Raw genomic sequence first — 55,755 nt, 5'->3', positions numbered from 1 at the left:
TGCTCCAGGTGCACACCCGGGGCAAGGGCGTTTGCGGGGTCTACACGCGCGAAGTGGCTGAATCGAAGGTGACGCAAGTCAACGACTTCTCCCGGGAACACCAGCACCCCCTGTTGTGCACCATGGAAAAGACCTAGGCTGGCCCCATAACGGAGCAAACGTTCCGGAGACGCCAAATGTTCAGCAAGGACCTCGAGTACACCATCGGCCAGTGCTACAAGCAGGCCCGCGAAGCCCGCCATGAATTCATGACGGTCGAGCACCTGCTGCTGGCCCTGCTCGACAACCCGTCGGCGGCCGGCGTGCTCAAGGCCTGCGGCGCCGACCAGCCCAAGCTGGCCACCGGGCTGCGGCAGATCATCGCCGACACCGTGCCGGTGCTGCCGGCCGACGACCCGCGCGACACCCAGCCCACGCTGGGCTTCCAGCGCGTGCTGCAGCGCGCCGTCTACCACGTGCAGTCCTCGGGCAAGAAGGAAGTCACCGGCGCCAACGTGCTGGTGGCCATCTTCGGCGAGAAAGATTCGCACGCCGTGTATTTCCTCAACCAGCAGGAAATCACCCGCCTCGACGTGGTCAATTACCTCTCGCACGGCATCGCCAAGATCGGCGACGGCCCCGAGGAAAAGCCGGCGCCGGAAGCCAAGCCCGAGGGCGAGGAGGGCGGCGAGGCCAAGGGCAATCCGCTGCAGGAATTCGCGGCCAACCTCAACGAGCTGGCGAAGGAAGGCAAGATCGACCCGCTGATCGGCCGCGAGGAAGAAGTCGAGCGCACCATCCAGGTGCTCTGCCGCCGCCGCAAGAACAACCCGCTCTACGTCGGCGAGGCCGGCGTGGGCAAGACCGCGCTGGCCGAGGGCCTGGCCTGGCGCATCGTCGAGGGCCGCGTGCCGGCCGTGCTCAAGGACGCCGTCATCTACTCGCTCGACCTGGGCGCGCTGGTGGCCGGCACCAAGTACCGCGGCGACTTCGAGAAGCGCCTCAAGGCCGTGATCCAGCAGATCAAGAAGGAGCCGGGTGCGATCCTGTTCGTGGACGAGATCCACACCATCATCGGCGCCGGCTCGGCCTCGGGCGGCACCATGGACGCGTCCAACCTGATCAAGCCGGTGCTGCAGAACGGCGAGCTGCGCTGCATCGGCTCGACCACGTTCCAGGAGTACCGCGGCGTGTTCGAGAAGGACCGCGCGCTGGCCCGCCGCTTCCAGAAGATCGACGTGGTCGAGCCGACCATCGCCGAAGCCGTGGCCATCCTCAACGGCCTCAAGACCCGCTTCGAGGCCCACCACGACGTCGAGTACGCCTCGGATGCCATCCAGGCCGCGGTCGACCTGTCGGTCAAGCACATCAACGACCGCCTGCTGCCGGACAAGGCGATCGACGTGATCGACGAGGCCGGCGCCCGCCAGCGCCTGCTCGACGCCGACAAGCGCAAGCAGGTGGTGGACGTCGAGGAAATCGAGCTGATCGTCTCGAAGATGGCGCGCATCCCGGCCAAGCAGGTCAGCGCCTCCGACAAGGACGTGCTGCAGAACCTCGAGCGCAACCTGAAGATGGTGATCTTCGGCCAGGACCCGTCGATCGAGACCCTGGTCTCGGCGATCAAGCTGGCGCGTTCGGGCCTGTCCAATCCCGACAAGCCGATCGGCAACTTCCTGTTCGCCGGCCCCACCGGCGTGGGCAAGACCGAGGTCACCAAGCAGCTGGCGATGCAGCTGGGCATCGAGCTGGTGCGCTTCGACATGTCCGAGTACATGGAATCGCATTCGGTGAGCCGCCTGATCGGCGCGCCCCCGGGCTACGTCGGCTTCGACCAGGGCGGCCTGCTGACCGAGAAGATCGTCAAGACCCCGCACTGCGTGCTGCTGCTCGACGAGATCGAGAAGGCGCATCCGGACGTGTTCAACATCCTGCTGCAGGTCATGGACCGCGGCGTGCTCACCGACACCAACGGGCGCGAGGCGAATTTCCGCAACGTGGTGCTGGTGATGACCACCAATGCCGGCGCCTCGCAGGCGGCGCGCCGCACCATGGGCTTCGTCGAGCAGAACCACACCAGCGACGCCATGGAAGTGATCCGCAAGGCCTTCACGCCGGAGTTCCGCAACCGCCTGGACGCCATCATCCAGTTCGGCGCGCTGGGCATGGACCACATCCTGCGCGTGGTGGACAAGTTCCTGATCGAGCTCGAGGCGCAGCTGCACGAGAAGCACGTCAGCCTGTCGGCCACGCCCGCGGCGCGGCAGTGGCTGGCCGAGCACGGCTTCGACCCGCAGATGGGCGCGCGCCCGATGGCCCGCCTGCTGCAGGACAAGATCAAGCGTCCGCTCGCCGACGAGCTGCTGTTCGGCCAGCTGGCCAACGGCGGCAAGGTCACCGTGGACGTCAAGGACGGCGACCTGGTGGTCATCACCCAGCCGGAGCCGGAAAAGCTGCTGCCCGCCACGGTCTGAGCGGCCGCTTCGTGCTTCGCTTCGATGCCCGCCCGTCCGGCGGGCATCGTCGTTTCAGGGGTTGGTCATCGGCGCGGTCGGGGCACTCCGCGGCGGGCGTAGGCCGGTAGCCAGCAGCAACGCAAGCATCAGGGCAAAGCCGCCGACGAAGGTCCAGCCCTGGCTGAGCGAGCCCAGGAAGCGGGTCAGCGGGTCCACGAGGTCGAAGCGGGCCAGCGCGCGGCCGAGCAGGTCGTTGAAGGGGAAGAACAGCGCCGCCAGCAGGTAGGGCCAGCCGTTGCGGTAGTCCCGCGCGAGGAAGGCCAGGCCGACGGCGAGGCAGATGCCCTGGCCTGTCATGCCGGCCAGCGCAAAACGGTGGAAGGTTTCCGGCCCCTCGATCCGGAAGCCCGGCACGAAGCCCAGCAGCGTGAAAAACAGCGCGATGCCCATGAACGAGATGGCCGTCGCCATCAGCAGTGCGCCGTGCAGCGGGCGCCGCTTCCTGAGCAGGAAGGCCAGGAACACCAGCAGGCCGAGCTCCACGGGCCCCATCATGTTTTGGACCACCAGCGGGTCGCCGCGCCCCGAGACGATGCCCTTGGTTGCCGAATGCACCGCCAGCATGGCCGTGCTTGCGACCAGCAGCGGAGCGACTACCAGCACGGCAGCGCCCAGTCGGCGGTGCCCGGCGAAGTCCTGTCGCGAAACCAGGCGCAACTGGACAAACAGCAGGGCCAGCCATGCGAACACCACGACCAGATGCATTTGCTGGTGTGCGTCGGGCTCGGCGCCTGGTCCAAGGAAAATGGGCCAGAACCCGGCGATCGCGAGCAGGAAAACGGCAGCCAGGAAAAGCTGCTCCGGGAGGTGGCGGCGGGTTGGCTTCATCGTTCCAGTCCTCGGCTGCGGCGCGGCGGGCCACTGCGAGGGGGAACGGGCCCGGGGCGCCATCACGGCCAGCGGCGGGCAAAAAAATACGGCGGCCGATGGCCGCCGTGGGGGTGTCGCGCCGACCGCTTACTTCATGCGGTAGGTGATGCGGCCCTTGGTCAGGTCGTAGGGAGTCATCTCGACCTTGACCTTGTCGCCGGTGAGGATGCGGATGTAGTTCTTGCGCATGCGGCCGGAGATGTGGGCGGTGATGACGTGGCCGTTCTCGAGCTTGACCCGGAACATGGTGTTCGGGAGGGTCTCGAGCACCGTGCCTTCGAATTCGATGGAATCGTCTTTGGACATTCTTGGTTTCGCTGGACGGGGAAGCCGGCCTTGGAAGCCGCGCATTCTGCCATGCCCTTGCCGGGCTTGCAAAAATTTGGTTAATCGCGGGCCGCGTCGGCCAGGGCCGAGGCCGGGAAAACCGCGTTCCCCGGGGCCCAGAGGCCCGCGGGGCGCGGTTCGGCCGCCAGCCGGGACACCTCGGCCAGGAAGGCAGGGCGGGGCAGGCGCCGCCCGCCCAGCGAGGCCAGGTGCGGGTTCTCCACCTGGGCATCGAGCAACGGGCAGCCGGCCCGTGCCAGGAGCCTGCAGAGCCCGGCCAGTGCGACCTTCGAGCCGCCCGATACGGCGCTGAACATGCTTTCCCCGAAGAACATCCGGCCGATGCCAACGCCATAGATGCCACCCACCAGCCGGCGCCCGTCGAAGACCTCGACCGAATGCGCGTGGCCCAGGCGGTGCAGTTCGCCGTAGGCGTCCATCATGTCCTGCGTGATCCAGGTGCCGTCCTGCCCGGGCCGCGGCGTCAGCGCGCAGGCCAGCACCACCCGGTCGAAGACGGTGTCTGCGCGGAGCTCCCAAGTGCTGCCGCGGAGCGTTCGCCGGAAGCGCGAGGCCAGCCGGAAGCTCCCGGTGTCGAACACCATCCGCGGGTCCGGGCACCACCACAGGATCGGTTCGCCCTCGGAGAACCACGGGAAAATGCCGTGCCTGTAGGCGTTGAGCAGCCGCGCCGGCGACAGGTCGCCGCCCATGGCCAGCAACCCGTTCGGCACCCGGTGCGCGCTGTCGGCGGGCGGGAACGGGGCGTCGGGATCAGCAGGCAGCAGCGGCAGGCGGATCGGCATCGCGATAGGGGCTGTGCGCCAGGACGGACTGCCGATAGCTTGCCGTGCCGGCGCGCTCCTGTGCGCACCATTCGCCGATCGCCCGCGAGAATTCCGGGTCGGCCAGCCAGTGGCGGCTGTGCGTCGCCACCGGCAGGAAGCCCCGCGCGACCTTGTGCTCGCCCTGGGCGCCCGGCTCGAACACCTGCAGACCCTCGCGCAGGCAGTAGTCGATGCCCTGGTAGTAGCAGGTCTCGAAATGCAGGCCCGGGGCCGGCACCGGCTCGCTGCTGCCCCAGTAGCGGCCGTACAGCGTGTCGCCGCCGCGCAGGCAGAGCGCACCGGCCACCGCCTCGCCCCCGCGCTCGGCCAGGAACAGCACCAGCTGGCGCGGCATGGCCTTGGCCAGGTGGCGGAAGAAGTCGAGCGTCAGTGCCGGGTGGTTGCCGTAGTCACCAAAGGTGCGGCAGTAGAAGAAGTGCATCGCCGCCAGGTCGTCGTCGCTGGCCTCGTCGCCGTGCACGGTGCGGAAGCCGTAGCCGGCGCGCCGCACCTTGTCGCGCTCCTGCCGCAGGTTCTTGCGCTTCTTGGGCTGCAGCGCGGCCAGGAAGGCCTCGAAATCCGGCCAGCCGCGGTTTTGCCAGTGGAACTGCACGTCCTCGCGCGCCAGCCAGTCGACGTCGAAGGCAGCGGCCTCGTCGGCGCGGTGGAAATTGACGTGGATCGACGACAGTCCGTCCCGCCGCGCACGCGCCGCCATCGCATCCAGGAGCGCGCGCCGGTCGGTATCGTCATGGGCCAGCAGGCGCGGGCCGGTGACGGGCGAGTAGGGCACGCCCACTAGCCACTTCGGGAAGTACTCGCGGCCGAAGCGGGCGTAAGCATTGGCCCAGGCGTGGTCGAACACGAACTCGCCGTGCGAGTTGGTCTTGAGGTAACCGGGCGCGGCCGCCGCCAGCTCGCCGTCGCGCCAGAGCGAGGCATGCCGCGGCGTCCAGCCCCAGCGCGGCCGCAGGCAGCCCTCGCGCTCCATCCCGGAGAGAAAAGCGTGCTCGACGAAGGGATTGCGGCGGTCGTGCAGGGCATCCCACGCGGCGGCGGGGATCTCGTCGAGCGTGGCGTGCAGTCGCAACTCAGGCATGCCGCCAGCTTACTCGACGCCCGTGATTTCAATGTGGGAGGGACTTCAGTCCCGATGCTTTTGGCCAAAAAAGCATCGGGACTGAAGTCCCTCCCACAGGAGTCCGCTGCGTGTTGGCTCAGCCTTCCTTGTCGAGGAACTTCTCGGCGTCGAGGGCGGCCATGCAGCCGAAGCCGGCCGAGGTGATGGCCTGGCGGTAGACCTGGTCGGCCACGTCGCCGGCGGCGAACACGCCGGGCACCGAGGTGGCGGTAGCGTTGCCCTCCAGGCCCGACTTGATGGTCAGGTAGCCGTTGCGCATCTCGAGTTGGCCCTCGAACAGCGAGGTGTTCGGCGTGTGGCCGATGGCCACGAAGAAGCCCTGCACCGCGATCTCGCGGGTGGATTCGTCCTTGGTGGAGCGGATGCGCATGCCGGTGACGCCGGAGTCGTCGCCCAGCACCTCGTCCACCGAGTGGTCCCAGATGATCTCGACCTTGCCGGCCTGGGCCTTGGCGAACAGCTTGTCCTGCAGGATCTTCTCCGAGCGCAGCTTGTCGCGGCGGTGCACCAGGTAGACCTTGCGGGCGATGTTGGACAGGTACAGCGCCTCTTCGACCGCGGTGTTGCCGCCGCCGATCACCGCCACGTCCTGGTCGCGGAAGAAGAAGCCGTCGCAGGTGGCGCAGGCCGACACGCCCTTGCCCATGAACTTCTGCTCGGACGGCAGGCCCAGGTACTTGGCGCTGGCGCCGGTGGCGATGATCAGGCCGTCGGCGGTGTACTCACCGCTGTCGCCGACCAGGCGGAAGGGCCGGCGGCCCAGCTCGACGGTGTGGATGTGGTCGAAGATGATCTCGGTCTCGAAGCGTTCGGCGTGCGCCTGCATGCGCGCCATCAGGTCCGGGCCCATCAGGCCGTGGGCATCGCCGGGCCAGTTGTCCACCTCGGTGGTGGTCATCAGCTGGCCGCCCTGCTGCAGGCCCGTGACCAGCACCGGCTTGAGGTTGGCGCGGGCGGCGTAGACCGCGGCGGAGTAGCCGGCGGGGCCGGAACCGAGGATGAGCAGGCGGCAGTGCTTGGGGGCGGTCATGTATGATTCTTCGTCCGTTGAAGGGGCTGCGCGGCGGCGGCGCGGATCGATGTCCGGGGCGTTTCGCGGAGTGGGTAAGCTTGGCGGCGGGGGCAGGGCAAATCAAGGCAAGGCCCCGGGCCTGTGCGTTGCGGCAGGGGGCCGTGAAGGCACGGGCCAGGTCGCGTGAATTACTGTATAAACAGCCGTCTATAAAGATTTCCTGAGGTCTTTTCTCTCAGTGGCGCGATCCCCAGACCGTAGCACCACCGCCGGCCTCGACCGTCGCCAGAAACTCTGGCGCGAACTCGCGCTGGTCGCCATTTCCCCGCTGCTGCTGTACCTGCTGGCCAGCCTGCTCAGCTACCACACCGACGATCCGGGCTGGTCGCGCACCGGCAGCGTCACCGGTCCGCTGCACAATTTCGGCGGCCTCGTCGGCGCTTACCTGGCCGACCTGGCCTTCTGGTTCTTCGGCTACGTGGCGTACACCATCCCGCTGGTGCTGGGCGGCATCGCCTGGATCGCGCTGTTCGGGCTCGATTCCGACGGCGATGGCCGCGTGGATTTCGGGCCGGCCCTGCGGCTGATCGGCATCGTGGGTTTCCTGGTCAGCGCCTGCGGCCTGGCCCACACGCTGGGCGGCTCGGCGCCGAGCCTGCCGGCGGAGTCGGGCGGCCTGCTGGGCCAGATCGTGGGCTCGTCCATGCGCGGCGTGTTCGGCGGCCTGGGCGGCAATCTGTTCCTGCTGGCGGTGGTGCTGATGTCGGTCACGCTGGCTACCGGCCTGAGCTGGTTCGCGCTGATGGACTGGATCGGCGGCAAGGTGCTGCAGCTGTTCGGGCGGTTGGGCGAGGGCACCCGCCAGGCGGCCGAATGGCAGCGCGCCCGGGCCATGCGCGAGGAGCGCGAGGTGGTGCGCAAGGTCGAGACGGTCAAGCGCGCCAAGCGCGAGCCGGTCTACATCGAGCCGCCGCCGAAACCCGTGATCGAGAAATCCGAGCGTGCCCAGCGCGAGCAGCAGATCCCGCTGTTCAATGCCGGCGGTGGCGAAGGCCTGCCGCCGCTGTCGCTGCTGGATGATCCGAAGGAGCAGCCCAAGGGCTATTCCGAGGAAACGCTGGAAACCCTGTCGCGCCAGATCGAGTTCAAGCTCAAGGATTTCCGCGTGGAAGTGCAGGTGGTCGGCGCCTACCCGGGCCCGGTCATCACCCGCTTCGAGATGGAGCCGGCGCCGGGCGTCAAGGGCAGCCAGATCAGCTCGCTCGACAAGGACATCGCCCGCGGCCTGAGCGTGAAGTCGGTGCGCGTGGTGGACGTGATCCCGGGCAAGTCGGTGGTGGGCCTGGAGATCCCGAACTCGCACCGCGAGACCATCTACCTCAGCGAGATCCTGCGCTCGAAGGAATACGACAAGGTCGCCTCGCCGCTGGCGATGGCGCTGGGCAAGGACATCGCCGGCCGGCCGATCGTGGTCGACCTGGCGCGCATGCCGCACCTGCTGGTCGCCGGCACCACCGGCTCGGGCAAGTCGGTGGGCGTGAACGCGATGGTGCTGAGCCTGCTGTACAAGAGCACCGCCAAGGAAGTGCGGATGCTGATGATCGACCCGAAGATGCTCGAGCTCTCGGTCTACCAGAACATCCCGCACCTGCTCGCGCCCGTGGTCACCGACATGAAGGAGGCCGCGAACGGCCTTCGCTGGTGCGTGGCCGAGATGGAGCGCCGCTACAAGCTGATGAGCGCCGTGGGCGTGCGCAACCTCGCCGGTTTCAACCGCAAGGTCAAGGACGCCAAGGATGCCGGCCAACCGCTGATGGACCCGCTGTTCCGCCCGAACCCGGACCTGGGCGAGGCGCCGCGGGTGCTGGAGGAGCTGCCCTTCATCGTCGTGTTCATCGACGAATTCGCCGACATGATGATGATCGTCGGCAAAAAGGTGGAGGAGCTGATCGCCCGCCTGGCGCAGAAGGCCCGCGCCGCCGGCATCCACCTGATCCTGGCGACGCAGCGGCCGTCGGTGGACGTGATCACGGGCCTGATCAAGGCGAATATCCCGACCCGCATCGCCTTCCAGGTCTCGAGCAAGATCGATTCGCGCACGATCCTTGACCAATCCGGTGCGGAAACGCTGCTCGGCAATGGCGACATGCTGTACCTGCCCCCCGGCACCGCCATGCCCGAGCGCGTGCACGGCGCCTTCGTCAGCGACGACGAGGTGCACCGCGTGGTGGCCCACCTGCGCGCCAACGGCGGCGGCCCCGACTACATCGAGGGCGTGCTGGAGGAAGTGCAGACGATGGGCGACGGCGTCGTGGTCGGCCCGGGCGGCCTGCCCGAGGCCAGCAGCTCGGGAGACGAGTCCGATCCGCTGTACGACGAGGCGGTCAAGGTGGTCACCGAGACCCGCCGCGCGTCCATCTCCGGCGTGCAGCGCCGCCTGAAGATCGGCTACAACCGCGCCGCCCGCCTGATCGAGGCCATGGAGGCCGCGGGCATCGTCTCCGGCCCCGAGCACAACGGCGACCGCACCGTCATCGCGCCGCCGCCGCCCCGCTGAACCGCGTTCCTCGCCGTTCAGCTGGCACAGGCCAGACTTTCCACCAAACCACACCGGTGATGCCGACCATGCGCAAGCTCCTTGTCCTGTTCCTGGCCCTCGCCGCGGGCGTCGCCCACGCCGGCGCGCGCGAGCAGTTGGACGTCTTCAGCAACGGCGTGCAGGGCCTGGCGGCCAGCTTCGAGCAGCGGGTGTACGACGCCGACGGCACGCTGAAGGAAACTTCGTCCGGCACCGTGCAGCTGCAGGCGCCGCGCCAGTTCCGCTGGGAGTACGTGAAGCCGTATCCGCAGCTGATCGTGGCCGACGGCGACCACATCTGGATCTACGACCCGGACATGGAGCAGGTCACCGTCCGCCAGCAAAGCCTGGAAGAGCAGAACAGCCCGCTGGCCATGCTGATCGACATCGGCCAGATGGAGCGCCAGTTCAGGGTCACCGAGGGCGGGCAGGGCCAGGGCCTGGCCTGGCTGGAGCTGGTGCCGCGGAAGGCCGACGAGGCGCCCTTCGACCGCGCCCGCCTGGGCTTTGGCCCGGCCGGCCTGGCGCGGATGGAGATGTTCGATGGCCTGGGCCAGCGCACGGTGATGGGCTTCTCGGCCTGGAAGCGCAATCCGGCCTTCGCCGCCGGCACCTTTACCTTCGTCAAGCCCGAGGGCGTCGACCAGATCGGCGAAGTGGCCGAGTCCGCCCAGGTCATCCCCCTGCGCGATTGATCGTCGGGGCCAGGTTCCGAACCTGACCCCGCTAGAATGGCGGCATGCGCAAGGGCAAGCCCGCCAGTGATCCGCTGTTCCAGCCTGCCGAGGGCCTGAAGCCGCTGGCCGAGCGCATGCGCCCGGCTTCGCTGGACGACATGGTGGGCCAGCGCCGGCTGCTGGCGCCGGGCTCGGCGCTGCGGCGCGCGGTGGAGTCGGGCCGCGTGCACTCGATGATTCTCTGGGGCCCACCGGGGTGCGGCAAGACCACGCTGGCGCTGCTGCTGGCGCGCTACGCCGAGGCCGAGTTCGTGGCCATCTCGGCCGTGCTTTCGGGGCTGCCGCAGGTGCGCGAGGTGCTGGCGGCCGCCGAGCAGCGTTTCAACGAAGGACGCAGGACCGTCCTGTTCGTGGACGAGGTGCACCGCTTCAACAAGACCCAGCAGGACGCCTTCCTGCCGCACATCGAGCGCGGCAGCATCCTGTTCGTCGGCGCCACCACCGAGAACCCGAGCTTCGAGCTCAACTCCGCGCTGCTCTCGCGCTGCCGCGTGCACGTGCTCGAGGCGGTCTCGCCCGACGACATCGCCGAGGCCTTGCGCCGCGCGCTGGCCGACGAGGCCCGCGGCCTGGGCGGGCAGGGCATCACCGTGGACGACGAGCGCCTGCGCGAGATCGCCGGCGCCGCCGACGGCGACGTGCGCCGCGCGCTCACCCTGCTCGAGATCGCCGCCGAACTGGCCGCCGACGAGGGCGGCCGCGTCACCGAGGCCACCCTGGTGCAGGTGCTGGCCGACCGCACCCGGCGCTTCGACAAGCAGGGCGAGCAGTTCTACGACCAGATTTCAGCCCTGCACAAATCCGTGCGCAGTTCGAACCCGGACGGCGCGCTGTACTGGTTCGCGCGCATGCTCGACGGTGGCTGCGACCCCGCCTACCTCGCGCGCCGGATCACGCGCATGGCCGTGGAAGACGTCGGCCTGGCCGACCCGCGCGCGCTGCAGATGGCGATCGAGGCCTGGGATGCGTACGAGCGCCTGGGTAGCCCGGAAGGCGACCTGGCGTTGGCGCAGGTGGTGATCTACCTGGCCAGCTGCGCGAAATCGAATGCCGCCTACGTCGCGTTCAAGGCCGCCCAGGCCGACGTGCGCGAGGGTGGCACGCAGGAGGTGCCGATCCACCTGCGCAACGCACCGACCAAGCTCATGAAGCAGCTAGGCTACGGCAGCGGCTACCAGTACGACCACGACGCGCCCGACGGCATCGCGCTCGACCAGACCGCATTCCCCGAGGCGATGGGCGAGCGCGTGTACTACGAACCCGTCGACCGCGGCCTCGAAATCAAGCTCAAGGACAAGCTCGACCGGCTGCGCGCGGCCCGGTCCGCGGCCAGGAAGGCGCATGATTGAGCCCGACGCGATGCTGGTGCCTGCCTTCGAGGACGGGGACCGGGTCGCCCGTGAAGGCTTCGTTCTGCTCCGGAGCGCCATTCCTGCAGAAGCGATCCCGGGCCTGCGGGCCACCTTCGATGCCGGCGTGCTGCCGAACCACGACTGGCCGGTGCCCCGCGGTGTGGACTGGCGCCATTCGTTGCTGGATGTCGAGCCTGGCGTGCAGGCGGCGTGCCGCCTGCCCGCCGTGATTTCCGCCGTGGGCGCGATGATCGGCGAGCGCTTTTTCCTCGCGCAGGTCGAAGGCCGCGAGCCGCTGCCCGGCGGCGGCCACCAGGGCCTGCACCGCGACCTCTCGGCGCAGCGGCCAGGAGATACGGCGCTCGCCATCGTGTTCCTGGACGACTACGGCCCGGCCAACGGGGCCACCCGCGTCGTGCCGGGCAGCCACAGGCTGTCATACTTCGATTTCAGCGACACGTCCAGGGCGATCCAACTGTCCGGCCGCGCCGGCGACATCCTGGTCTTCAGTGCCGACCTCGTGCACGCCGGCAGTCTCAACATCACCGGCGCGAGGCGCCGCAGCCTGCTGGCAAGCTATTTCGCCGCGCCGGTCCATCAATCGCACCTGGCCACGGCGCACCTGCGGAATATCCGCATGCCGGCCGTATGGTTCGACCCGCCCGCCGAGGCCGGTCAGCGCGGCGCGGTGTCCACGCGCAGCACCGGGTAAAGCCCGTAGCGCTCGTCCCAGGACGGGTGCCGGCGGTAGAAGAACTCGAGGCGCGCCGCCGGGCTCGCGGCGAACGCGGCATCCTCCGCAAGCCGCCGCTCGAACTCGGCCCGCAGCGCCGGGTCCCTCGCCAGCATCCCGCGCGCCACGTCTTCGGCCACGTAGGCCTCCATGTATTCCTTGCGCTCGAACTGGTTGTTGAAGTGGCCCCAGGCCAGCAGCGAGTCCGGCGCCTGCGGCTCCAGCATCGCCATCAGCAGGCGCGATTTGGGCTGGCGGATCGGCACGAACAGGGCGCCCGCGCCGACCGTGCGGCGTTCGGGCGCCCATGCACCGGTGACCGCCAGCGTCTGCCGGCCCTCGACCGACCCGGCGGAGAACTGCTGGGTCTTTGCCCGGAAGGCCTGTGCGTCCAGCTCGAGCGGTGCCGGCAATTCGCGGAAGGCGATGCCGTGCGTCCGCAGCTTCGCGGCCACCGCGCCGGCGTGCTCGGGCGGAACCACGTAACCGGCGCCGGGCATCGCCACCGTAAGCACGGGCTGGACGTCGTCGCGCATCGGAACCGTCCACACCTGCGGCGTCGACTCGTCGTAGCGGGTCATCAGCGCGCCGGAGACATCCGAGGGCTCGCGCGTGTACGCATAGCCGCGGAATTCAATCATGCGCACCCGGTCGGTCGCCGCGAAGGTCAGTGGCACCGGGGCGGCGTCAGGCTGGCTGGCGGCCACGTCGGCCTCGCGCACGGCGCGCTGCCAGGCCTGGCCGTGCTCGGCGATGTGCTCGAGCACCGAGATCACCGTGTTCCGGGTGCTGCGCACGCGCTGGGGGTAGGGGCGCCAGGAGTGGGTTTCCACCAGCATGGCCAGCCGGTTGCGCAGCCAGAAATAACCGGTGGAGAAGCGCGGCGGCGCCACCGAATCGCTGAAGCCCGACATCGGATCGTCGTCGGTGACGAACGACGGGTAAAAGGCCAGCGGCAACGAGCCCTGTGCCGCCAGGTCGGCGATCACGCCGTCGCGCCACTGTCGGCCGATCGCGCGCAGCGGGGCCGGGCCGGCGTGCACCGGTTCGACCTGGATCGCGATGTCGTGCTCGAACTGGGCGCCGTTGGTGGCGTGCAGGTCGACCACGGCCAGCGGGTCCCATTCGTTCACCAGCGCCAGCATCGCCTGCATCTCGGGCGAATCGGCCTTGAGGTAGTCGCGGTTGAGGTTGTGGTTCAGCGCGGTGGTGCGCCAGCCCATTTCCACCGGGCCGCGCTGGTTCGGGCGGTTCCAGGCGCCGAAGCGCTCGTGCCCGTCCACGTTGAACACCGGCACGAACACCAGCACCAGCCTCTCCAGCGCGCCCGTCGCCGCTTCCCGCTCCAGCACTTCGCGCAGGGCGAGGAAGCCGGCGTCCTTGCCGTCGATCTCGCCGGCGTGGATGCCGCCCTGCACCAGCACCACCGGCAGCCCGCGCTGGCGTGCCGCGGCGGGGTCCAGCGCCCCGGCGGTGGAGGCCACCAGCGCCTTCATCGGCCGGCCCTGCGGCGTGGTGCCGAAGTCGAGGCAGCGCACCGCCTTCGGATAGCGCGCGGCGAAGGCGTCGCACAGTTCGATCACTTCCTGGTAGCGGCCCGTGCGCGTGAAGCCGGATTGCTCCGAAACGGTGGCCAGGGGCGCCGCGGCGAAGGCGGGCAGGGCGACGGCGAACAGCAGCGGCAGCAGGCAACGCATGGGCATCTCACGGCGGCATCTAAAGCCGAAGCCTACAAGTTTCGGTTAGGCTTCCGCCATGAACTGGACCCTGCTCTGGCTGGTGATGGCGGGCGGCGCGCTCGGCGCCGGCGCTCGCCACCTCATCGGCGGCTGGCTGCTGCGCCAGGCCGGCGAGGGCCTGCCCTGGGGCACGCTGGCGGTGAACCTGCTCGGCAGCTTCGCCGCTGGTTTCCTGCTGGCGTGGCTGGAGGAGCGGGGGCCCGGCGCGATGGCGCTGCGCGCCTTCCTTCTTGTCGGCGTGTTGGGCGGGCTGACCACGTACTCGGCCCTGATGCTCGAATGCCTGGTCTACGCCCGCAGCGGGCGACCCGGCGTGCTGGTGGCCTACCTTGGCCTGACCTTGGTCGCCGGCCTGGCGCTGGTGGCGGCGGGCGCGCGCCTGGCTGAAGGCATCCGGCCCGCGTGATGCCGGCGTTCGTGGCGGCGCCAGATGTGGCGTCGCGGCGGCACCAATGAAAAGGGCCGGGCATCGTCGATGCCCGGCCCTTGGTTCACGCGTTTCGGATCAGCGGCCCGGCACGCGGCAGCAGGTGCGCGAGGCCCGGAGGTCCTGCGGCGACGAATCGTTGTTGCGCGCGGAGCAGGTGCCGGCGTTGGAGAACACGATCGGCATCAGCCAGCTCGAGGTCTCGCAGTTGGTCGCGGTCTGCGTGTAGCCCGCTGCGCAGGCCGGGGCGTTCGAATTCGCGGTGCCGCCCGGTCCGATATCCGCGACGATGGTCTTCGCGGTTTCCACGCACTGCAGCGCGGTGGCCACCGGTGGCGCAAAATAGCCGACGATGTCGGCCACGTAGTGCGCCTGGGCGAACGTGTAGAGGGTGAAATCGAAGGACGAGATCGGATTCGGCGTCTGCACGATCAAGGCGTTGTTGACGATCGTGCCGGCCGCGTAGTTGATGCTGGCGGCCAAGGGCTGGGGACTGCCGAACGGGTAGGCGGTGGCGTAGCCGGCGGCGCCCGGGTTGACGGCCGTCAGGTTGATCGCGACCGCCGTGGCGGCCAGCGGATTCACGCCGCAGTTGGTCGCGCTGCCGCCCTGGCTGGTGAAGCTGGAGACGCCGAACGCGACGAAATTGCGGGTGGAGTTGGCCGCGATCGCGCCAGCCGCCGTGCTGCGGGTGTCGAGGATGCGGCACGGCGCGACCGGGGTGTACACCAGGTCGTTGCCGAGGGCGCCAAGGGTGAGCGTCCCGGCGTCCCGGCCCGCGGCGAGCTTTTCGATGACCTGTTCGTCCGAGAGCAGCTGTCCGCCGCCACCCAGTTCGGCCATCGCGCCTTCGAAGGTGTCGCGCTCAAGCGCCGCCCGGAAGTTGCCGGAATCGGCCACGATCAGGTTCGGCACCATGCGCTCGGCCCAGGTGGCCAGCGGAACGCCATGGGCGCGCTCGACGTAGTAGCCCCACTTCAGGACCAGCTGGCGGGTCAGTTCGCCACGCTCGGCAGGGGTGAGCTCGCCGACCTCGGCCGTGGCCGCCTGCGGTTGGCTCGCACCGGGCTGGGCGGCGAGGGCGGGAGCGCCCAGGCCCAGCAGGATCGCGCTGGCGAGAGCGAGGGGAAGGACGACGCGGCTGTTCATGGGGTACTCCGGGGTGGATGGGTGGGCGGCGGGCCGGTTGGCTCGCAGTCAAGAGAACGTGAAGCATCGGGTGGAGTGGCCATTCGTCCCAGCGATCTGCCGCACCGCCGCGCGGGGCCGGCCCCACAAGTCGTTGCGCGCCTGGAAGCACCCGTTGGATAATCCGGCCACCTGTTTCAATTTTGGAATGACCCATGCTCGACCCGACCCTCCTGCGCGGCCAGCTCGCCGAGACCGCCGCCCGCCTGCAGGCCACCCGCGGGTTCGCGCTGGACGTTCCCGCGCTCGAGCGCCTCGAGGCCGAGCGCAAGCAGATCCAGACCCGCACCCAGGAGCTGCAGAACCTGCGCAATACCCGGTCCAAGGCGATCGGCCTGGCGAAGGGCAAGGGCGAGGACACCACGGCCCTGATGGCCGAAGTGGCCGGCATCGCCGACGAGCTCAAGGCCGGCGAGGTTCGCCTGGAGGTGATCCGCGCCGAGATCGACGCGATCGCGATGGCCGTGCCCAACCTGCCCGACGCCAGCGTGCCGGTGGGCAAGGACGAGCACGACAACGTCGAGGTGCGCCGCCACGGCGAGCCGCGCCCGTTCGATTTCCCGGTGAAAGACCACGTCGAGCTCGGCGCCCGCGACGGCTGGCTGGACGGCGACACGGCCGCCAAGCTCAGCGGCGCCCGCTTCACCGTCCTGCGCGGCGAGCTGGCGCGCCTGCATCGCGCGCTGGCGCAGTTCATGCTCGACCTGCACACCCGCCAGCACGGCTACCTCGAGGTGAACGTGCCGCTGATCGTCAACGCCGACAGCTTGCGCGGCACCGGCCAGCTTCCCAAGTTCGAGGAAGACCTGTTCGCCACCGAATTCGGCGACAGCAAGCGCTACCTCATCCCGACCAGCGAAGTGCCGCTCACCAACATCGTCCGCGACGAGATCGTGGACGACGCCCGCCTGCCGCTGCGCATGGCCGCCCACTCGCTGTGCTTCCGCGCCGAGGCCGGCAGCCACGGACGCGACACCCGCGGCATGATCCGCCAGCACCAGTTCGAGAAGGTGGAGCTGGTGTCGATCGCGCGCCCGCACGAGTCCGACGCCGAGCACGAGCGCATGACCCGCTGCGCCGAGGTCGTGCTCGAGCAGCTCGAACTGCCCTACCGCAAGGTGCTGCTGTGCACCGGCGACATGGGCTTTGGCGCCACCAAGACCTACGACCTGGAAGTGTGGCTGCCCAGCCAGGGCACCTACCGCGAGATCAGCAGTTGCTCGAACTGCGGCGATTTCCAGGCCCGGCGCATGCAGGCGCGCTGGCGCAACCCGGCCACGGGCAAGCCCGAGCCGGTGCACACGCTCAACGGCTCGGGCGTGGCCGTCGGCCGCTGCCTGATCGCCGTGATGGAAAACCACCAGCAGGCCGACGGCAGCATCGCCGTGCCGGCCGCGCTGCGTCCCTACCTTGGCGGCCTTGAAAGGATCGGTGCATGAACCACCCGGATCTGAACGACCTGCAGTTTTACGCCATGGTGGTCGAGCATGGCGGCTTCGCCGCGGCCGAGCGCGCGCTGGGCATCCCCAAGAGCCGCCTGAGTCGCCGCATCGCCCAGCTCGAGAACGAGCTCGGCGTGCGCCTGCTGCAGCGGAGCACGCGCAAGTTTGCCGTCACCGACGTCGGCCAAAGCGTCTACCGCCACGCCCAGACGATGCTCGCCGAGGCCCAGGCCGCGCGCGAGGCGGTCGACCGCGTCAGCGCCGCGCCGCGCGGCAGCATCAAGGTCAGCTGCCCGGTGTCGATCGCGCAGGAAGTGCTGGGCCCGATCCTGCCCGACTTCATGAAGAAGCACCCGCAGGTGCGGCTGCAGCTGCACGTGAGCAACCGCCGCGTGGACGTGATCCAGGAGGGCTTCGACGTCGCGATCCGCGTGCGCAGCCAGCTCACCGACGACGGCGAGATGGTGGCGCGCAGCTTCGGCCAGCTGCGCGAGCTGCTGGTGGCCAGCCCGAAGTACCTCGACCGCATCGGCCGCCCCGAGGTGCCCGCCGACCTGGCCGGCCACACCACGCTGAGCATGAGCGAGGACGACAGCCGCCAGCGCTGGACCCTGCACGGCCCCGAAGGCCAGGTGCAGAAGGTCGAGCTGCAGCCGCTGCTGATGGCCCACGATTTCCCGCTGCTGATGGCCGCCGCCCGCGACGGCCTCGGCGTCGTGCTGCTGCCCGAGCTCACCTGCGCCGAAGCCATCCGCCGCGGCGAGCTCGAGGTGGTGCTGCCGCAGTGGAGCCTGCCGCAGGGCATCTGCCACGCCATCTACCCCAGCCGCCGCGGCCTGCTGCCGGCGGTGCGCGTGTTCATCGACTTCCTCGCCGAGCGCCTTCCCGGCATCATCGAGGACATCCGCCTCAAGTGCGGCACCAAGGGCGGCGTGCCGTGCCCCCCGGGCGCGAACCCGTAAACGAATCCGGAGAGATGGCCGAGTGGTTTAAGGCAGCGGTCTTGAAAACCGCCGAAGGGTCAAACCTTCCGTGGGTTCGAATCCCACTCTCTCCGCCAATTCCGTGCCAATGCTCACTTAGCCCGACAGGGTCTGCGAGACCTTCTTTGCGGCGCCCTGGAGGTCGGTCTTGAGCTTCGTGCCTGCGATGGCGTTCGATGCCGCCGGCGACGCTTTCCACGTCTCGTAGTCTTCATCCAGCTGCGCCAGTTCATCGGCGGAGAACATTTCGCGCGCCATCTTGAACATCGTCGACTCTTCCTCCTTCGCGTGGTGGTCCACGAACTCGCCGAACACCTTCATGCGGCCCGCGAATTCGGGCGTCGTGACGGCGGCGCCCTTCACGTGGGGAATCACCGTCTGCTCGACGGACGCATGCTCCAGCAGCGCCTCGGCCAGCGTCTTGAGGCCGTCGCGGTCGGCGCGCTCCTTGAACGCGGGGTAGAACACCTGCTCCTCCCACTTCGCATGCGGCACCAGGCCGGCTTCGATCTTCGCGAGCAGGTCGGCGCGGCCCTTCTCGGCGCGGTCGGTGGTGGATTCCATCTCCTTGAACAGCTCACGAAGGGCGTTGTGCTCGGCTTTCAGTGTCTTCAGGATGTCGCGGGCCATGGCAAACCTCGGTTGAGCGGTGGGGGGTGCTGTAGACGTAGCAAGACCCGTGCCATGGTGATCAGGCGCGCCGGCGTGGATGGAATCAGCCGCTGCGGCCGCGCGCTGCCGCGCAGGGCGGCGCGAGGCCGCGCGTCGGAGTTTGCCTCAGCGCCGAGGCCATCCTGCAGGCTGCCCGATCCGCACGGCGCGCATCGTGCAAAGAACCCGATGCTGCGCGCGCGGGGAGTTCAGGGAAGGAACAAGGCCAGTGCCAGCAGTGAATTCGCGGCCAGGCAGGCCCAGAGCGAGCGCGTGCGCACGAAAAGCACGGCGATGGCGCTGCCCACGATGGCCGAGGGCAGGGTGGTCTGCCAGTCCAGCGTGTAGTGGATCGGCATGATCGCCAGGCCCGACAGGGCGACGGCCGGCCAGGTGCCGATGGCGCGCTCGGCCAGCGTCACCAGCCAGAGGCGAAGCGCCAGCTCCTGCATCAAGGGCTCGAGCAGCACGATCGATATCGCGATCGGCCAGCCGATGGCCGCGACCGTGTAGCCGCTGTCGATGCCGGAGTCCGGCGCGACCAGGCCGAGGAGCTTAAGCAAGGCCCATGCGGGCAAGGCCACGGCGAGACCGAGCGCGAGTTGTCGCGAGAGCGGCAGCGGACTGGCCTTCGGACCGGGCAGGGAGAGCTGGCGCGCGAACGCCCAGTAGCCCGCGATCACGAAGCCCGCGGGCAGCAGCAGCGACTGCATCGCCATGGCGGCGACGGTTTCGCCCAGGCTGCGTGCGCGCGGCACGTCGAGTTCGTTGAAGACGAACATGCGGCTGCGGCAGACCGTGGCGCCGGCTTCGGCGGCCAGCATTTCCAGCAGCTCGCGGGCCGGATGGTTCTGGTCGCCGTGCAGGGCGCCGATGGAGTACTCGCGGGCGTCGGGGCCGCAGGGTTTCGGCGGGCGCACGTCGTCCGTAGCCCGGCGCACGCGCCCGGCGGGTACGCGGCCGTGGCGCGCGTCCACCACCGCCGCCAGCGCATCGAGCTGGGCGGGCGTGCCTTCGACCCACACCAGCGCGCGGTCGGCGCCGGCGGTGTGCAGGTCGGCGAGCATGAAGCCGCGCATGGCGGCGGCGTGCAGCAGCGGCAGGCAGAGCGCGAGCATCAGCAGCGCGAAGCGGCGGTGCAGTGGCATGCGGATCCTCCCGTGCACGTCCCCGGTGCGCGGCAAGGATAGCGGGCGCGGGCTTCTTACCTGGTTAGTGATTCGGGGCGAAATGAGGGGCGCTTCTCCAAAGCGCGCGGGCCTTCGATATTTTCGGATCCGAGAGGCGAATTCCTACCGAAGTCCGTGGCGGATGGCGATGCCGCCGCCCGCGGCGGGCCGCGTAGGTTGGTTCAAAAGCTCTGGGGAGAGCGCGATGATCCGAGTATTCCTGCTGGACGACCACGCCCTGGTCCGCACCGGCTACCGGCTGATCCTGGAACGCGAGGCTGATTTTCAGGTGGTGGGCGAGGCCGGCAGCGGCGAGGAAGGCCTGCCGGCCATCCGCAAGCTCAAGCCGCACGTGGTGATCTGCGACTTGCATCTGCCGGGCATCAGCGGCCTCGACATCACCGAGCGCATCGTCCGCGGCGAGTACGGCTCGCGCGTGCTGATCGTCTCGGTGCAGGAGGACGGGCCGATGCCGCGGCGCCTGATCGAGGCCGGCGCCAGCGGCTACCTTGGCAAGGCCTGCGATGCCCACGAGTTGCTGCGCGCGATCCGCGAAGTGGCGCGCGGCCGGCGCTACCTCGCCAGCCAGGTGGCGCAGCGGATGGCGCTCTCGCGCCTGGGCGGCGACGACTCCCCCTTCGACCTGCTCTCGCCGCGCGAGCTCGAGGTGGCGCGGATGCTGTGCCAGGGCATGCGCATGGAGGAGATCGGCCGGCGCCTGAGCCTGAGCGGCAAGACCGTGGCCACGCACAAGTACCGGCTGTACGAGAAGCTGGGCATCAAGGACACCGTGGCGCTGGCGCGCATGGCAGGCCAGCACGGCATCTCGGATCCGGTGTACGCGATCTGATCCCGCAAAGAAGAAGGGCGCCTCGCGGCGCCCTTCGTTCTCAGTTCGGATTGCCTGGCTTCGTCTCGTCCTGGCCTTCCAGCGACCAGTTCGGTGCGGGCGGGGCTTCCGGCAAGACCGCATCCTGCTCGGCGTCGGTAGACGGCTCGGGCAGGTTGGCCGCGAGGATCGGCTTGGCCTCGGCCACCGGCGGGGCGTCGAACACCGCCGGCTGCGTGCGCAGGAACGGGTTCACCGGCGCCGCGGGGGCGACCACTTCCGGCTCGGCCGGGATCAGGCTGGCCTGCACCGGCGCGGCGGCCGGCGTGGACAACGCGAACGGCGTGGGCTCCGGCGCAATGCGGGCCTCGGCGGCGACCGGCGGGGCCGCCGGCGCTGGCACGGTCTCGGGCGCCACCGCCGTGGCAGGCTCGGCGGCCGGCGTGCTCTCGACGACGGGGGCAGGCGCCGCGACGACGTCAACGGCCGGGGCAGGCACGATTTCCACGAACGGGCGCGGCTCGGGCACGACCGGTGCCGGGGCTTCGATGCGGGCTTCCGCGGCGACCGGCATCGGCGCCGGTTCGACGGCCGACGCGATCGCCGGCGCGGGCGCCACGATCGGGGACGCGGCCATCGCGGCCACCGGCGCCGAGACCGGCACCGGACGCGGGGCGGGCGTCGGCGCGGGGCCGAGGTCGTCGAAGTCGGATTCGGCGGCGCTCACCGTGGCCGCCGGAGCGGCCGTGCGGGCACCGGACGACTGGCCCGGCTCCTCGTCATCGAAGTCGGACTCGCTGTCCTGCGACGCGTCCTGGCCGTTGCCCTCGTTGGCGGCATCCTCCGGACGACGACGGCGACGGCCACCGCGGCGACCGCGGCGACGGCGGCCCGTGCCCTCGGCACCCGCGGCTTCGCTGCCGCCTTCGGCGGTGTTCTCGACGCCGGCGGCGACCTGGCCCTCGACGGCTTCCACGGCGGCAGCCGGCGCATCGCCTTCGGCGACGGCGTCACCGCCGGCCGCGGCCTGCGCGGCCAGCCTGGCGGCGCGGGCTTCGCGACGCTCGGCTTCGCGCTTCAGGTTTTCCTGGCGCTGCTGCTCGCGGCGCTCGGCTTCCTTCTTCTGGTTCTCTTCGCGGCGCTGCTGGCCCTCGAGGCGACGCTGCTCGTCCTGCTTCTTTTGCTCCTCGGTGCGCTCCTGCTTGGGCGGGCGCGCCTGCGGCTGCGGCTTGCCGGTGTCCTTGGCCTTGTCGCCGCGGTCATTGCGCTCGTTGCGCTCGCCGCCACGGGCGCCGCGCTCGCCGCGATCGCGGCCACGGCCGTTGCGGTCGCGACGACCTTCGTTGCCACTGCCGCGCGGACCGCGGTCGCCGCCGCGGTCGCTGCGTTCACCGCGCTCGTCGCGCGATTTCTTGGCCGGGGCGTCCTCGCCGGTGGCATCGCCGCCGGTGAACAGCGCCGCCAGGCGCGCGAAGAAACCGCGCTTGGGCTCGGCCGGCTTGTTCGAGAACACCGGCGGCGGCGCCACCTCGACCTCGGCTTCCTCGCGCACCGGCGCCGGGTTCGGCGGGCGCACGGCGGTGACGGCCGGCAGGTCGGGCACGTTGATGTGCGCCTTGGTCAGCGAATGCACCGCCTGCTTGCGCGGGGTGGTGCGGTGGTAGCTGGGCTTGCCGGACTCTTCGCCCAGCTCGTTCTCGCGCAGGCGGCTGATGTTGAAGTGCGGCGTCTCGAGCTGGTCGTCGGCGACGACGACCACGGGCGCATCGTGCCGGGTCTCGATCTCGACCAGGGCGCGGCGCTTCTCGTTGAGCAGGTAGTTGGCGATTTCCGGCGGGGCCTGCACCAGCACCTGCCCGGTGTTCTCCTTCATCGCGTGCTCTTCGGCCAGGCGCAGGATGCTCAGCGACAGCGACTCGACGCTGCGCATGCGGCCATGGCCTTCGCAGCGCGGGCAGACGATCTGGCTCGACTCACCCAGCGACGGACGCAGGCGCTGGCGGCTCATTTCGAGCAGGCCGAAGCGCGAGATGCGGCCGATCTGCACGCGGGCGCGGTCCTGCTTGAGCGCGTTCTGCAGGCGCTCCTCGACCAGGCGCTGGTGCTTGCCGGAGGACATGTCGATGAAGTCGATCACCACCAGGCCGCCCAGGTCGCGCAGGCGCATCTGGCGGGCCACTTCGTCGGCGGCCTCGAGGTTGGTGTTGAACGCGGTTTCCTCGATGTCGCTGCCCTTGGTGGCGCGCGAGGAGTTCACGTCGATCGCGGTCAGGGCTTCGGTCTGGTCGACCACGATGCTGCCGCCCGAGGGCAGGCGCACCTGGCGCTCGTAGGCGCCCTCGATCTGCGACTCGATCTGGTAGCGGTTGAACAGCGGCGTCGGGTCTTCGTAGAACTTGAGCTTGCGCAGGTTCTGCGGCATCACCGACTGCATGAAGTCGCGCGCTTCGTCGTACATCTCGCGCGTGTCGACCAGGATCTCGCCGATGTCGGCGCGCAGGTAGTCGCGCAGGGCGCGGATGATCAGGCGCGATTCCTGGTAGATCAGGAAGGGCGAGGGCTTGGCCAGGGCGGCGTCGGTGATCGACTTCCAGACCTGGAGCAGGTAGTCGAGGTCCCACTGCAGCTCGTCGGCGGCGCGGCCGACGCCGGCCGTGCGGATGATCACGCCCATGTCGTCGGGGATCGTCAGCGCATCCATGGCCTCTTTCAGGGCCTGGCGGTCGTCACCCTCGACCCGGCGCGAGACGCCGCCGGCGGTGGGCGAGTTCGGCATCAGCACCATGTAGCGGCCGGCCAGCGAGATGAACGTGGTCAGGGCAGCGCCCTTGTTGCCGCGCTCTTCCTTGTCGACCTGCACCACCACTTCCTGGCCTTCGCGCAGGAACTCCTTCAGGCCGGCCTTGTTCGGGTCGACGCCGGGGACGAAATAGTCCCGGGAGATTTCCTTGAGGGGGAGGAAGCCGTGGCGCTCGCCGCCGTACTCGACGAAGGCGGCCTCGAGGGAGGGCTCCAGGCGGACGATGCGGCCCTTGTAGATGTTGGACTTCTTTTGTTCCTTCGAGGGCTGCTCGATGTCGATGTCGTACAGGTTCTGGCCATCGACGATCGCCACGCGCAGCTCTTCGGCCTGCGTGGCATTGATCAACATACGCTTCATTGTCTGGTGTCCTCACGCGCTCTTACCGCGAGGAACGCCGGGGTCCGCGCCCGATGTTTCCGGCTAGGGGCGCACCGCGCACCCAGGCCTGGCAGGAACTTCCAGCGCTTCAAAACCTTGGGCGTACCCACGGGAGCGCTTGTTGTACATGTGTTCGGTCATTGGGGCCGGAAACCGCCGAGCGTTTTCCGGTCTGTCGTGCACTTGTAAGGTGTACGGCGATATCCGTCCGCCTTCGGTACCGGCTAACATGGTCACCCCCGTGGGGTGTGGTAGCGGTTCCTCAGGATTCACCTGGGATCGGCTTTCGGCCGGCACCCCAGGGAAATCAGGACGTTATCTCGCGAAGCGATTGTATAGGTGCAACCCCCATGGCGGCAAATGAAGTCTCAACCGGCGTGAAGATGGTCAAGGTCCCCGAGGACCGGGATGGCCAGCGCCTGGACAACTTCCTGCTGCTGCAGCTCAAGGGGGCGCCCCGGAGCCTGGTCTACAAGCTGGTCCGCAGCGGCCAGGTCCGGATCAACGGCAAGCGGGCCAAGGCCGACAGCCGCCTGGCCGGGGGCGACGAGGTCCGCATCCCGCCGGTCAAGCTGAACGAGGCCGGCGAGGCCCGGCCCGTGCCCAAGGGGCTGCTGGACCGGCTGGCCGCGAGCATCGTGTTCGAGGACAAGGCCCTGCTGGCCGTAAACAAGCCCAGCGGCCTGGCCACCCACGGCGGCAGCGGCATCAGCCATGGCCTGATCGAATCCCTCCGCGCCCTGCGGCCGGGCGAGCCGCTGGAGCTGGTGCATCGCCTCGACCGCGATACCTCGGGCGTGATCATCGTCGCCAAGAAGCGTTCGGCCCTGCTCGAACTGCAGGCGCTGATGCGCGCCGGCGAGGACGACGAGGGCCCGGGCAAGCGCTACCTGGCGCTGCTGGTCGGCCGCGTCCCGAACGGCACGCTGACCGTGGATGCGCCGCTGCAGAAGTCGGTGATGCAGGGCGGCGAGCGGCAGGTGCGGGTGGATCCGTCGGGCAAGCCCTCGGTCAGCCACTTCAAGGTGCTCGAGCGCCGCGGTGGCCACAGCTACTGCGAAGTGCGCATCGAGACCGGCCGCACCCACCAGATCCGCGTTCACGCCGCCCACCTCGGCCACCCGGTCGCCGGCGACGACAAGTACGGCGACCCGGAGGCGAACAAGCGGCTGGCGCAGCAGGTGGGCCTCAAGCGCCTGTTCCTGCACGCCGCATCGATCGAGTTCGCCCTCGACCAGGGCAAGACGCCTTACCTAATCAATGCGCCGCTGAGCGAAGAGCTCGTGACGGTGCTGGACCGCCTCGGGGGCTGAAAAAGCACCTGAAGAAAATGTACCAGGTTCATTTGTCCGGGCGAGGTGGCTCGGGAATCAACGGGCCCCGGCCCGGATAAATGAACCTGGTACATCTTCTTCAGGCCAGGTGTTCGGTTTTGGCGGCGCAGATGAAGTCGTTGGCGCTCAACCCGCCCACGTCATGGGTCGAGAACCGCACCACGGCACGGTCGTAGTGCACGCCGAGGTCGGGGTGGTGGTCTTCGGCGTGGGCCACGTAGGCCAGCGCGTTCACGAAGGCCATCGTCCGGTAGTAGTCCGGGAAGCGGAAGGTCTTGCGGATGGCCGCGCCGTCTTCGACCAGCTCCCAGCCGGGCAGGGCGGTGAGGAAGGTCTTCACGTCGGCGGCCGGCAGGCGGTGCTGTTCACCCTTGAGCGGCGTGCAGCGGCGGGCGGCGAGTTCACTGATCGAGGTCATGGCTGCGTTCCAGGGCGGTAGGGCCGAAGTATAGGCCGGGGGTTTACAATGCGCGCCATGATCAACATCACCGAATCCGCGCAGGCCTATTTCCAGCGCCTGCTCCAGACCCAGGGCGGCGACGCCGTCGGCATCCGGCTCTCGGCCGTCAACCCCGGCACCCCGCGCGCCGATGCACGGCTGGAGTTCTGTGACCACGGCGACCTGCTCGGCGACGAGTGGTCGATCGAGTGCGCGGGATTCACGCTGTACGTCGACGCGCCCAGTGCGCCGTTCCTGGATTCGGCCGACATCGACTTCGTCGCCAGCGCCACCGGCGGCCAGCTCACCATCAAGGCGCCGCGCATCAAGGGCGACCAGCCCGCCGGCAATGCTTCGCTGGTCGAGCGCGTGCAGTGGCTGATCGACTCGGAGATCAACCCGCAGCTGGCCTCGCACAAAGGCCGCGTCGCGCTCGATTCGATCGATGCCGACGGCGTGGTGTACCTGCGCTTCGGCGGCGGCTGCCACGGCTGCGGCATGGTGGACGTGACCCTGAAGCAGGGCATCGAGACCTCGATGAAGGCGAAGATCCCGGAAGTCACCGCCGTGCGCGATGCCACCGACCACAGCACCGGCAGCGCGCCCTACATAGCCCGCGGCTGAATGGTCCGCGCCGCGCCCGCGCCGCTTAACCAATTTTTCCCGGGCGGTGCGGTTAATCTCGCCCGGCCCTTCCCGACGACGCGGTGCCCGTGAGCGATCCCCGCGAGACCTACGATCCCGCAGAGGCGCTCAACGAGTCCGGCCATCGCTGGCGGCCGGCGCGCGCGCCGGAAGACCTGCCGCTCGGCCTGCGCCTGGTGCTGATGGGCCTGGTCACGATTGGCCACGCGGTGGTGTTCTGGGTCTTCGACCGCAGCAGCTTCGTCGCGGCCCCGACGCCCGAGCGCGAGATCACCACCATCCTGATCTTTCCCGAGCCGGAACCCGAGCCGCTGCCCGAACCGGAACCCGTTCCCGAGCCGGAGCCAAAGCCGGAGCCCGTTGAAGCGCCCGCCCCCGAGCCCGTCCGGGAGCCCGAGCCCGCGCCGGAACCGGAACCGGAACAAGAGTCGGAGCCACAGCCCGAACCCGAACCTCAGCCCGAACCCGAGCCGGAACCCGAGCCCGAGCCCGAGCCGCAGCCCGAACCGGAACCCGTGGTCGAGCCGGAACCACTCCCCGAGCCCATCGTGGAGCCCGCCACCGATCCGGATCCGAACGAAGAAGTGGACCTGCCCGAGGATCCGGCGCCGTCGATCGACTCGACGCTGGTATTCGTTCCGGTGGAAGACCCGGAGCCAGCGCCGATCCCGCTGCGCGAACTGCCGCTCGCGCCCGTGCCCAGCCCCGAGCCGCTGCCCGAAACAGAGATCGCGCGCGTGCCGCTGCCTGAGACCAAGCCTTCGCCGACCGAGCCGGTCACGACCCGCGTCGACATCGCCGCCCCCACGTTCGCCGAAGTGATCGAGCCCGCGCAGGTGGAGATCGATCGGCCAGCCGCGCCGACCGTCGATGTCCTGCGTCCGGAACCGCTGCGCGTCGAGAAGCCCGAGCTCGACATCGCGTTCGGGGAATTGCCCGCGCCCGAGTCGGAAGACACGCCGGCGCCAGAGCCGGCGGCACAGGCGCCGGTGCCGGAAACCGCCGCCGTTCCCTCGGCACCGGACGCTTCGCCCGCCGCGTCGTCACCCCCGTCCGCGCCGGCCTTGTCCGACGATTTCCTGGCGCCGCCCGCGAGCCGGGACGGTGCGATGCAAGCCCTCGATGCCGCGCCCGCGGGCGGGTCGCTGCGGCTCTACAACCCCGACGGTTCGCTCGACCTGCCCGATGACCTGCGCGACCAGGTGCGCGGCGCCACCGACGACACCCGCGAATTCAGTTTCCAGCAGCCGGGCCTGCTGGATTCGGGCAGCTTCATGCGCCGGCAGCCGGCGCTGGTTTACGAGCCCACGCGCTTCGACGAATACTGGATCCCGGAGAAAGACATCCTCACCGAAGTGCTGGAAAAAGCCGTCGAGGCCACCACCGGCACCGTCGAGATCCCGATCCCCGGCAAGCCCGGTTCCAAGCTCGTGTGCACGGTATCCATCCTCGCGGCCGGCGGAGGCTGCGGCATCCGCCACAACAACGACGGCTACGTGGTCGAGCTCGACGACCCCAATACGCTCAACGAACAGGAAGCCGCGCAGTGCGCCGCGTGGTGGGACCAGATCACCAACGCCACCAGCCAGGCCGCGTGGAAGGGCACCCGCGACCTCTACGACTTCCACTGCCGCAAGCCGCTGGCCAAGCCGGCGGACGTGCCGGCACCGAAGGACGGCTAGCGGCCCGCAACAAAAAAGCCCGGCTTTCGCCGGGCTTTCGGTGCGAGGCAGGCGGCGCGATCAGCGCTCGTCGATCTTGCTCAGGTCGTGCAGGTCGCCGGCCTGGCTGCCGTAAAAGGCCGACAGGTCGTTGATGTCCTCGTCGCTGAGCGCACCGGCGAAACCCGCCATGATCGCGTTCTTGCGCTTGCCCGACTTGTATTCCTGCAGCGCGCGCGCGAGGTACTCCGGATGCTGGCCCGCCAGCTTGGGATAGGTATCGTCGAGGCTTTCGTTGCCGGTGGCGCCGTGGCAGGAGGCGCAGGTCTTGGACTTCTCCTGGCCGGCGGCGATGTTGCCGACCGGGCCGGCGGCAAAGGCCGGGGCGGCGAGGGCGAGGAGGGCGGAAGCGGCGAGCAGGCGCAGGGTCATGGGGTCGGTTCTCACTTGGCCGGCTTGAGGCTGGACAGATACGCGGCGATGTCGGCGATCTCCTGGTCGGAGAAGCTTTCGGCCTGCGCCTGCATGGTCGGGTGCTCGCGGTCGCCGGTCTTGTAGCCGGTCAGGGCCGCGACCAGGTAGGCCTCGTTCTGGCCACCGACCTTGGGCACGCGGTAGGTCGGGTAGGCGTTCTTGTAGTCGGCGATGCCGTGGCAGCCGGTGCAGGTATAGAACAGGGCCTTGCCCTTCTCCGGATCGCCCTTGGCGAACGCGGGCGCGGTGGCGAGGGCGAGCACGAGGCTGGCGGCGGGCAACAGGATTCGCTTCATCGGTCTTTTTTTTCCGGCTCGAAAGGGTCGGGCGGGCGGCGCTAAACCGAAATTATAGCCGGTGCATCCCAAGGCAGACAGGGGGCCGGTGGTCACCAGGCATGCCGCCGTCACCAGTGGGCATCCAGACTTCCGGCATATGCGGCTCTTCACGCCCGTCCTGTACTGTTCTATTCAACTACAACACCCCCGCCAGAAGCCCCGACAATGAAGACTCTCCGCACGTTCCCGCTGGCCCGTACCACCGCCGTCCTGGCGCTTGCCATCACCCTGGCCCTGGCGGGCTGCGGCGGCGGCCAGCCGCCCGAGGGGCAGGTCGCCGAAACCGCCACCACCGGTCCCGACGGCAAGCCGGTCGAAAAGAAGGCGCCGGCCGTGCCGGTCGAAGTGGCCCGCGTCACGAAGCAGATGATCTCGGCCAGCTACAGCGGCACCGCCAGCCTCGAGGCGCCGGCCGAAGCGCAGGTGGTCGCGAAGTCCTCCGGCGTCGTGCTGCAAGTGCTGGTGGAGGAAGGTGACCAGGTCCAGGCCGGCCAGGTCCTGGCGCGCATCGATCCCGACCGCGCGCGCCTTGAGATGGAGCGCTCGCGCGCCACCGTCCGCAAGCTCGAGAACAACTTCCGCCGCGCGCAGGAGCTGCTGGCGTCCAAGCTGGTCAGCGCCGAGTCGGTCGAGCAGATCCGCTTCGACCTCGAGTCGGCCAAGGCCAGCTACGACCTCGCGCAGCTGGAGTTGTCGCACACCAACATCGTTGCGCCGATCACGGGCGTGGTGGCGCAGCGCATGGTGAAGGTCGGCAACCTGGTGGCGCTGAACGCGCCGGCCTTCCGCGTGGTCGACATCTCCCAGCTCGAGGGCGTGCTGAACGTGCCCGAGCGTGAACTCGCCACGCTGCGCCCCGGCATGCCGCTGCGCATGGTCGTGGACGCGGTGCCGGGCCAGGTGTTCGAGGGCAAGGTCGACCGCATCAGCCCGGTGGTCGACTCCGGCAGCGGCACGTTCCGCGTGGTGTGCGCCTTCGAAGGCGGCGGCACGCTGCGGCCGGGCATGTTCGGCCGCATCGAGGTGGTCTACGACGAGCGCGTGGACGCGCTGACCATGCCGCGGGTGGCGCTGCTCGAGGACGAGGGCGAGCCGGCGGTGTTCGTGGTGCGCGACAGCAAGGCGGTGCGGGTGCCGGTCGAGCTGGGCTACGTGAACGGCGAAGTGGCCGAGGTGCGCAAGGGCCTGGTGGAAGGCGACGACGTCGTCACTGCCGGCAAGGTCGCGATCCGCGATGGCTCCGAGGTCGAAGTGATCAACCCGGCCGCGCCGGAAGCCTCCACTGAAGCCGCCGTCGCGCAGGTTGCCGTCGAATGAGCCTGGTCGAATTCTCCACCCGCCGGCGGGTGACGGTGGCGATGGTCACCGTGACCTTCGTGATCTTCGGCCTGATCGCGCTGTCCAGCCTGAAGGTCAACCTGCTGCCTGACCTCAGCTACCCGACCCTGACCGTGCGCACCGAGTACACCGGTGCCGCGCCGATGGAAATCGAGACCCTGATCAGCGAGCCGGTCGAAGAGGCCGTGGGCGTGGTCAAGAACCTGCGCAAGCTGCGCTCGGTCTCTCGAACCGGCCAGAGCGACGTGGTGCTCGAGTTCGCCTGGGGCACCGACATGGACCAGGCCAGCCTCGAGGTGCGCGACAAACTCGAGGTGCTGCGCCTGCCGCTGGAAGCCAAGCAGCCGGTGCTGCTGCGTTTCAATCCGTCCACCGAGCCGGTGATGCGCCTCGTGCTGGCCGCCACCGAGGCCCCCGCCGGCAGCGAGCAGGCCGAGCTGATGCGCCTGCGGCGCTACGCCGAGGAAGAGCTGAAGAAGCGGCTCGAGCCGGTCGGCGGCGTCGCCGCGGTCAAGGTCGCCGGCGGCCTCGAGGACGAGGTGCAGGTGCTGATCGACCAGGACCGCCTGGCCCAGCTCAACCTCGACGTGAACACCGTCATCGAGCGCCTCCGCCTCGAGAACGTGAACATTTCCGGCGGCCGCATCGAGGAAGGTTCGCAGCGCTACCTGGTGCGCACGGTGAACCAGTTCACCGGCCTGGACCAGATGCGTGAACTGCTCGTGGCCAACGTCGACGGCGTGCCGGTGCGCCTGCGCGACGTCGCCACCGTCAGCCAGGGCTACAAGGAGCGCGAGGCGATCATCCGCCTGGGCGGCGGGGAGGCCGTCGAGCTGGCGATCTACAAGGAAGGCGACGCCAATACCGTCGCCGTGGCCGAGGCGATCAAGGTCGCGCTCGAGCGCCTGAAGGACCAGCTGCCGCAGGGCGCGACCCTGACCACCATCGAAGACCAGTCGATCTTCATCGAGGCGGCGCTGTCGGAAGTGAAGAAGGAAGCCCTGATGGGCGGCGTGTTCGCCATCCTGCTGATCTTCTTCTTCCTGCGCGACGGCTGGAGCACTTTCGTGATCGGCTTGTCGCTGCCGGTCTCGATCATCGCGACCTTCTTCTTCATGGACCAGTTCGGCCTGAACCTCAACGTGATGTCGCTCGCCGGCCTGGCGCTGGCGACCGGCATGGTGGTGGACGACTCGATCGTGGTGCTCGAAAGCATTGCCAAGGCGCGTGAACGCGGGCTGGGCGTGCTCGAGGCCGCGGTGGTCGGCACCAAGGAAGTGAGCATGGCCGTGGTGGCGTCGACGCTGACGACGGTGGCGGTTTTCTTCCCGCTGGTGTTCGTGCAGGGCGTGGCCGGCCAGCTGTTCAAGGACCAGGCGCTGACGGTCTCGATCGCGCTGATGATTTCGCTGGTGGTGTCGCTGACGCTGATCCCGATGCTGTCGGCGCTCAAGGCGAAGTCGCCGATGGCGTTCGCGGATTCGCCGGGCGCCGATGGCCCGGCCGGCCCGGTGTGGCGGCAGGTGCTGGCGCAGGTGATCGAGTTCGCCAGGCTGCCTGTCCGGCGCGTGCGCGCGGCCTTCGGTCGCGGCACCGGGCGCGGCATCGGGGCGGCGCTGGCTGCGCTGGTGCTGGCGCCGGTGTGGGCGTTCTGCCTGCTCCTGCTGGTGCTGGCCATCCCGTTTGCGTTCCTGGTGCCGCTGCTGGTGTTCGCGGCCACCTGGCTGGTGGCGACGCTGGCGCGCGTGCTGGGCGTGGGTGGACGGGGATTGGGCCGCGTAGGTGGTTGGGTGCTCAAGCCCTACGACTGGGCCGAGGCCGGTTACCACCGCCTGCTGCCGCGCGCGCTGTCGAACCCGCTGCCGGTGCTGGGCGCCGCGGGCGTGGCCTTCGTGCTGGCGCTGTTCGTCGCTTCGACGCTGGGCACCGACCTGATCCCGCAGTTCGCCCAGGATCGCTTCGAGATGACGGCCAAGCTGCCGCCGGGCACCCAGCTGCGCGACACCGATGCGCTGGTGAAACAGATCCAGCAGGTGCACGGCGAGGACGAGGGCGTGCAGGCGCTGTACGGCGTGAGCGGCAGTGGCACCCGGCTCGACGCCAACCCGACCGAGTCGGGTGAGAACATCGCCAAGCTCACGGTGGTGATGGGCGGTGACTTCGGTCGTGCCTCCGAGGAACGGCAGACCGAGCGCATGCGCGCCACGATGGCCCAGTTCCCCGACGTGCAGGTGAAGTTTGGCCGACCCCAGCTGTTCAGCTTCTCCACGCCGCTCGAAATCGAGCTGCGAGGGCAGGACCTGGCGGCGGTGGAGCGCGCCGGCCGCAAGCTGGCGACGATGCTCGAGGGCGACGACAGCTTCGCCGACGTGAAGTCGACGGTGGAGCAGGGCTTCCCCGAGATCCAGATCCGCTTCGATCAGGAGCGCGCGGCGGCGCTGGGGCTCACCAGCCGCCAGATCGCCGACCAGGTCGTGCGCAAGGTGCGTGGCGAGGTGGCGACGCGCTACAGCTTCCGCGACCGCAAGATCGACGTGCTGGTGCGGGCGCAGGAAACCGACCGCGAGTCGCTGGAAAGCATCCGCAAGATCATCGTCAACCCGCAGAGCGACCGGCCGGTGACGCTGGACGCGGTGGCCGACGTCGTCGCCACCATCGGCCCGAGCGAGATCAACCGCGTCGACCAGATCCGCGTGGCCATCGTCTCGGCCAACCTGCGCGACATCGACCTCGGCACCGCCGTGCAGCAGGTGCGCGACATGGTGGCGGCGGATCCGCTGGGCGCCGACGTGCGAATGCACATCGGCGGCCAGGGCGAGGAGCTGGATGCTTCGATCAGTTCGCTGATCTTCGCGCTGTCGCTGGCGATCTTCCTGGTCTACCTGGTGATGGCCTCGCAGTTCGAATCGCTGCTGCATCCGTTCGTGATCATGTTCACCATCCCCCTGGCCATGGTCGGCGCGGTGATGGCGCTGTGGATCAGCGGATCGCCGGTCTCGGTGGTGGTCTTCATCGGCCTGATCCTGTTGTGCGGCATCGTGGTGAAGAACGCCATCATCCTGATCGACAAGGTCAACCAGCTGCGCGAGGAAGGCGTGGCCAAGGACGAGGCGATCATGCGCGGCGCCTACTCGCGCCTGCGGCCCATCATCATGACGACCGCCACCACGCTGTTCGGCTTCGCGCCGCTGGCCTTCTTCGGCGGCGAAGGCGCCGAGGTCCGCGCACCGATGGCGATCACGGTGATCGGCGGCCTGGCGGTCTCGACGCTGCTGACCCTGGTGGTGATCCCCGTGATGTACAAGCTGATGGACCGCAAGTCCGATGCGCATTACGTCGAGCGTGGCCAGCGGGCCAGCGCGCTCGAGCGACTGCGCGCGGCGGCGGCCCTGGGAGACGCGGCATGAGCCTGGCCGAACTGAGCCTCCGCCGTCCGGTGACGGCGGTGATGTTCTACGTATCGCTGGTGGTGATCGGGCTGATCGCCGCCTTCCGGCTGCCGCTGGAGCAGTTCCCGGATGTCAACGTGCCCTTCATCTTCGTGGACCTGCCGTACCCGGGCTCCACGCCGGAGGAAGTGGAGCGCACGATCACGCGTCCGGCCGAGGAGGCGCTGGCCACGCTGACCGGCATCGCCCGCATGCGGTCCACCAGCCGCCCGGACGGATCCAGCGTCCAGATGCAGTTCTCCGACTGGGACCGCGACATCGAGATCACCGCCAGCGAGGCACGCGACCGGCTGGACGCCATCCGCGGCGAGCTGCCGGAGGACCTGCAGCGCTACTTCGTCTTCAAGTTCTCGCCCAGCGACCAGCCGGTGATCCGCGTGCGCTTCGCGGGAGACCGGGATTTCACCGGCGAATACACCCTGATCCAGCAGCAGTTCCAGCGCCGCCTGGAGCGCGTGCCGGGCGTCGCCCGGGTGGATATCTCCGGCGCGTCGCCGCCCGAGGTCGAGATCGCGATCTCCGCCGATCGCCTCAGCGCCCACGGGTTGGGCCTGAACGAACTCGCCGCGCGCCTGCGCGCGGTCAATTTCTCGGTCTCGGCCGGCCAGATCAACGAGGGCCGGCAGCGCCTGCGCGTGCAGCCGATCGGCGAGACGGCGAGCCTGGATGAGATGCGCGATCTCGTGCTCAACGACAAGGGCCTGCGCCTGTCCGACGTTGCCGTGATCCGCGAGAAGCCGCAGGAGGTGGACTACGGCCGGCGCCTGGACGGCCGTCCGGCCGTGGGCCTGGACATCTTCCGCGAGCGCAACGCCAACCTGGTGGATGTCTCGCGCCTGGCGATGGCCGAGCTGGCCCTGATCAACCAGGAGCCCGAATTCCGCGACATCCAGCTCAACATCATCGATGACCAGGCCGTTGGCGTGACCAGCTCGATCAATGAGCTGATCGAAGCCGGCCTGGTCGGATCGCTGCTGTCACTGCTGATCCTGTTCTATTTCCTCCGCCACTGGCCGTCCACGCTGATGGTGACGCTGGCGATCCCGATCTGCATCGTGATGACGCTGGGCGCGATGTATTTCTTCGGCATGACCCTGAACATCCTGTCGATGATGGGCCTGCTGATCGGCGTCGGCATGCTGGTGGACAACGCCGTGGTGGTGGTGGAGAGCATCTACCAGAACCGCGAGAAGTACCCCAACGACCCGATGCGCTGCGCCATCGAGGGCACGCGCAGCGTGCAGGTGGCGATCACGGCCGGCACGCTGACCAGCATCATCGTCTTCATGCCCAACCTGTTCGGCGAGCGCAACTTCATCTCGATCTACCTGGGCCAGGTGGCGATGACGATCACCATCTCGCTGCTGGCGTCGTGGATCGTCGCGGTGAGCCTGATCCCGATGATCTCGGCGCGCCTGAAGACGCCGCCTGCGGTCACCGCCGAGCACGGCTTCGTGCCGCGCCTGACCCGCGGCTATGCGTCGCTGCTGCGCTGGACCCTGGCCAATCGCGCCAAGGCCATGCTGTCGATGATGCTGCTGGTGCTGGTGAGTCTCGTGCCGGTGAGCATGACCAAGATGGACTTCTTCAAGAACGACGTCGGCCGCCGCATCGAGCTGTATTTCGACTGGAAGGGCGCCTACAGCCTCGAGCAGATCTCGGAGGAGGTGCTGCGGGTCGAGACGTTCCTGGACGCCAACCGCGAGAAGTACCAGATCAAGCAGCTCTATTCGTGGTTCAGCGAGCGCGGCTGGGCCGGCATGCAGGTCACGCTGGTGGATCCGAACCCGAGCTTCCTGGACAAGCTGCTGCTGCGCAAGCAGGAGCCGGGGCTGATGTCGGCCGAGGAAGTGCAGGAGATGATCCGCAAGGACCTGCCGCGCACCGCGCGGGCCGAGATCGGCTTCAGCGGCGGCGATGGCGGCGGCGGTGGCGGCGACGAGCAGGGCATCCGGGTGTTCCTGCAGGGTGATTCGTCCGCGACGCTGAACGAGCTGGCCGAGAACCTGGTGCCGATGCTTGCGCTGCGCAAGGAGTTCCGCGACGTCCGCGTCGATTCCGGCGACGAGAACAGCGAGGTCCAGGTCAGCGTGAACCGGGAACGCGCCGCCAGCCTGGGCTTCAGCGCGCAGGAAGTGGCCAGCTACATCGGCATCGCCCTGCGCGGTACGCCGCTGCGCGAGTTCCGCTCCGGCGACGCCGAGCTGCCGGTGTGGGTGCGCTTCGCGGGCTCGGAGGACTTCCGGGTCGAGGACATGTCGGCGCTGACCCTGCGTCGCGCCGACGGCACCAGCGTGCCGCTTCTCTCGGTGGTGGACGTCAACGTCCGCAAGGGTGCTTCGCAGATCACCCGCGAAAGCCGCCAGACCTCGCTGGCGCTGGAGGCCAACCTGGCCAAGGACGTCACCGTGCCCGATGCGCGCAAGGCGATGGAGGAAGTGCTGTCCTCGGCCACCTTCCCGCCGGGCTACCGCTTCAGCTTCGGCGGCTCGTTCCAGCAGGACGACGAAGCCGGCAAGCAGATGCTGTTCAACCTGCTGCTGGCGCTGGTGATGGTCTACCTGGTGATGGCGGCGGTGTTCGAGTCGATGCTGTTCCCGGCCGCGATCATCAGCTCGATCCTGTTCTCGGCGCTGGGCGTGTTCTGGCTGTTCGCCTTCACCGGCACCACCTTCACCATCATGGCCTTCATCGGGTGTTTGGTCCTGATGGGCGTGGTGGTGAACAACGGCATCGTGTTGTTCGAGCACATCAATGCGCAGCGCCGCAGCGGGCTCAGCCGCACCGATGCGCTGGTGCATGGCTGCAAGGAGCGCCTGCGACCGATCCTGATGACCACCTGCACCACGGTGCTGGCGATGCTGCCGCTGTGCATCGGTGGCACCCAGCTCGGCGGCGACGGCCCGGCCTATTACCCGATGGCGCGTGCGATCGCCGGTGGCCTGGTGTTCTCCACCATCGTCAGCCTGCTGTTCCTGCCGACCATTTACGCGGCGATGGACGACATGCGCGAGTGGACGTCGGAGACGCTGCGCCGTGGTCGCGCCAAGGCGCCGCTGAAGGGCCTGCGCCTGGGTTCGGCGACGGAATGACGCGTGAGGCCCGGGCCGCCTGGCCCTGGCCTCAGCCCAGCTTGCCGATGATGTTGGCGCCCGCGATCCAGACGCCGACCGCGGTGCCCAGGCTGGTCAGGAAGAAGTTCACCAGCACCCGCGCGACGCGGTTGCGCCACCAGCCCGACAGCTTGCCGGTGTCGTCCCGCAGCCGCAGGAAGTCGGCGTAGGTCGGCTTGCGGACCCAGGCTTCGACTGCGGCGCTGACGGTGCCCGAGGCGAGGGCAGGGTGCAGTGGCGTCAGCGGCGAGGATATGAAGGCCGCCACGATGCTTAGCGGATGGCCGCCGGCGGCGAGGCAGCCCAGGGCGCCGCCGATGCCGGTGATCAGCGCCCACTGCAGCACCAGTTCACCGCCCAGCTCGGCGCCGCCTTGCCAGAAGCCCCAGGCGAAGCCGCCGAACAGGAACACCACCAGCAGGATCGTGAACCACGGGATCCGGCTGCCGGCGGGCACGGTGTCGAGTTCGGCCAGCACCGGTGCCGGGGCCGCGCTGTCGTCACGCAGGTGCTGCTCAAGGCCCTTGAGGTGGCCGGCACCGACCACGGCCAGCACCTCGCGCGCGCCCTCGGCGCCGACCTGGCGCAGGCGGTTGGCCATGTAGACGTCGCGCTCGGCGATCACCGCGCGATACAGCGGCGGGCTGCCGGCGGCGAATTCACCAAAGCTCGATTCGAGGTAGTCGCCCTGCTTCAGCTTCTCGATCTCGCCGGCCTCGACTTCGTCGTCGGCCAGCAGGCTGGCGCCCAGGCCCGCGATCAGCTTCGTGCGGCCCCAGAAACCGAGGCCCGCGAAGGCGCGCTTGAGCGTGGTGCCGACGTCGCGGTCGATCAGCGAAAGGCGCAGGCCGCGCTCCTCAGCGCCGACGGCCGCGGCCTTGAGCTCGGCGCCCGGCTCGACGCCGAGCTGCTCGGCCAGGCGCCGCTGGTAGGCGGCCAGCGCGAGGTTGCCGGCGACCAGGCCGGTCTTGCCTTCGCGCAGGATCTGGAACAGGTCGAGCTTGGCCAGCGCGTCCGGGTCGGTCATCGCCCGGTGGCGTTGGGCATCGAGTTCGACCGCGATGGTGTCGTAGTGGCCGGTGGCCAGCGCGGCCTCGACCGCGTCGACGCTGGCGCGCGAGACGTGGGCCGTGCCCAGCAGGGTGTAGCGCACGCCCTCGCGTTCGACGATGGCGTGCGGCTGGTCATGCAGGCCGTCGTAGCCGGCCTCGGTGGAGAGGTTCAATCGCGGTACCGCCTCAGGAGGTCTTGGTAGGCATCGATGCGGCGGTCGCGCAGGAAAGGCCAGATGCGGCGCACCTGTTCGCTGCGGCCCAGGTCGACTTCCGCCACCAGCACTTCGGCGTCGTCGGTGCCGGACTCGGCGATGAACTCACCCTGCGGCCCGAGCACGTGGCTCGAACCCCAGAAGCGGATGCCCGAGGCACCCAGCGGCGAGGGTTCGTGGCCGATGCGGTTGCAGCTCAGCACCGGCAGGCCGTTGGCGACGGCATGGCCGCGGTGGCTCAGCAGCCAGGCGCCGCGCTGGCGGTCTTTTTCGTCCTGGGCGTCTTCCGGGTCCCAGCCGATGGCGGTCGGATAGAGCAGCAGGTCGGCGCCGGCCAGCGCCATCAGGCGTGCGGCTTCCGGATACCACTGGTCCCAGCAGACCAGTACGCCCAGTCGGCCGACCGAGGTGTTGATCGGTTCGAAGCCCAGGTCGCCGGGGGTGAAGTAGAACTTCTCGTAGAAGCCCGGGTCGTCGGGGATGTGCATCTTGCGGTACTTGCCGGCGATCGAGCCGTCGGTTTCGAAGACCACCGCGGTGTTGTGGTACAGGCCGGCGGCGCGGCGCTCGAACAGCGAGGACACCAGCACCACGCCGTGCTTCTTCGCCAGCGCGCCCAGGCGCTCGGTGCTCGGGCCCGGGATCGGCTCGGCGCGGTCGAACTCGTGGGTGGATTCGTGCTGGCAGAAGTAGGCACCGTTGTGCAACTCCTGCAGCAGCACCAGCTTCGCCCCGCGCGACGCCGCCTCGGCGACGCGCGTCTCGATGTTGGCGAGGTTCGCGTCGACGCTGCCGTGGTCGCGGTCCTGCACCAGGGCGACGGTGAGGGATTTCTTGCTCATGCCAGCAGGCCTTCGGGAAGTTGCATGGTGACGCAGTGCAGGCTGCCGTTCTGCCAGATCAGCGGGCGGCAGTCGATGCGGACGATCTCGCGGCCCGGAAAGGCGCGCGCCAGCACCGCCGCGGCCCCGGCATCGGCGGCATCGCCGTAGGCCGGCATGAGCACCGCGCCGTTGATGATGAGGAAGTTGGCGTAGGACGCGGCCAGGCGCCGGCCTTCGTCGAGGATCGGGCGCGCCCACGGCAGCGGGAACAGGCGGTAGGGCTTGCCGTCCGGCCGGCGCAGCGCCTCGATCTCGGCGGCCATGGCCTGCAGCGGGGCGTAATGGGTGTCGGCCTCGTCATCGCAGGCCTGGAACACGATCGCCTCGGGGCCGGCGAAGCGGGCGAGGGTATCGATGTGGGCGTCGGTGTCGTCGCCCTCGAGGTAGCCGTGGAAGAGCCAGAGCGTGCGCTCCTGCACCAGCGACTTCTCGAGCGTGGCGGTGATCTCGGCCCGCGATTTGTCGGGGTGGCGCTCGTGCAGGCAGGTCCAGGTGCTGAGCAGGGTGCCGGCGCCGTCGGTCTCGATGCCGCCGCCCTCGAGCGCGAAGTCGATGCGCTGGTGCCGCGCCGGCGCCAGCAGCCCCGAGGCATGCAGCTTGCCGACCAGCTGGTCGTCGAGGCCGGCCTCGAACTTGCCGCCCCAAGCCGTGAAGTGGAAATCGAGCAGGCGGAAGCCGTCGCCCTCGCGCAGCGTGATCGGGCCCGAGTCGCGCAGCCAGGTGTCGTCGTAGGGCACTTCGAAGAAGCGCACCCGGGCCAGGTCGACGCCGGCGGCCCCGAGCAGCGCACTGGCGCGCGCTTTCAGGGCTGCGTCGGCGACGCAGACCAGGGCGGGCTGGAAGCGGGTGATCGCCGCGACCAGGGCGACGTACGTCCGCTCGACGCCCTCCAGGCGCGGCGCCCAGTCGGTGCCTTCATGCGGCCAAGCGAGCAGTACGGCGGATTGGGGTTCCCATTCCGCCGGGAAGCGCAGGTTGTTCGGCATCGTTGCTTACTGGACGGGCTTGGGGCCGGCCTCGGTCGGGGTCGCCTTGATGGCCACGGCATCGACCACGTGGCTGTGTTCGAAGTAAACCGAGTAACCGGCGTAATCCCAGCGGGTGATCGGCGGGTTGTGGGCGCGGTCGCCCGGGCCCGCGACGGGGGCGTGCTTCTGCTGCGGGGCGCCGAACTTGGCTTCGACCTGGGCCATGGTCTGGCCGCGGGCCGGCATCGACTGGCTGGCCTCGGCCTGCACGCGCTCCACCAGCAGCGTGTCGGCGTGGGCGGGCGCCTGCAGCAGCAGGCCGGCGCTCAGGGCGAGGGAAAGGGTCAGGGCCTTCATGGTCCACCTCCACGGTCGTCGGGATGACGGGTAGGCCGGGGATCATCGCAAAACCCGCGCGGCCGCGCCATGTCCCGGCCGGGCACGGGTCCGGCGCGGGCCGGAAACGAAAACGCCGGCTTTCGCCGGCGTTTCGGTCAACCCAGGCGGCCTGCGCTCAGCGCTGGCGGGCCTTGAAACGCGGGTTGGACTTGCAGATCACGAAGACCTTGCCGCGGCGGCGCACGACCTTGCAGTCGCGATGGCGGGTCTTCGCCGACTTCAGGGACGAGAGCACTTTCATGGCAGTTCCTTGGAATGGGGTTGGGGCGATAAAGAAGCGGGAGTATAGCCCAGCCCAAAACCGCTTGCAATACAACCCGTTGCCCGGCCCCCGGGCTCAGCGCAGGTAGGCCTGGGTGAGGGTGTTGAGGTGGACGCGCTCGGCGTCGCGGAGCAGGGGGGAGAGCAGCATCATCACCTGGACGATGCCGCTGCGGATGGCCTCGTCCTCGTCCTTGTCGCCGCGGACGCTGGCGTAGTTCATCCAGAAGGTGGCGATGACGAGGATGTTGGTGGCGGTGGCCTCGACCTCGGCGGCCGAGGCCCGCATCACGCCGGCCTGGACCAGCCCCTTCATGCCGGAGGAGGCGCCGTCGGCCGCCCGCTTCAGGATCCGGGCGAAGCGCAGGCGCAGGCGCCGGTTGCGGCTGAGGATGTCCACCAGGTCGCGGTACAGGAAGCGGTATTCCCAGATGCACTCGAACACCAGGTGCAGCTGCAGCCAGATGTCCTCCAGGTCCCGCAGCCGGCTGTCGGGCGACACCAGGGCCGTGTCCATGCGCTCTTCGTAGCGCTGGAACAGCTGCTCGATGATGTCGTCCTTGTTCCGGAAGTGGTAGTAGAGGTTGCCCGGGCTGATCTCCAGCTCGTCGGCGATGTGATTCGTGGTGACGTTCGGCTCGCCCTGCTGGTTGAACATGCGCAGGGCGGTGTCGAGGATCCGCTGGCGGGTCTGGCGGGCCATGGGGCGGCCTCAGCCGCGCAGTTTCTTCACGAGGTCGACGTACTTCTTCATCGCGTCCTCGGGCTTGGTGCCGGCCAGCTTTTCCCAGGCCTCGTACTTGGCGGTGCCCACGAAGTCGAAGAAGCCCGGCTTGGGCCCGCTGACGTCGCCTTCCGAGCCCTGCTTGTACAGGCCGTAGAGCCGCAGCATGGTGTCGTTGTCGGGCCGCTCGGCCAGGTTCATCACGTCCTGCGCGGCTTTCTGGAACTGCTCTTTCAGGTCTGCCATTTCTTGTCCCCGGGTTGAACCCCGGGTGATATCACGGCCCCCGGGGACGGTCAACGCGACGTTTGCCGGCACGCGGGCGGTCTGGCAAGTTAGGCGGAGGGAGGCCGCCCATGCGGGCGGTCCAGGGCACAGGGCAGGGAGAGGTCATGAGCTATTTCGTCACCGGCGCCACCGGGTTCATCGGGCGCTATCTGGTCAGCAACCTGCTCAAGCGCAAGGGCAGCGTGCACGTGCTGGTCCGCAAGGGCTCGGAGAAGAAGCTCGAGGCGATCGCCGCCAAGATGGGCTGGGACCGCAAGCGCATCGTGCCGGTGCCGGGCGACCTGTCCAAGCCGAAGCTGGGGCTGAGCGCGGCGCAGGTGAAGGCGCTGGCGGGCAAGGTCCAGCACTTCTTCCACCTCGCGGCCATCTACGACCTTTCGGCCGACGCGGCCTCGCAGCAGGTCGCCAACATCGACGGTACCCGCCACGCCATCGAGCTGGCCGCCGCCCTCAAGGCCGGCTGCTTCCACCACACCAGCTCGATCGCCGCGGCCGGCCTGTACCCGGGCGTGTTCCGCGAGGACATGTTCGAGGAAGCCGAGGGCCTCAAGGATCCCTACCTGCGCACGAAGCACGAGTCCGAAGGCATCGTGCGCAATGAGTGCAAGGTGCCGTTTCGCATCTACCGCCCGTCCATGGTCATCGGCCATTCCAAGACCGGCGAGATCGACAAGATCGACGGCCCGTACTACCTGTTCACCCTGATCAAGAAGATGCGCCAGACCCTGCCGCAGTGGGTGCCGACGCTGGGCATCGAGGGTGGCCGCATCAACGTGGTGCCGGTGGATTTCGTCGCCGACGCGATGGACCACATCGCCCACAAGAAGGGCCTGGACGGCCAGTGCTTCCACCTGGTCGACCCGGAGCCGATGCGCTTTGGCGAGCTGATGAACACCTTCTGCCGCGCCGCGCACGCGCCGGAAATGACCATGCGCCTGGACGCGCGCATGCTGGCCGTGGTGCCGGGCGCGGTCCGCAGCGCGGTCACCAACCTGCCGCCGGTCAAGCGCTTCACCAGCATGCTGCTGCGCGACCTGAAGCTGCCGCCCGCCACCCTGGCCTTCATCACCTACCCGACGCGCTTCGACACCCGCGTGGCCGAGCGCGCGCTCAAGGGCAGCAAGATCGCCGTGCCCGACCTCGAGGGCTACGCCTGGCGCATCTGGGACTACTGGGAGCGCCACCTCGACCCGGACCTGTTCGTCGACCGCACCCTGCGCGGCCATGTCGCCAACAAGGTGGTCGTGATCACCGGCGGCTCCTCGGGCATCGGCCGCGCGTCGGCCATCAAGGTGGCCGAGGCCGGCGCCAAGGTCATCATCGTCGCCCGCGGCGAGGAGGAGCTGTTCAAGACCCGCGACGAGATCATCGCGGCCGGCGGCAAGTGCTGGGCCTACACCTGCGACCTCACCGACCTGGCAAGCTGCGACGCGCTGGTCAAGACCGTGCTCGACGAGCACAAGGCCGTCGACATCCTGGTCAACAACGCCGGCCGCTCGATCCGCCGCTCGGTCGAGCTCAGCTACGACCGCTTCCACGACTACGAGCGCACCATGCAACTGAATTACTTCGGCTGCCTGCGCCTGATCATGGGCTTCCTGCCGGTGATGACCCAGCGCCGCAAGGGCCACATCATCAACATCAGCTCGATTGGCGTGCTGGCCAGCTCGGCCCGGTTCTCGGCCTACGTGGCCTCCAAGGCGGCGCTCGACGCCTTCAGCCGCTGCGCCCAGGCGGAGTTCAGCGGCAAGAACATCGCCTTCACCACGGTCAACATGCCGCTGGTGAAGACGCCGATGATCGCGCCCACCAAGATGTACGATTCGGTGCCGACCCTCACCCCGGAAGAAGCCGCCGACCTGGTGGTCAAGGCCATCATTGAGCGGCCCAGCCGCGTCGCCACCCGCATGGGCATCTTCGCCGCCACGCTCAACGCCGTGGCGCCCAAGGCGTACGAGGTGATCATGAACACTGCGTTCGAGATGTTCCCGGACTCGGCCGCCGCCAAGGGCGACCGCAAGGCGCTCAAGGACGAGAAGCCGACCAACGAGCAGGTGGCGTTCGCGGCGCTGATGCGCGGCGTGCACTGGTGATCCACGCGCCTCCCTCGCCAGCGGGCGGGGAGGCGGGCGGCACGGGCGTTACTGGCACTGCCTCCAGCGCACCGGCACGGTCGACTCCGCCGGCGGCTCGAGCTGCAGGCGCGTGTAGCGCAGCTCTTCGTACTCGACCAGGATCGCGCAGGCCTCGTTGACGATGCCGGCGTCGATGCCGTCTTCCCGCACCAGGCTCACCACCAGCGTGGACTGCGTGGACCAGTGCGCGCGGTTGGCCTGGTCGAGGTCGGCGACGCGGCTGGCGGCCTGGCGGCGGCGCAGCGCGCGCTCCTCGTCGCTGAGCTGGGCGACGGCCGCGAGTTCCTTCATCGCGTCACTGGCCTGGCGCGAGGCCTCGTCCTGGAATTCGGGTTCGGCGGCGGCTGCCGCGGCCGGGGCCGGGGCTTCCGCGGCCACCGCCGGGCCGGCCGGCGCCTGGGTGTTGGCCGGCGCGGTCGAGGGCAGGCCCGCTACGGGCGGCAGCGGCGGCGCATCCGCGCCCAGCTGGGCCAGGCCGAACACGACCATGCCCAGGATCAGGCTGCCCACCGCGCCCATCTGCTGGCCGCGGCGGATGCCGGCGGCGGCCTGGTGCCGGATGTCCTCGACCAGGTGCGCCGGTGCGAACGGTTCGACCTGCGGCCAGAGGCTGCGGCCATCGATCAGGTCGACGCCGTAGCGGCGCGCCAGGTCGCGCGCGAAGCCTTCGGCACTGCCCAGCGTGACCAGCATGCCGGTGGTGGCGCCCTGCAGCTGCACCGCGTTGGCGAAATCGCGGACGTTGGCTTCGCCGAGGCGGTAGGCGGTGCCGTGCTTGTAGCCCAGCAGGCAGCGCTCGTTTTCCTTCACCAGCAGGAACTCGGCGCCACCGTCGCCCGGCTGGCGGCTCGAAGGCAGCTCGGTGTAGCCCTTCTCGGCCATGGCCTGCAGCACCAGGCCCGCGCACTCGCGCCACTTCATGCCGGCCAGGGCCTGCACGCCGGCGCTGTTCTCGGCCAACCGGCGACGGTGGATGCCGAACCACCAGGTGCTGGCCAGCAGCGCGATGGCGGCGGTGACGACGGCGGCGATCCAGGGGCTGACACCAAACATCCGATGGCTCCGAACTCAATCTGCGGGGTGCCAGAGGATAACGCGGAAAACGCGCGCCGCAGGCCCGGAACGACAAAGGCCCGGCGAGGGCCGGGCCTTTGTCCGTCACGGGAAGATGTCCGCCAGCCGGGAAGCCGCAAGGGGAGGGAGCGTACGGACTCCGGTTACTGGCTGGCGGACATGAAACGGGTCAGTCGGCCTGCGGCGCTTCCGGCTTCGGGGCCTTCGGCAGCGCCGGCTTGCGGCTGGCGCGGGGCTTGCGGGCGGCCGGCTTGGCCTTGCGCGCGGCGGGCTTCGCGGCCTTGGCGGCCTTCTTCGCACCGGCCTTCTTCGCGGCCGGCTTGGCGGCCGACTTGGCGCGCGGCGCGGCGCCGCCCTTGCCCAGCTTGCGCAGCTCGGCGTTGAGTTCGTTCACGCGGGCGTTGAGTTCGGTGAGGTCCTCGCGGCCCGGCACGCCAAGGCGGTTGAGGGCGCGCTGCACGCGGGTCTCGAACACGGACTCGAGGCGGTCCCAGGTGTCGACGGCGCGCTCGCGCACCACGCCCACGCGGTCCTCGACGGCGTCACGCACCGCGTCCACGCGGCCGGTGGCCAGCTGGCGGGTGGTCTTCTCGATGGTCATGCCTTCCTTGACGAGCGCCTCGAACAGCTTCGAGCCCTCGCCCTGGGCGCGGGTGAAGGCGCCGACGCCGGCCATCCAGATCTGCTGGGCGGACTCGACGATCGAGCGCGACATCTGCTCGGCCTTGGCCTGCAGGTCGGCGTTCGACTTCGGGGCGGCTTTCCTGGCACGCACGGTCTTCTTGAGCTTGGCCATCGCGAGGTAACTCCGTTCGGTAAGGGGTTGGGCACGACGCCCGAGTGGCGCCAATTTGCGCCGCGTGTCTAGAGCATTCACACCAACGCGCGGCACGCCGCGCGCGGTGCTCAGCGCCGGCGCGCGGGGGTGGCGCGGCGACGGTTGGGGCGTCGCGCCTTGACGATCGATTCGACGTCATCCAGCGCCACCCGCAGGCGCGCCGTGGTGTCGGTGGTGCGCGGCACGATGCCCAGCCCGTCCATGATCGACAGCGACGGGTCGTCCAGCACCTCCGCCCGCAGGCGCAGGCCGTGGCGCGCCAGCACCGGGGCCAGCTGCTCGCGGCGCCGGCGCAGGTCGGCCAGGGTCGAATGGAAGGCGTGTTCGCACACCCGCTGCCGCGACGAGTAGCTGAAGACGTTGGTGAAGAACATCTCGCCGTCGTCCTCGTTCGGCTCGAACACCACCTGGTCGGTGTCCGGGTACTGCTGGGCGTACTTGGCCAGGCCGACCTGCATGCGCGACTGCAGGATGGTGCGGAAGGTCTGCGACAGCACCACCGGCAGGCCGCCCTGGGCCAGCTTGTCCATGCCCTCGGGCGGGCGGCCGCCGCGGCTGGCGTTGAAGGGCACGAAGGGGTTGATGCCCAGCATCAGGTCGATGCCGTGGTCGAGCACCACCGAGGCGTGCATGGTCCGCCGCAGCGCGCCATCGACGAAATGATGGCCGCGGATGTCCACCGGCGAGTACAGGCCGGGCAGGGCCGAGCTGGCCTGCACCGCGCGCGAGATGCTGACGTCGTCCCAGCCGGGGCTGCCGAAGCGCACCGCTTCGCCGCTGTCGAGGTCCACGGCGACGACGTAGAGCTTGGCGGCCAGCTCGCGGAAATCGTTGCTGCGGCCGCGGATGGTGAAGACCTCGCGCAGGAAGCGCTCGATGCCGCGGTTGTCGAACAATCCCGTCGGGATCGCGCCGCCGAAACGGCTGACCAGCTCGCTCAGGTGCGAGCCGGTCGGGTCGGTGAGCACGTCCTTCCACCAGTCGAAGGCCAGGCGGGGGATGGCGGCGGCGCGCCGCGCGTACTCCAGGAAGGCCGGGCGCAGGAACATCTCGGGCCGGAACTTCACCTGGTCGCTGTCGCCGGTGATGAAGATGCGGCACATCTCCGCAGTGTCGAGCCGGTTGGCCAGGCCCGCGGCCAGGAAGGCGCCCGAGCTCACGCCGACGTACACCTCGAGCTTGGTCAGGTCGAGGCCTTCGATCGCCACGTCCAGGGCGCGCAGCGCGCCCAGCTCGTACATGCCGCCGATCGGCCCGCCGCCGGCGATGGCCAGGCCGATCCGGCCCTCGCTGGGCTGTCGGCGCTTCCGGGCGGGCTGCAGAACTAGCATGCTATGGGGGAACTCCTACGAAGGCGCGGCGATTGTAGCCCGCCCCAGACCCCGGACAAGTGTGAGCGATCGCAGTTCCTTACCCGGCCTTCACGCGCCACGGCCTGCCCCATGAGCGCCTCGCCCCTTCGCCAGAAACTGGCCCGGCGCCTGGCCTGGCAGCGCGACGTGCACGACCCGGCCCGCGACCCGCGCAACCGGCTGCCGGTGCTGGCGCGGCTGCGCGCCTGGCAGACGCGGCGGCTGGCGGCCAGCTTCGAGGACTTCCTGGCCAACCCGCGGATGCGTCCGGCCGCCGAGTTCTTCCTCAGCGACCTCTACGGCGAGAAGGACTTCTCGGCCCGCGACCGCGACGTGGCGCGGATCATGCCGCTGATGTCACGCCTGCTGCCCGATACCCTGCTGGAGGCCGCGGCCGACGCGATCGGTCTGGCGGTGCTGAGCCATGCCTTCGACCTGCGGATGGCCGAGCAGCTGGCGCGCCGCGAGGCGCCGGACGCGGAGATCACGCTCGCCGACTACGGCGTGGCCTATCGCGCCGTCGGCCTGCCGCGGCTGCGGCGGCTGCAGATCGAGCTGATCCTGGGCGTGGGATGGACCCTGGACGGCGCCGTGCACCAGCGCGGCGTGTTCAAGCTGCTGCGGGCGTCGCGGCTGCCGGCGCGGGCGGCCGGGCTGTCGGAGCTGCAGGGTTTCCTGGAGCGCGGCTTCGGCGCGTTCGAGGCGCTCGACGGCGCCGGCGAATTCCTCGAGGCCATCGGCCACCGCGAGCGCCAGGCGTCGGCCCGGCTGTTCGCCGGCGACCCGGACCCGTTCGCGACCGGCGCTAGCCGAACTCCTCGTCGAGGTAGCGCTGGATCTCGCGCTCGATCGGGCCCTTGATGGCGCCGAGCAGGAAGCCCAGCGTCGCGGTCACGTGGATGTCCTTGGGGCTGACGGCGATGTGCCCGTCGACGCCGCCGCGCGAGAACTCCATGGTGTTGCCGTTCCAGCCGTACTCGACGTCGAACTTCTCGGCGATGTGTTCGGCGACGCGCTCGATGGCGGCGCGGGCTTCCTTCAGCGGACGCGAATGGCTGCGGCGGATATCGATATTGGACATGGTTGCCCTCCTCGGCGGCCTATTCTGCGTTGCTTTGGCGTAACCACCAAGGGCGTGGCCGCCGTTGGCCATGTTAGATTCCCGGCCGGAGGATCCTGGATGCAGTTGACGTTCCCCAACGGTGAGCACGCCAACGTGGCCCTTCGGGGGGAAGTGATCGTGGGCAGCCGCGCCGGCAGCCGGGTCTGCCTGCCCGACGCCGGCCTTGCGCCGCACCACGCCAGTTTCCAGCGCGATCGCCGCGGCCTCTGGCTGCGGGTGCCCGCCGGCGTGCACGGCGTCCACCTGAATGCCCGCCCGGTGCGCCGCCTGGCCCAGCTGCGCCCCGGCGACCTGGTCTGCCTGGACAAGGTGCGGGTGGTGGTGCGCGCCGACGACGAGCCGGCGATCGAGCGCCGCATCCCGGCCGCCGCGCCGGGCGCGATGAGCGAGGCGCAGCGCGTCGCCGCCGCCCGCGTCGTGCTGCGCGGGCTGTCGGGCCAGCACTTCGGGCGCAGCTACACGCTCACCGAACCCCGCCTGATTGGCCGCTCCGCCTCGGCCGACATCCGCCTCGACGACGCCGGCGTGGCCGAGCGCCACGCCGTGGTCGAGCTGCACGCCGACCGCGTGGTGCTGCGCGCCATGGGCAATGACGCCAGCCTGGTGAACGGCGTGCCGGTGCGCGACGCCGTGCTGTCGCCGGGTGACCAGGTCGTCATCGACCAGCATCGCTTCCAGCTCGAGGCGCCCGGCCTGCCGCTGCGCGGCCAGATGGACGCCGGCAAACCCGCCAGCACGGCCCACACGCAGACGATGAAGGCCGTTCGGGTGCCGGTGGCGCGCGACCCGGTGCCGGCACCCGAGCCGGCGGCCGCCGAACCGGCGCGCAAGGACCCCGGCCCGCTGTGGTGGCTGATCGCGGCCGCCACCGTGCTGGCCGCGGCCCTGACCGCGCTGCTGGTCTACGCGCCGCGCGCCGGCGGCTGAGGCGCCGGGCGGCGCAGCCGCCACCACAGGCGTACGCCCAGCAGCACCGCGAGGATGGCGGCGTACACCAGCGGTTCGCGCAGGTCCGACTTCACCAGCCACAGGAAGTGCAGCACGGCCAGCACGCCCACGGCATAGACCAGCCGGTGCAGTTGCGACCACCGGCGTCCGAGCCGCCGCATCCAGCCGCGCGTGGACGTCAACGCCAGCGGCAGCAGCAGCAGCCACGCCGCGAACCCGACCGTGATGTAGGGCCGCTTGACGATGTCCTCGAAGATTTGCGTCCAGTAGCCGCCCAGGTCCAGCACCAGGAACACCGCCAGGTGCAGGCAGGCGTAGAAGAAGGCGTACAGCCCCACGAGGCGCCGGAACCGGATTGGCCAGGCCTGCCCCGTCAGCCGCCGCAGCGGCGTCAGCGCCAGCCCGAGCAGCAGCAGCCGCAGGGCCCATTCGCCGGTTGCGTGGGTCAGCGCCGCCACGGGGTCGGCACCGAGGCTGTCGTCGATGACGCCGCGAACCAGCGCGGCCAGCGGCAGCAGGGCCAAGGCGTGCGCCACCGCCTTGAGCCCGACCCAGCGCCAGTCGACGCCGCCGCGCGCTAGTACCACTGGCGCAGGTCCATGCCCGCGTAAAGGCCGGCGACCTGCTCGCCGTAGCCGTTGAAGGGCAGGGTGGGGATGCGCTCGGCGAAGAGCTTGCTGGCGGTACCGGCGATCCGGCGCTCGCTGCGCTGGCTCCAGCGCGGGTGGTCGACGTCCGGGTTCACGTTGGAATAGAAGCCGTATTCCTCGGGCTGCAGCATGTTCCAGCTGGTCGGCGGCATCGCCTCGGTGAAGTCGATCCGGATGATCGACTTGATGCTCTTGAACCCGTACTTCCAGGGCACCACCAGCCGCAGCGGCGCGCCGTTCTGGTTCGGCAGCGGCTTGCCGTACATGCCGGTGGCCAGCAAGGTCAGCGGATGCATGGCCTCGTCGATGCGCAGGCCCTCGCGGTAGGGCCAGTCGATGGACGGGTAGCGAAGCCCCGGCATCTGGCGCGGGTCGGCCAGCGTGGTGAACGCGACGAACTTGGCGCGCGAGGTGGGCTTGAAGCGCTTGAGCACTTCGCCCAGCGGCAGGCCCTGCCAGGGGATCACCATCGACCAGCCCTCGACGCAGCGCAGCCGGTAGGTTCGGTCCTGCACGGGGGTGATCTTCAGCAGGTCCTCGAGCGGGAAGGTGCCGGTGACCTCGGCCTCGCCGCCGACCACCACCGACCAGGGCGAAGGCTCGAGCGTGCCGGCGTAGCGCGCGGGGTCGGCCTTGCCGGTGCCGAACTCGTAGAAATTGTTGTAGCTGCTGGCGTCCTCGAAGCGCGTGAGCTCTTCGCTGGCGGGCGTCGCGCCGCGGGTGCCCGGGGCGGCCGCGGTCGGCGCGGGGGTGCCCGCGTCCTGCGCACCGGCGCAGCCGGCGAGCGCGAGCAGCGGGCTGGCCAGGCCCAACTGCATCAGCTGGCGGCGGGCCCGGTACACGGGTTCGGGCGTGATCAGGTGGGCGGGCAGGTCGGGGATCGTGGTCTTCACGCTCGGGTCTCCAGCGGGGCCCATCCGGGCCGGTTTCGGTGGCTATACTCCTGACCAGAGGGGGCCACCGGGGAAAAGGATGCGCCTGGTCGACGCGTTCGCTTCGTCGGAAAGCGTGGTCGCGGTCATGCGGGCCGCGGACGGCGTGTTCCTGGCGGTCAACGATGCTTTCGAGCGTAGCACCGGCTACCGTCGCGACCAGGTGACAGGCCGGTTGCCGGTGGAAGTGGGCCTGTGGCCCGAGCCCGATTTCCGCGCCCGCCTCTGGAGCCTGCTGCGCGCCGACCGCCGCATCTCGGCCTTGCCGATGCGCCTGGCCCGCGCCGATGGCCGCATCGTCCCGGGTCACCTCTCCGTCGAGTTCGCCACCGAAGACGGCGAGCCGGTGCTGTTCTGCCTGCTGACCCTGCTGCCCGAGGACACGCCGGTCGAAGGCCCCGGGCCGGACAACGCGCTCTACCGCTCGCTGTACCTCGCCGCGTCCGAGGGCATCTACCGCAGCCTGCCCAACGGCGGCTTCCTGGACGTGAACCCGGCGATGGCCCGCCTGCTGGGCTACGACTCGCCGCGCCAGCTGCTCGATGAACTCTCGCGCGACACCGACCACCTCTACGCCGACCCGGGCCAGGCCGAGGCCTTCCGCCAGCAGCTGCTGGCCGGCGGTCGCCTGGAGCGCCAGCGCGCCCGCGTGCACCGGCGCGACGGCCGCATCATCTGGGTCAGCGAGAACGCCCGCGCCATCCGCGACGCCGGCGGCACCGTGCGGTTCTTCGAGGGCTCGCTGGTGGACATCACGTCCCAGGTCGAGGCCGAGCAGGCGCTGCGGCAGTCGCAGGCGCTGTACCAGGTGCTGGTGGAGAACAGCCGCGACGGCGTGTTCCTGATCCAGCGGGGCCGCATCGTGTTCGCCAACGGGGCGATGGAGCGGATCCTCGGCTACGGCGCCGGCGAACTCCAGGGGGGCGAGTACATGGCCCTGGTCGATCCGGTCGACCGGGACGCGCAGGCCGGGCGCCGGGCCGAACGCGAAGCGGGCTCGCGCAGCGCGCAGGTTTACGAGATCCACCTCAGGCGCAAGTCGGGCGAGCGCATCCTGTGCGAAGTGCGCGCCGACGCGGTCGAGTACCAGGGCGACATCGCCTCCACCGGCACCCTGCGCGACGTCACCGAGGACCGCCGCCGCCAGCGCGCGATCGCCGAGGCCGAGCGCCGCTACCGCGAGCTGTTCGAGAGTTCGCCCGCCGGCCTGTTCCGCACCAGCCTCGACGGCCGGATCATGGAAGTGAACCCGGTGATGGCCGGCATCCTCGGCTACGACAGCCCCGAACAGCTCAAGGCGGAAGTGCCCGACATGGGCGCGGTCTATGTCGACCCGGGCGAGCGCGAGGGCCTGGTGGCGCGGGCCGTGCGCGACGGCGCCTTCAGCCACCACGAGACCCGGGTGCGCACCCGCGGCGGCGGCCAGAAGTGGGTCAGCGCCAGCGTGCTGCTGATCCGTGACGAGGCCGGCAACCCGGTGCACTTCACCGGTTCGGTGCTCGACATCGACGGGCACCACGCGATGCAGCAGGCGCTGCAGCGCTCCGAGGGCAAGTACCGCACCCTGGTCGAGCACAGCCAGGTCGGCGTGTTCATCATGCGCGACGACGTCTACACCTACGCCAACCAGGCGCTGTCGACCATGCTTGGCCTCGACGACGGGGCGCTCGAAGGGCGCAACTACCGCGAGATCATGGCGCCCGAGTCGGTGCCGCAGTCCGAGCTGCGCGACCGCCAGCGGCGCGAGGGGCAGGCCGTGTCGCCGGACTTCGAGACCTGCCTGCTGCACCGGGACGGCCGGCGCGTGCACGTGCGCGTGAGCATCGGGCCGGTGCTGCTCGACGGCGTCGAACACCTCACCGGCACCGTGCTCGACATCACCCGCCAGCGCGAGGCCGAGCAGCGCCTGCGTTTCCACGCCACCCACGACCCGCTGACGGGGCTGCCCAACCGCATGCTGTTCAACCAGCGCCTGGCCGAGGCGATGCTGCAGGTCAGCCAGGCCAGCGACCGGCGGCGCCGGCGCTACGCGGTGCTGTTCCTGGACCTGGACGGCTTCAAGTGGGTCAACGACAGCCTGGGCCACGGCGCCGGCGACCGCCTGCTGTGCGAAATCGCGCGCCGGCTCGAGGACGGCCTGCTGCAGGACGTGCTGATCGCCCGCTACGGCGGCGACGAGTTCACCCTGCTGCCCGATGGCGACTGCGACCACGACCGCGCCGTGGACATCGCCCGGCGGGTGCTGCGGCTGTTCGAGCAGCCCTTCGACATCGGCGGCCAGCAGGTGTTCTCGGCCGCCAGCCTCGGCATCGTGATCGGCCGCAGCGAGTACGCCTCGCCCGACCAGGTGCTGCGCGACGCCGACACCGCGATGTACCGGGCCAAGGCCGCCGGCAAGTCCGGCTTCGTGATCTTCGACGAAGGCATGCACCAGGAGGCGCTGGCTAGGCTGCAGCTCGAGACCGATTTCCGGCTGGCGTTCGAGCGCGCCGAATTCCGGCTGCATTACCAGCCCATCATCGAGCTGGCCAGCGGTCGCCTGGTCGGCGCGGAGGCGCTGGTGCGCTGGCGCCACCCGACCCGCGGGCTGCTGCCGCCGGCCGAGTTCCTCGGCATCGCCGAAGAGACCGGGCTGATCGTGGACATGGATGCCTGGGCCCTGCGCGAGGCCTGCCGCCAGCTGGGCGAGTGGCGCCGGCGCTATCCGGAGCTGGGCCAGCTGAGCATGAACGTCAACGTGGACGAACGGCAGATGGTCTCGCCCGAGATCGTCGAGGAGGTGTTCCGCCTGATCCAGGAGCACCAGCTGCCGCCGGCTTCGCTGCGGCTCGAGGTCACCGAAACCGCCTTCCGCGCCGGCCGCGGCCAGGCCGAAGAGCGGCTGCTGTCGCTCAAGGCGCTGGGCGTCGGGCTGGTGGTGGACGACTTCGGCACCGGCTACTCCTCGCTGGAGTCCTTCGCGGCGTCGCCCTTCGATGCGCTGAAGATGGACCAGGTCTTCATCCGCGACATCGAGACCAACCCGCGGCACCGCGCCATCGTCCGCACCATCACCGGGTTCGCCGACGAACTGGGCCTGGCGCTGACGGCCGAAGGCATCGAGACCGAGGGCCAGCGGGCGCTGCTCGCGTCGGTCGGCTGCCAGTTCGGGCAGGGCTATCTGTTCTCGCGCGCGCTGCCGGCGGAGCAGTTCGAGCAAAAGCTCTTGGCGAGTGCGCGCATCGTCGGCTGAGCTGCTTCCGAGGCGCGGTTTCGCCGTGCTAGCCTGCCAACGACTTACCCCGAGGTGTTCCCGATGTCACGCGCCTTCAATTTCAGCGCCGGCCCCGCCGCGCTGCCCGAGCCCGTCCTGCGCCAGGTCCAGGCCGAATTGATGGAGTGGCAGGGGGAGCGGGCCTCGGTGATGGAGGTCAGCCACCGCGGCGCCGCGTTCGTGGAGTGCGCCGCCGCCGCCGAGCGCGACCTGCGCGAGCTGATGGCGATCCCCGACGACTACCACGTGCTGTTCCTGCAGGGCGGGGCGACCACGCTCTCGGCCCTGCTGGCCTTGAACCTGGCGGGTCCGGACCAGGTCGCCGACTTCGTGCTCACCGGCCACTGGGGCGAGAAGGCGGTCGACAACACCCGGCCCTCGATGAAGGTCAACATCGCCGCCAGCAGCAAGGCCGGCGGCTACGCCGACATCCCGGCGCGGGGCGGCTGGCAGCTCACGCCCGGTGCGGCGTTCGTGCACTACACGCCGAACGAGACCATCCACGGCGTGGAATTCCACGACATCCCCGACGTCGGCGGCGTGCCGCTGGTGGCCGACGTGTCCTCGAACTTCCTCTCGCGCCCGGTCGACGTCAGCCGCTTCGGCGTGCTCTACGGCGGCGCCCAGAAGAACCTCGGCCCCTCGGGCCTGGCCATCGCCATCATCCGCAAGGACCTGCTGGGCAAGCACGGCCGCGAGCTGCCGCCGATCTTCGAGCTGCTCAACCAGGCCAACAACGATTCGATGTTCAACACGCCGCCTACCTTTGCCTGGTACGTGCTGGGGCTGGTGCTCAAGTGGATCCGCGCCGAGGGCGGCGCCGCCGCGATCGGCGAGCGCAACGCCCGCAAGGCAGCCGCGCTGTACGCGGCGATCGACGGCTCGGGCGGCTATTACCGCAACCCGGTGGCGCCGGCCGCGCGCTCGACCATGAACGTTCCCTTCTTCCTGCCCGATGCCGCGCTCGACAAGCCCTTCCTCAAGGAAGCCGAGGCCGCCGGCCTGCTGGGCCTGAAGGGCCACCGCGCCGTGGGCGGCATGCGCGCCTCGATCTACAACGCGATGCCGGAGGCGGGCGTCGCGGCGCTGGCCGACTTCATGGCCGACTTCGCGCGCCGGAACGGATGAGCCGTGGCCACCCGCAAGGCTCCCCCGAAAGCCGGCCAGGCACCGCCCGCCGCTGAGTCGCGGCGCAAGGCGCCGGTCGCCCGCAAGCCGGCCGCCAAGCCGCGGGCGGGCAGTGCGCCGTTGGCCAGCGAGCCCGCGCCCGTGCTGGCCGAGGTGCGCGAGCGCATCGACGGCATCGACCGCCAGATCCAGGCCCTGATCGCCGAGCGCGCCGGCTGGGCGCGCCAGGTCGGGAAGGCCAAGGGGCCGCTGAAGGCCGCCGTGGATTACTACCGCCCCGAGCGCGAGGCGCAGGTGCTGCGCCAGGTGCTCGACCGCAACGACGGCCCGCTCAGTGACGAGGTGCTGCTGCGCCTGTTCCGCGAAATCATGTCGGCCTGCCTGGCCCAGCAGGAGCCGCTCAAGGTCGGCTACCTCGGCCCCGAGGGCACCTTCTCGCAGCAGGCGCTGCACAAGCACTTCGGCCACTCCGCCAAGGGCCTGCCGCTGGCCAGCATCGAGGAAGTGTTCCAGGAGGTGGAGGCCGGCCACGCCGATTTCGGCGTGGTGCCGGTGGAGAACTCGGGGCAGGGCACCATCCAGTCCACCCTGGACATGTTCCTGACCTCCTCGCTGAAGATCTGCGGCGAGGTCGAGCTGGGCATCCACCAGTACCTGCTGGGGCGCACCGGTCGCATCGAGGACATCGAACGCGTCTACGCGCACCCGCAGTCCCTCGCCCAGTGCAAGGCGTGGCTGCGGGCCAACCTGCCCAAGGCCGAACTGGTGCCGACGCCGAGCAATGCCGACGCGGCCCGCCGCGCCCGCAATGCCGACGATGCCGCCGCGCTGGCGGGCGAGTCGGCCGGCCACGTCTACGGCCTCAAGACCATCGCCGGGCCGGCCAACGACCGGGCCGACAACACCACGCGCTTCCTCGTGCTGGGCCGCGAACTGCTGCCGACCTGCGGCCACGACCGCACCTCCCTGCTGGTCTTCGTCAACGACCAGCCTGGCGCCCTGTTCGGCATCCTCAAGCCCTTCGCCGACGTCGGCCTGTCGCTGAACCGCATCGAATCG

Annotated in this window: 48 protein-coding genes and 1 tRNA gene (1 of these 49 only partly in view); 23 read left to right on the top strand and 26 right to left on the bottom strand. The window is 69.7% G+C overall.

The window, feature by feature from the left end:
- Nucleotides 1–137: the 3' portion of an ATP-dependent Clp protease adapter ClpS gene (gene clpS, locus VFV21_RS03720; RefSeq protein ID WP_329668137.1), read on the top strand. 190 nt of this gene lie to the left of the window's left edge; 137 of the gene's 327 nt are visible here — the last part of the coding sequence; its start codon lies beyond the left edge, outside the window; the stop codon is at nucleotides 135–137.
- A gap of 39 nt (nucleotides 138–176) precedes the next feature.
- A complete protein-coding gene (gene clpA / locus VFV21_RS03715; protein ID WP_329668136.1) occupies nucleotides 177–2,453 on the top strand; it encodes an ATP-dependent Clp protease ATP-binding subunit ClpA in 2,277 nt (758 codons plus the stop codon).
- 54 nt (nucleotides 2,454–2,507) lie between these two features.
- On the opposite strand, the gene VFV21_RS03710 is transcribed toward clpA, so the two are convergent.
- From VFV21_RS03710 to trxB, 5 genes are all read right to left on the bottom strand, one after another.
- Nucleotides 2,508–3,323: a hypothetical protein gene (locus VFV21_RS03710; protein ID WP_329668135.1), complete on the bottom strand. Its 816-nt coding sequence runs from the start codon at nucleotides 3,321–3,323 to the stop codon at nucleotides 2,508–2,510.
- A gap of 129 nt (nucleotides 3,324–3,452) precedes the next feature.
- Nucleotides 3,453–3,671 (bottom strand): translation initiation factor IF-1, encoded by a 219-nt coding sequence (gene infA, locus VFV21_RS03705; RefSeq protein WP_034211033.1) that lies wholly within the window; start codon nucleotides 3,669–3,671, stop codon nucleotides 3,453–3,455.
- 80 nt (nucleotides 3,672–3,751) lie between these two features.
- Nucleotides 3,752–4,498 (bottom strand): leucyl/phenylalanyl-tRNA--protein transferase, encoded by a 747-nt coding sequence (gene aat / locus VFV21_RS03700; protein WP_329668134.1) that lies wholly within the window; start codon nucleotides 4,496–4,498, stop codon nucleotides 3,752–3,754.
- Nucleotides 4,467–5,618 carry a GNAT family N-acetyltransferase gene (locus VFV21_RS03695; RefSeq protein WP_329668133.1) on the bottom strand — a complete coding sequence of 384 codons (1,152 nt, stop codon included), beginning with the start codon at nucleotides 5,616–5,618 and terminating at the stop codon, nucleotides 4,467–4,469. The genes aat and VFV21_RS03695 overlap by 32 nt, the downstream gene beginning before the upstream one ends.
- 118 nt (nucleotides 5,619–5,736) lie before the next feature.
- The gene (gene trxB / locus VFV21_RS03690) at nucleotides 5,737–6,690 is read right to left on the bottom strand and encodes a thioredoxin-disulfide reductase (protein WP_329668132.1); all 954 of its coding nucleotides are present in this window, start codon (nucleotides 6,688–6,690) and stop codon (nucleotides 5,737–5,739) included.
- Nucleotides 6,691–6,910: 220 nt separating this feature from the next.
- Here trxB and VFV21_RS03685 point away from each other — a divergent pair, with 220 nt between their 5' ends.
- The 4 genes from VFV21_RS03685 (at nucleotide 6,911) to VFV21_RS03670 (ending at nucleotide 12,051) form a co-directional block, all read left to right on the top strand.
- Nucleotides 6,911–9,229 (top strand): DNA translocase FtsK, encoded by a 2,319-nt coding sequence (locus VFV21_RS03685; RefSeq protein ID WP_414638470.1) that lies wholly within the window; start codon nucleotides 6,911–6,913, stop codon nucleotides 9,227–9,229.
- A gap of 68 nt (nucleotides 9,230–9,297) precedes the next feature.
- Nucleotides 9,298–9,945 (top strand): outer membrane lipoprotein chaperone LolA, encoded by a 648-nt coding sequence (lolA, locus tag VFV21_RS03680; protein WP_329668131.1) that lies wholly within the window; start codon nucleotides 9,298–9,300, stop codon nucleotides 9,943–9,945.
- Nucleotides 9,946–9,989: 44 nt separating this feature from the next.
- Nucleotides 9,990–11,336 (top strand): replication-associated recombination protein A, encoded by a 1,347-nt coding sequence (locus VFV21_RS03675; protein WP_329668130.1) that lies wholly within the window; start codon nucleotides 9,990–9,992, stop codon nucleotides 11,334–11,336.
- Nucleotides 11,329–12,051 (top strand): phytanoyl-CoA dioxygenase family protein, encoded by a 723-nt coding sequence (locus VFV21_RS03670; protein ID WP_329668129.1) that lies wholly within the window; start codon nucleotides 11,329–11,331, stop codon nucleotides 12,049–12,051. Before VFV21_RS03675 ends, VFV21_RS03670 begins: the two co-directional genes overlap by 8 nt.
- Here VFV21_RS03670 and VFV21_RS03665 read toward each other — a convergent pair.
- Nucleotides 12,015–13,775, bottom strand: a complete 1,761-nt coding sequence (locus VFV21_RS03665; RefSeq protein ID WP_329668128.1) for a M14 family metallopeptidase — start codon at nucleotides 13,773–13,775, stop codon at nucleotides 12,015–12,017. The genes VFV21_RS03670 and VFV21_RS03665 overlap by 37 nt on opposite strands.
- A gap of 52 nt (nucleotides 13,776–13,827) precedes the next feature.
- On the opposite strand from VFV21_RS03665, the gene crcB reads away from it, so the two are divergent.
- On the top strand, nucleotides 13,828–14,217 hold the full coding sequence (gene crcB, locus VFV21_RS03660; protein WP_329668127.1) for a fluoride efflux transporter CrcB: 390 nt from the start codon (nucleotides 13,828–13,830) through the stop codon (nucleotides 14,215–14,217).
- Between the two features lie 99 nt (nucleotides 14,218–14,316).
- Here crcB and VFV21_RS03655 read toward each other — a convergent pair whose 3' ends face one another.
- On the bottom strand, nucleotides 14,317–15,387 hold the full coding sequence (locus tag VFV21_RS03655; RefSeq protein ID WP_329668126.1) for a hypothetical protein: 1,071 nt from the start codon (nucleotides 15,385–15,387) through the stop codon (nucleotides 14,317–14,319).
- Between the two features lie 194 nt (nucleotides 15,388–15,581).
- On the opposite strand from VFV21_RS03655, the gene serS reads away from it, so the two are divergent.
- The 3 genes from serS (at nucleotide 15,582) to VFV21_RS03640 (ending at nucleotide 17,928) form a co-directional block, all read left to right on the top strand.
- Nucleotides 15,582–16,865, top strand: coding sequence for a serine--tRNA ligase (gene serS / locus VFV21_RS03650; protein WP_329668125.1), 1,284 nt, complete (start codon nucleotides 15,582–15,584; stop codon nucleotides 16,863–16,865).
- Nucleotides 16,862–17,830, top strand: a complete 969-nt coding sequence (locus VFV21_RS03645) for a LysR substrate-binding domain-containing protein (protein WP_329668124.1) — start codon at nucleotides 16,862–16,864, stop codon at nucleotides 17,828–17,830. The genes serS and VFV21_RS03645 overlap by 4 nt, the downstream gene beginning before the upstream one ends.
- 8 nt (nucleotides 17,831–17,838) lie before the next feature.
- Nucleotides 17,839–17,928 (top strand) — tRNA-Ser (locus tag VFV21_RS03640).
- A 19-nt stretch (nucleotides 17,929–17,947) separates the two neighbouring features.
- On the opposite strand, the gene VFV21_RS03635 is transcribed toward VFV21_RS03640, so the two are convergent.
- Entirely contained in the window at nucleotides 17,948–18,481 is a 534-nt protein-coding gene (locus VFV21_RS03635) for a hemerythrin domain-containing protein (RefSeq protein ID WP_329668123.1), read from the bottom strand.
- Nucleotides 18,482–18,711: 230 nt separating this feature from the next.
- The gene (locus VFV21_RS03630; RefSeq protein WP_329668122.1) at nucleotides 18,712–19,650 is read right to left on the bottom strand and encodes a CPBP family intramembrane glutamic endopeptidase; all 939 of its coding nucleotides are present in this window, start codon (nucleotides 19,648–19,650) and stop codon (nucleotides 18,712–18,714) included.
- 226 nt (nucleotides 19,651–19,876) lie between these two features.
- Between VFV21_RS03630 and VFV21_RS03625 the strand changes: the two genes are divergently transcribed.
- A complete protein-coding gene (locus VFV21_RS03625; RefSeq protein WP_034211057.1) occupies nucleotides 19,877–20,521 on the top strand; it encodes a response regulator in 645 nt (214 codons plus the stop codon).
- 40 nt (nucleotides 20,522–20,561) lie between these two features.
- Here the strand turns inward: VFV21_RS03625 and VFV21_RS03620 are convergent, their stop codons facing one another.
- Nucleotides 20,562–23,660 carry an Rne/Rng family ribonuclease gene (locus tag VFV21_RS03620; RefSeq protein ID WP_329668121.1) on the bottom strand — a complete coding sequence of 1,033 codons (3,099 nt, stop codon included), beginning with the start codon at nucleotides 23,658–23,660 and terminating at the stop codon, nucleotides 20,562–20,564.
- A gap of 404 nt (nucleotides 23,661–24,064) precedes the next feature.
- On the opposite strand from VFV21_RS03620, the gene VFV21_RS03615 reads away from it, so the two are divergent.
- Nucleotides 24,065–24,994, top strand: coding sequence for an RluA family pseudouridine synthase (locus tag VFV21_RS03615; RefSeq protein ID WP_414638476.1), 930 nt, complete (start codon nucleotides 24,065–24,067; stop codon nucleotides 24,992–24,994).
- Between the two features lie 100 nt (nucleotides 24,995–25,094).
- On the opposite strand, the gene VFV21_RS03610 is transcribed toward VFV21_RS03615, so the two are convergent.
- Entirely contained in the window at nucleotides 25,095–25,433 is a 339-nt protein-coding gene (locus VFV21_RS03610) for a 4a-hydroxytetrahydrobiopterin dehydratase (RefSeq protein ID WP_329668119.1), read from the bottom strand.
- A gap of 57 nt (nucleotides 25,434–25,490) precedes the next feature.
- Here VFV21_RS03610 and VFV21_RS03605 point away from each other — a divergent pair, with 57 nt between their 5' ends.
- On the top strand, nucleotides 25,491–26,078 hold the full coding sequence (locus tag VFV21_RS03605; protein ID WP_329668118.1) for an NfuA family Fe-S biogenesis protein: 588 nt from the start codon (nucleotides 25,491–25,493) through the stop codon (nucleotides 26,076–26,078).
- A gap of 89 nt (nucleotides 26,079–26,167) precedes the next feature.
- Nucleotides 26,168–27,781, top strand: a complete 1,614-nt coding sequence (locus tag VFV21_RS03600; protein WP_329668117.1) for a hypothetical protein — start codon at nucleotides 26,168–26,170, stop codon at nucleotides 27,779–27,781.
- A 60-nt stretch (nucleotides 27,782–27,841) separates the two neighbouring features.
- On the opposite strand, the gene VFV21_RS03595 is transcribed toward VFV21_RS03600, so the two are convergent.
- Together VFV21_RS03595 and VFV21_RS03590 are read right to left on the bottom strand one after the other, a co-directional pair.
- Nucleotides 27,842–28,192, bottom strand: a complete 351-nt coding sequence (locus VFV21_RS03595) for a cytochrome c (RefSeq protein WP_329668116.1) — start codon at nucleotides 28,190–28,192, stop codon at nucleotides 27,842–27,844.
- A gap of 11 nt (nucleotides 28,193–28,203) precedes the next feature.
- The gene (locus VFV21_RS03590; protein WP_052575127.1) at nucleotides 28,204–28,530 is read right to left on the bottom strand and encodes a c-type cytochrome; all 327 of its coding nucleotides are present in this window, start codon (nucleotides 28,528–28,530) and stop codon (nucleotides 28,204–28,206) included.
- A 207-nt stretch (nucleotides 28,531–28,737) separates the two neighbouring features.
- Here VFV21_RS03590 and VFV21_RS03585 point away from each other — a divergent pair, with 207 nt between their 5' ends.
- Genes VFV21_RS03585 through VFV21_RS03575 form a run of 3 tightly spaced genes read left to right on the top strand, consistent with a single transcriptional unit; the run spans nucleotide 28,738 to nucleotide 36,451 of the window.
- Nucleotides 28,738–29,889 carry an efflux RND transporter periplasmic adaptor subunit gene (locus VFV21_RS03585; RefSeq protein ID WP_329668115.1) on the top strand — a complete coding sequence of 384 codons (1,152 nt, stop codon included), beginning with the start codon at nucleotides 28,738–28,740 and terminating at the stop codon, nucleotides 29,887–29,889.
- A complete protein-coding gene (locus VFV21_RS03580; RefSeq protein WP_329668114.1) occupies nucleotides 29,886–33,317 on the top strand; it encodes an efflux RND transporter permease subunit in 3,432 nt (1,143 codons plus the stop codon). Before VFV21_RS03585 ends, VFV21_RS03580 begins: the two co-directional genes overlap by 4 nt.
- A complete protein-coding gene (locus VFV21_RS03575) occupies nucleotides 33,314–36,451 on the top strand; it encodes an efflux RND transporter permease subunit (RefSeq protein WP_329668113.1) in 3,138 nt (1,045 codons plus the stop codon). Before VFV21_RS03580 ends, VFV21_RS03575 begins: the two co-directional genes overlap by 4 nt.
- Before the next feature lie 31 nt (nucleotides 36,452–36,482).
- Here VFV21_RS03575 and VFV21_RS03570 read toward each other — a convergent pair whose 3' ends face one another.
- The 7 genes from VFV21_RS03570 to VFV21_RS03540 form a co-directional block, all read right to left on the bottom strand.
- Nucleotides 36,483–37,697, bottom strand: a complete 1,215-nt coding sequence (locus VFV21_RS03570; protein ID WP_329668112.1) for a TraB/GumN family protein — start codon at nucleotides 37,695–37,697, stop codon at nucleotides 36,483–36,485.
- A complete protein-coding gene (locus VFV21_RS03565; RefSeq protein WP_329668111.1) occupies nucleotides 37,694–38,581 on the bottom strand; it encodes a carbon-nitrogen hydrolase in 888 nt (295 codons plus the stop codon). Before VFV21_RS03565 ends, VFV21_RS03570 begins: the two co-directional genes overlap by 4 nt.
- Nucleotides 38,578–39,609 (bottom strand): agmatine deiminase family protein, encoded by a 1,032-nt coding sequence (locus VFV21_RS03560; RefSeq protein WP_329668110.1) that lies wholly within the window; start codon nucleotides 39,607–39,609, stop codon nucleotides 38,578–38,580. Before VFV21_RS03560 ends, VFV21_RS03565 begins: the two co-directional genes overlap by 4 nt.
- A 6-nt stretch (nucleotides 39,610–39,615) precedes the next feature.
- Nucleotides 39,616–39,948 (bottom strand): hypothetical protein, encoded by a 333-nt coding sequence (locus VFV21_RS03555; protein ID WP_329668109.1) that lies wholly within the window; start codon nucleotides 39,946–39,948, stop codon nucleotides 39,616–39,618.
- Nucleotides 39,949–40,105: 157 nt separating this feature from the next.
- Nucleotides 40,106–40,231, bottom strand: coding sequence for a type B 50S ribosomal protein L36 (ykgO, locus tag VFV21_RS03550; RefSeq protein ID WP_005913193.1), 126 nt, complete (start codon nucleotides 40,229–40,231; stop codon nucleotides 40,106–40,108).
- A 96-nt stretch (nucleotides 40,232–40,327) separates the two neighbouring features.
- On the bottom strand, nucleotides 40,328–40,954 hold the full coding sequence (locus tag VFV21_RS03545) for a TetR/AcrR family transcriptional regulator (protein WP_034211078.1): 627 nt from the start codon (nucleotides 40,952–40,954) through the stop codon (nucleotides 40,328–40,330).
- A gap of 9 nt (nucleotides 40,955–40,963) precedes the next feature.
- Nucleotides 40,964–41,221 (bottom strand): acyl-CoA-binding protein, encoded by a 258-nt coding sequence (locus VFV21_RS03540; RefSeq protein ID WP_034211080.1) that lies wholly within the window; start codon nucleotides 41,219–41,221, stop codon nucleotides 40,964–40,966.
- Nucleotides 41,222–41,367: 146 nt separating this feature from the next.
- On the opposite strand from VFV21_RS03540, the gene VFV21_RS03535 reads away from it, so the two are divergent.
- Nucleotides 41,368–43,356, top strand: a complete 1,989-nt coding sequence (locus tag VFV21_RS03535) for an SDR family oxidoreductase (RefSeq protein ID WP_329668108.1) — start codon at nucleotides 41,368–41,370, stop codon at nucleotides 43,354–43,356.
- A gap of 48 nt (nucleotides 43,357–43,404) precedes the next feature.
- Here VFV21_RS03535 and VFV21_RS03530 read toward each other — a convergent pair whose 3' ends face one another.
- The 3 genes from VFV21_RS03530 to VFV21_RS03520 all read right to left on the bottom strand — a co-directional run bounded on the left by VFV21_RS03530 (nucleotide 43,405) and on the right by VFV21_RS03520 (nucleotide 46,641).
- A complete protein-coding gene (locus tag VFV21_RS03530) occupies nucleotides 43,405–44,451 on the bottom strand; it encodes a restriction endonuclease (protein WP_329668107.1) in 1,047 nt (348 codons plus the stop codon).
- 190 nt (nucleotides 44,452–44,641) lie between these two features.
- Nucleotides 44,642–45,268 carry a phasin family protein gene (locus VFV21_RS03525; protein WP_329668106.1) on the bottom strand — a complete coding sequence of 209 codons (627 nt, stop codon included), beginning with the start codon at nucleotides 45,266–45,268 and terminating at the stop codon, nucleotides 44,642–44,644.
- 110 nt (nucleotides 45,269–45,378) lie between these two features.
- Entirely contained in the window at nucleotides 45,379–46,641 is a 1,263-nt protein-coding gene (locus VFV21_RS03520) for a patatin-like phospholipase family protein (protein ID WP_329668105.1), read from the bottom strand.
- Nucleotides 46,642–46,752: 111 nt separating this feature from the next.
- On the opposite strand from VFV21_RS03520, the gene VFV21_RS03515 reads away from it, so the two are divergent.
- A complete protein-coding gene (locus VFV21_RS03515; RefSeq protein WP_329668104.1) occupies nucleotides 46,753–47,523 on the top strand; it encodes an FFLEELY motif protein in 771 nt (256 codons plus the stop codon).
- Here the strand turns inward: VFV21_RS03515 and VFV21_RS03510 are convergent.
- Entirely contained in the window at nucleotides 47,468–47,743 is a 276-nt protein-coding gene (locus VFV21_RS03510) for a polyhydroxyalkanoic acid system family protein (protein ID WP_034211089.1), read from the bottom strand. The genes VFV21_RS03515 and VFV21_RS03510 overlap by 56 nt on opposite strands.
- 99 nt (nucleotides 47,744–47,842) lie before the next feature.
- Here VFV21_RS03510 and VFV21_RS03505 point away from each other — a divergent pair, with 99 nt between their 5' ends.
- Nucleotides 47,843–48,712: an FHA domain-containing protein gene (locus VFV21_RS03505; protein WP_329668103.1), complete on the top strand. Its 870-nt coding sequence runs from the start codon at nucleotides 47,843–47,845 to the stop codon at nucleotides 48,710–48,712.
- On the opposite strand, the gene VFV21_RS03500 is transcribed toward VFV21_RS03505, so the two are convergent.
- Both VFV21_RS03500 and msrP read right to left on the bottom strand, forming a co-directional pair.
- Nucleotides 48,688–49,320: a sulfite oxidase heme-binding subunit YedZ gene (locus VFV21_RS03500; protein WP_414638468.1), complete on the bottom strand. Its 633-nt coding sequence runs from the start codon at nucleotides 49,318–49,320 to the stop codon at nucleotides 48,688–48,690. The genes VFV21_RS03505 and VFV21_RS03500 overlap by 25 nt on opposite strands.
- The gene (msrP, locus tag VFV21_RS03495) at nucleotides 49,311–50,201 is read right to left on the bottom strand and encodes a protein-methionine-sulfoxide reductase catalytic subunit MsrP (protein ID WP_414638475.1); all 891 of its coding nucleotides are present in this window, start codon (nucleotides 50,199–50,201) and stop codon (nucleotides 49,311–49,313) included. The genes VFV21_RS03500 and msrP overlap by 10 nt, the downstream gene beginning before the upstream one ends.
- A 154-nt stretch (nucleotides 50,202–50,355) precedes the next feature.
- Between msrP and VFV21_RS03490 the strand changes: the two genes are divergently transcribed.
- The 3 genes from VFV21_RS03490 to pheA all read left to right on the top strand — a co-directional run.
- Nucleotides 50,356–53,547 (top strand): PAS domain S-box protein, encoded by a 3,192-nt coding sequence (locus tag VFV21_RS03490; RefSeq protein WP_329668101.1) that lies wholly within the window; start codon nucleotides 50,356–50,358, stop codon nucleotides 53,545–53,547.
- A gap of 63 nt (nucleotides 53,548–53,610) precedes the next feature.
- Nucleotides 53,611–54,696: a 3-phosphoserine/phosphohydroxythreonine transaminase gene (serC, locus tag VFV21_RS03485; RefSeq protein WP_329668100.1), complete on the top strand. Its 1,086-nt coding sequence runs from the start codon at nucleotides 53,611–53,613 to the stop codon at nucleotides 54,694–54,696.
- A gap of 120 nt (nucleotides 54,697–54,816) precedes the next feature.
- Nucleotides 54,817–55,755: chorismate mutase (gene pheA, locus VFV21_RS03480; protein ID WP_414638474.1), on the top strand; the 939-nt coding region annotated here is incomplete at its 3' end.

The sequence above is a fragment of the Arenimonas sp. genome (genome assembly GCF_036275555.1).
Taxonomy (GTDB): Bacteria; Pseudomonadota; Gammaproteobacteria; order Xanthomonadales; family Xanthomonadaceae; genus Arenimonas.
This window is presented reverse-complemented; position numbering and strand designations above follow the sequence as displayed.

Bases quoted from the DNA above. Each gene is read 5' to 3' on its own strand.
- clpA (WP_329668136.1), top strand. From the start codon at position 177: ATGTTCAGCAAGGACCTCGAGTACACCATCGGCCAGTGCTACAAGCAG.
- VFV21_RS03710 (WP_329668135.1), bottom strand. From the start codon at position 3,323: ATGAAGCCAACCCGCCGCCACCTCCCGGAGCAGCTTTTCCTGGCTGCC.
- infA (WP_034211033.1), bottom strand. From the start codon at position 3,671: ATGTCCAAAGACGATTCCATCGAATTCGAAGGCACGGTGCTCGAGACC.
- aat (WP_329668134.1), bottom strand. From the start codon at position 4,498: ATGCCGATCCGCCTGCCGCTGCTGCCTGCTGATCCCGACGCCCCGTTC.
- VFV21_RS03695 (WP_329668133.1), bottom strand. From the start codon at position 5,618: ATGCCTGAGTTGCGACTGCACGCCACGCTCGACGAGATCCCCGCCGCC.
- trxB (WP_329668132.1), bottom strand. From the start codon at position 6,690: ATGACCGCCCCCAAGCACTGCCGCCTGCTCATCCTCGGTTCCGGCCCC.
- lolA (WP_329668131.1), top strand. From the start codon at position 9,298: ATGCGCAAGCTCCTTGTCCTGTTCCTGGCCCTCGCCGCGGGCGTCGCC.
- VFV21_RS03675 (WP_329668130.1), top strand. From the start codon at position 9,990: ATGCGCAAGGGCAAGCCCGCCAGTGATCCGCTGTTCCAGCCTGCCGAG.
- VFV21_RS03670 (WP_329668129.1), top strand. From the start codon at position 11,329: ATGATTGAGCCCGACGCGATGCTGGTGCCTGCCTTCGAGGACGGGGAC.
- VFV21_RS03665 (WP_329668128.1), bottom strand. From the start codon at position 13,775: ATGCCCATGCGTTGCCTGCTGCCGCTGCTGTTCGCCGTCGCCCTGCCC.
- crcB (WP_329668127.1), top strand. From the start codon at position 13,828: ATGAACTGGACCCTGCTCTGGCTGGTGATGGCGGGCGGCGCGCTCGGC.
- VFV21_RS03655 (WP_329668126.1), bottom strand. From the start codon at position 15,387: ATGAACAGCCGCGTCGTCCTTCCCCTCGCTCTCGCCAGCGCGATCCTG.
- serS (WP_329668125.1), top strand. From the start codon at position 15,582: ATGCTCGACCCGACCCTCCTGCGCGGCCAGCTCGCCGAGACCGCCGCC.
- VFV21_RS03645 (WP_329668124.1), top strand. From the start codon at position 16,862: ATGAACCACCCGGATCTGAACGACCTGCAGTTTTACGCCATGGTGGTC.
- VFV21_RS03635 (WP_329668123.1), bottom strand. From the start codon at position 18,481: ATGGCCCGCGACATCCTGAAGACACTGAAAGCCGAGCACAACGCCCTT.
- VFV21_RS03630 (WP_329668122.1), bottom strand. From the start codon at position 19,650: ATGCCACTGCACCGCCGCTTCGCGCTGCTGATGCTCGCGCTCTGCCTG.
- VFV21_RS03625 (WP_034211057.1), top strand. From the start codon at position 19,877: ATGATCCGAGTATTCCTGCTGGACGACCACGCCCTGGTCCGCACCGGC.
- VFV21_RS03620 (WP_329668121.1), bottom strand. From the start codon at position 23,660: ATGAAGCGTATGTTGATCAATGCCACGCAGGCCGAAGAGCTGCGCGTG.
- VFV21_RS03615 (WP_414638476.1), top strand. From the start codon at position 24,065: ATGGTCAAGGTCCCCGAGGACCGGGATGGCCAGCGCCTGGACAACTTC.
- VFV21_RS03610 (WP_329668119.1), bottom strand. From the start codon at position 25,433: ATGACCTCGATCAGTGAACTCGCCGCCCGCCGCTGCACGCCGCTCAAG.
- VFV21_RS03605 (WP_329668118.1), top strand. From the start codon at position 25,491: ATGATCAACATCACCGAATCCGCGCAGGCCTATTTCCAGCGCCTGCTC.
- VFV21_RS03595 (WP_329668116.1), bottom strand. From the start codon at position 28,192: ATGACCCTGCGCCTGCTCGCCGCTTCCGCCCTCCTCGCCCTCGCCGCC.
- VFV21_RS03590 (WP_052575127.1), bottom strand. From the start codon at position 28,530: ATGAAGCGAATCCTGTTGCCCGCCGCCAGCCTCGTGCTCGCCCTCGCC.
- VFV21_RS03585 (WP_329668115.1), top strand. From the start codon at position 28,738: ATGAAGACTCTCCGCACGTTCCCGCTGGCCCGTACCACCGCCGTCCTG.
- VFV21_RS03580 (WP_329668114.1), top strand. From the start codon at position 29,886: ATGAGCCTGGTCGAATTCTCCACCCGCCGGCGGGTGACGGTGGCGATG.
- VFV21_RS03575 (WP_329668113.1), top strand. From the start codon at position 33,314: ATGAGCCTGGCCGAACTGAGCCTCCGCCGTCCGGTGACGGCGGTGATG.
- VFV21_RS03565 (WP_329668111.1), bottom strand. From the start codon at position 38,581: ATGAGCAAGAAATCCCTCACCGTCGCCCTGGTGCAGGACCGCGACCAC.
- VFV21_RS03560 (WP_329668110.1), bottom strand. From the start codon at position 39,609: ATGCCGAACAACCTGCGCTTCCCGGCGGAATGGGAACCCCAATCCGCC.
- VFV21_RS03555 (WP_329668109.1), bottom strand. From the start codon at position 39,948: ATGAAGGCCCTGACCCTTTCCCTCGCCCTGAGCGCCGGCCTGCTGCTG.
- ykgO (WP_005913193.1), bottom strand. From the start codon at position 40,231: ATGAAAGTGCTCTCGTCCCTGAAGTCGGCGAAGACCCGCCATCGCGAC.
- VFV21_RS03545 (WP_034211078.1), bottom strand. From the start codon at position 40,954: ATGGCCCGCCAGACCCGCCAGCGGATCCTCGACACCGCCCTGCGCATG.
- VFV21_RS03540 (WP_034211080.1), bottom strand. From the start codon at position 41,221: ATGGCAGACCTGAAAGAGCAGTTCCAGAAAGCCGCGCAGGACGTGATG.
- VFV21_RS03535 (WP_329668108.1), top strand. From the start codon at position 41,368: ATGAGCTATTTCGTCACCGGCGCCACCGGGTTCATCGGGCGCTATCTG.
- VFV21_RS03530 (WP_329668107.1), bottom strand. From the start codon at position 44,451: ATGTTTGGTGTCAGCCCCTGGATCGCCGCCGTCGTCACCGCCGCCATC.
- VFV21_RS03525 (WP_329668106.1), bottom strand. From the start codon at position 45,268: ATGGCCAAGCTCAAGAAGACCGTGCGTGCCAGGAAAGCCGCCCCGAAG.
- VFV21_RS03520 (WP_329668105.1), bottom strand. From the start codon at position 46,641: ATGCTAGTTCTGCAGCCCGCCCGGAAGCGCCGACAGCCCAGCGAGGGC.
- VFV21_RS03515 (WP_329668104.1), top strand. From the start codon at position 46,753: ATGAGCGCCTCGCCCCTTCGCCAGAAACTGGCCCGGCGCCTGGCCTGG.
- VFV21_RS03510 (WP_034211089.1), bottom strand. From the start codon at position 47,743: ATGTCCAATATCGATATCCGCCGCAGCCATTCGCGTCCGCTGAAGGAA.
- VFV21_RS03505 (WP_329668103.1), top strand. From the start codon at position 47,843: ATGCAGTTGACGTTCCCCAACGGTGAGCACGCCAACGTGGCCCTTCGG.
- msrP (WP_414638475.1), bottom strand. From the start codon at position 50,201: ATGCAGTTGGGCCTGGCCAGCCCGCTGCTCGCGCTCGCCGGCTGCGCC.
- VFV21_RS03490 (WP_329668101.1), top strand. From the start codon at position 50,356: ATGCGCCTGGTCGACGCGTTCGCTTCGTCGGAAAGCGTGGTCGCGGTC.
- serC (WP_329668100.1), top strand. From the start codon at position 53,611: ATGTCACGCGCCTTCAATTTCAGCGCCGGCCCCGCCGCGCTGCCCGAG.